The organism is Marinobacter gudaonensis, assembly GCF_900115175.1.
Taxonomy (GTDB): Bacteria; Pseudomonadota; Gammaproteobacteria; order Pseudomonadales; family Oleiphilaceae; genus Marinobacter; species Marinobacter gudaonensis.
This window is the reverse complement of the sequence record NZ_FOYV01000001.1, coordinates 1829254-1886571: the sequence shown is the minus strand read 5'-3', so window position 1 is coordinate 1886571 and position 57318 is coordinate 1829254. Positions and strand designations below refer to the sequence as shown.

Annotated in this window: 54 protein-coding genes (2 of these 54 cut by a window edge); 24 read left to right on the top strand and 30 right to left on the bottom strand. The window is 62.1% G+C overall.

The genetic code is table 11. The features are described 5' to 3' along the window. From BM344_RS17745 to argA, 5 genes are all read left to right on the top strand, one after another. Positions 1-1401 carry the 3' portion of a phosphomannomutase/phosphoglucomutase gene (locus tag BM344_RS17745; RefSeq protein WP_091988349.1) on the top strand. Its footprint begins 1239 nt before the window's first position, so only the last 1401 of its 2640 coding nucleotides appear in the window; the start codon falls outside the window, past its left edge; the stop codon is at positions 1399-1401. A gap of 55 nt (positions 1402-1456) precedes the next feature. Further along, positions 1457-2353, top strand: coding sequence for an acetylglutamate kinase (gene argB / locus BM344_RS08650; RefSeq protein ID WP_091988346.1), 897 nt, complete (start codon positions 1457-1459; stop codon positions 2351-2353). A 22-nt stretch (positions 2354-2375) separates the two neighbouring features. Then, the gene (locus tag BM344_RS08645; RefSeq protein WP_091988343.1) at positions 2376-3626 is read left to right on the top strand and encodes an acetylornithine deacetylase; all 1251 of its coding nucleotides are present in this window, start codon (positions 2376-2378) and stop codon (positions 3624-3626) included. 26 nt (positions 3627-3652) lie between these two features. Beyond that, entirely contained in the window at positions 3653-4822 is a 1170-nt protein-coding gene (gene argE, locus BM344_RS08640; protein WP_091988340.1) for an acetylornithine deacetylase, read from the top strand. A gap of 90 nt (positions 4823-4912) precedes the next feature. Then, positions 4913-6220 (top strand): amino-acid N-acetyltransferase, encoded by a 1308-nt coding sequence (gene argA / locus BM344_RS08635; protein WP_091988338.1) that lies wholly within the window; start codon positions 4913-4915, stop codon positions 6218-6220. On the opposite strand, the gene BM344_RS08630 is transcribed toward argA, so the two are convergent. After that, entirely contained in the window at positions 6194-7264 is a 1071-nt protein-coding gene (locus BM344_RS08630; protein WP_091988334.1) for an aminopeptidase, read from the bottom strand. The two genes, argA and BM344_RS08630, sit on opposite strands and share 27 nt — an antisense overlap. Positions 7265-7451: 187 nt before the next feature. On the opposite strand from BM344_RS08630, the gene BM344_RS08625 reads away from it, so the two are divergent. Beyond that, positions 7452-11210, top strand: coding sequence for a DUF1631 family protein (locus tag BM344_RS08625; RefSeq protein ID WP_091988330.1), 3759 nt, complete (start codon positions 7452-7454; stop codon positions 11208-11210). An 18-nt stretch (positions 11211-11228) separates the two neighbouring features. Further along, entirely contained in the window at positions 11229-12095 is an 867-nt protein-coding gene (locus BM344_RS08620; RefSeq protein WP_091988327.1) for a phosphoribulokinase, read from the top strand. A gap of 10 nt (positions 12096-12105) precedes the next feature. Here the strand turns inward: BM344_RS08620 and BM344_RS08615 are convergent, their stop codons facing one another. The 3 genes from BM344_RS08615 to BM344_RS08605 all read right to left on the bottom strand — a co-directional run bounded on the left by BM344_RS08615 (position 12106) and on the right by BM344_RS08605 (position 14566). Next, entirely contained in the window at positions 12106-12951 is an 846-nt protein-coding gene (locus BM344_RS08615; RefSeq protein WP_091988324.1) for a pirin family protein, read from the bottom strand. 136 nt (positions 12952-13087) lie between these two features. Next, entirely contained in the window at positions 13088-13882 is a 795-nt protein-coding gene (gene speD / locus BM344_RS08610) for an adenosylmethionine decarboxylase (RefSeq protein WP_091988321.1), read from the bottom strand. 240 nt (positions 13883-14122) lie between these two features. Further along, entirely contained in the window at positions 14123-14566 is a 444-nt protein-coding gene (locus BM344_RS08605; RefSeq protein WP_091988317.1) for an OsmC family protein, read from the bottom strand. Between the two features lie 272 nt (positions 14567-14838). Between BM344_RS08605 and crp the strand changes: the two genes are divergently transcribed. Then, entirely contained in the window at positions 14839-15480 is a 642-nt protein-coding gene (gene crp, locus BM344_RS08600) for a cAMP-activated global transcriptional regulator CRP (protein ID WP_007153756.1), read from the top strand. 67 nt (positions 15481-15547) lie between these two features. Here crp and BM344_RS08595 read toward each other — a convergent pair whose 3' ends face one another. From BM344_RS08595 to BM344_RS08565, 7 genes are all read right to left on the bottom strand, one after another. Further along, a complete protein-coding gene (locus BM344_RS08595) occupies positions 15548-16429 on the bottom strand; it encodes an alpha/beta fold hydrolase (RefSeq protein ID WP_091988313.1) in 882 nt (293 codons plus the stop codon). 96 nt (positions 16430-16525) lie between these two features. Then, positions 16526-17608, bottom strand: a complete 1083-nt coding sequence (modC, locus tag BM344_RS08590) for a molybdenum ABC transporter ATP-binding protein (RefSeq protein ID WP_091988310.1) — start codon at positions 17606-17608, stop codon at positions 16526-16528. Beyond that, a complete protein-coding gene (gene modB / locus BM344_RS08585) occupies positions 17605-18285 on the bottom strand; it encodes a molybdate ABC transporter permease subunit (protein ID WP_091988306.1) in 681 nt (226 codons plus the stop codon). The genes modC and modB overlap by 4 nt, the downstream gene beginning before the upstream one ends. Then, complete coding sequence (gene modA, locus BM344_RS08580; protein WP_091988303.1) at positions 18285-19103, bottom strand: molybdate ABC transporter substrate-binding protein; 819 nt, start codon at positions 19101-19103, stop codon at positions 18285-18287. The genes modB and modA overlap by 1 nt, the downstream gene beginning before the upstream one ends. 16 nt (positions 19104-19119) lie before the next feature. Further along, positions 19120-20052, bottom strand: a complete 933-nt coding sequence (locus BM344_RS08575; RefSeq protein ID WP_091988299.1) for an alpha/beta hydrolase — start codon at positions 20050-20052, stop codon at positions 19120-19122. Next, the gene (locus BM344_RS08570; protein ID WP_091988297.1) at positions 20015-21001 is read right to left on the bottom strand and encodes a sterol desaturase family protein; all 987 of its coding nucleotides are present in this window, start codon (positions 20999-21001) and stop codon (positions 20015-20017) included. The genes BM344_RS08575 and BM344_RS08570 overlap by 38 nt, the downstream gene beginning before the upstream one ends. A 106-nt stretch (positions 21002-21107) precedes the next feature. Beyond that, positions 21108-21863, bottom strand: a complete 756-nt coding sequence (locus BM344_RS08565; protein WP_091988295.1) for a glutathione S-transferase family protein — start codon at positions 21861-21863, stop codon at positions 21108-21110. A 136-nt stretch (positions 21864-21999) separates the two neighbouring features. Here BM344_RS08565 and BM344_RS08560 point away from each other — a divergent pair, with 136 nt between their 5' ends. Then, positions 22000-22989 carry an META domain-containing protein gene (locus BM344_RS08560; RefSeq protein WP_091988293.1) on the top strand — a complete coding sequence of 330 codons (990 nt, stop codon included), beginning with the start codon at positions 22000-22002 and terminating at the stop codon, positions 22987-22989. On the opposite strand, the gene BM344_RS08555 is transcribed toward BM344_RS08560, so the two are convergent. The 4 genes from BM344_RS08555 to BM344_RS08540 form a co-directional block, all read right to left on the bottom strand. Continuing rightward, positions 22965-23834 (bottom strand): substrate-binding periplasmic protein, encoded by an 870-nt coding sequence (locus BM344_RS08555; protein ID WP_091988291.1) that lies wholly within the window; start codon positions 23832-23834, stop codon positions 22965-22967. The genes BM344_RS08560 and BM344_RS08555 overlap by 25 nt on opposite strands. A gap of 79 nt (positions 23835-23913) precedes the next feature. After that, positions 23914-24975, bottom strand: a complete 1062-nt coding sequence (locus BM344_RS08550) for a betaine/proline/choline family ABC transporter ATP-binding protein (protein WP_091988288.1) — start codon at positions 24973-24975, stop codon at positions 23914-23916. 11 nt (positions 24976-24986) lie between these two features. After that, a complete protein-coding gene (locus BM344_RS08545; RefSeq protein WP_091988286.1) occupies positions 24987-26021 on the bottom strand; it encodes an ABC transporter permease in 1035 nt (344 codons plus the stop codon). A gap of 94 nt (positions 26022-26115) precedes the next feature. Further along, positions 26116-27084 (bottom strand): ABC transporter substrate-binding protein, encoded by a 969-nt coding sequence (locus BM344_RS08540; RefSeq protein ID WP_091988283.1) that lies wholly within the window; start codon positions 27082-27084, stop codon positions 26116-26118. 344 nt (positions 27085-27428) lie between these two features. On the opposite strand from BM344_RS08540, the gene BM344_RS08535 reads away from it, so the two are divergent. The 4 genes from BM344_RS08535 to BM344_RS08520 all read left to right on the top strand — a co-directional run bounded on the left by BM344_RS08535 (position 27429) and on the right by BM344_RS08520 (position 30661). Beyond that, positions 27429-28529 carry a M14 family zinc carboxypeptidase gene (locus tag BM344_RS08535; protein WP_091988281.1) on the top strand — a complete coding sequence of 367 codons (1101 nt, stop codon included), beginning with the start codon at positions 27429-27431 and terminating at the stop codon, positions 28527-28529. A 36-nt stretch (positions 28530-28565) separates the two neighbouring features. Beyond that, positions 28566-29300: an alpha/beta fold hydrolase gene (locus BM344_RS08530; RefSeq protein ID WP_091988278.1), complete on the top strand. Its 735-nt coding sequence runs from the start codon at positions 28566-28568 to the stop codon at positions 29298-29300. Positions 29301-29390: 90 nt separating this feature from the next. Continuing rightward, on the top strand, positions 29391-30008 hold the full coding sequence (locus tag BM344_RS08525; protein WP_091988275.1) for a glutathione S-transferase family protein: 618 nt from the start codon (positions 29391-29393) through the stop codon (positions 30006-30008). 35 nt (positions 30009-30043) lie between these two features. After that, the gene (locus BM344_RS08520; protein ID WP_091988272.1) at positions 30044-30661 is read left to right on the top strand and encodes a DUF4202 domain-containing protein; all 618 of its coding nucleotides are present in this window, start codon (positions 30044-30046) and stop codon (positions 30659-30661) included. A 134-nt stretch (positions 30662-30795) separates the two neighbouring features. Here BM344_RS08520 and trpC read toward each other — a convergent pair whose 3' ends face one another. The 6 genes from trpC to rpe form a co-directional block, all read right to left on the bottom strand. Next, positions 30796-31617, bottom strand: coding sequence for an indole-3-glycerol phosphate synthase TrpC (gene trpC / locus BM344_RS08515; protein WP_091988269.1), 822 nt, complete (start codon positions 31615-31617; stop codon positions 30796-30798). 166 nt (positions 31618-31783) lie between these two features. Then, entirely contained in the window at positions 31784-32812 is a 1029-nt protein-coding gene (gene trpD, locus BM344_RS08510) for an anthranilate phosphoribosyltransferase (protein ID WP_091988266.1), read from the bottom strand. An 11-nt stretch (positions 32813-32823) separates the two neighbouring features. After that, positions 32824-33405 carry an aminodeoxychorismate/anthranilate synthase component II gene (locus BM344_RS08505; protein ID WP_091988264.1) on the bottom strand — a complete coding sequence of 194 codons (582 nt, stop codon included), beginning with the start codon at positions 33403-33405 and terminating at the stop codon, positions 32824-32826. A gap of 16 nt (positions 33406-33421) precedes the next feature. Continuing rightward, positions 33422-34909, bottom strand: coding sequence for an anthranilate synthase component I (gene trpE, locus BM344_RS08500; RefSeq protein WP_091988261.1), 1488 nt, complete (start codon positions 34907-34909; stop codon positions 33422-33424). Between the two features lie 230 nt (positions 34910-35139). Next, the gene (locus BM344_RS08495; RefSeq protein ID WP_091988258.1) at positions 35140-35829 is read right to left on the bottom strand and encodes a phosphoglycolate phosphatase; all 690 of its coding nucleotides are present in this window, start codon (positions 35827-35829) and stop codon (positions 35140-35142) included. After that, positions 35826-36512 (bottom strand): ribulose-phosphate 3-epimerase, encoded by a 687-nt coding sequence (gene rpe / locus BM344_RS08490; RefSeq protein ID WP_091988256.1) that lies wholly within the window; start codon positions 36510-36512, stop codon positions 35826-35828. Before rpe ends, BM344_RS08495 begins: the two co-directional genes overlap by 4 nt. Positions 36513-36679: 167 nt before the next feature. Here rpe and BM344_RS08485 point away from each other — a divergent pair, with 167 nt between their 5' ends. Further along, entirely contained in the window at positions 36680-37591 is a 912-nt protein-coding gene (locus BM344_RS08485) for a DUF3530 family protein (RefSeq protein WP_091988253.1), read from the top strand. A 22-nt stretch (positions 37592-37613) separates the two neighbouring features. On the opposite strand, the gene BM344_RS08480 is transcribed toward BM344_RS08485, so the two are convergent. The 3 genes from BM344_RS08480 to BM344_RS08470 are packed head-to-tail and all read right to left on the bottom strand — an operon-like array spanning position 37614 to position 40109. Then, complete coding sequence (locus BM344_RS08480; RefSeq protein ID WP_228143579.1) at positions 37614-38372, bottom strand: DnaJ domain-containing protein; 759 nt, start codon at positions 38370-38372, stop codon at positions 37614-37616. After that, entirely contained in the window at positions 38359-39072 is a 714-nt protein-coding gene (gene murU, locus BM344_RS08475; protein WP_091988250.1) for an N-acetylmuramate alpha-1-phosphate uridylyltransferase MurU, read from the bottom strand. Before murU ends, BM344_RS08480 begins: the two co-directional genes overlap by 14 nt. Next, a complete protein-coding gene (locus tag BM344_RS08470) occupies positions 39069-40109 on the bottom strand; it encodes an aminoglycoside phosphotransferase family protein (RefSeq protein WP_091988248.1) in 1041 nt (346 codons plus the stop codon). The genes murU and BM344_RS08470 overlap by 4 nt, the downstream gene beginning before the upstream one ends. Positions 40110-40382: 273 nt before the next feature. On the opposite strand from BM344_RS08470, the gene BM344_RS08465 reads away from it, so the two are divergent. The 9 genes from BM344_RS08465 (at position 40383) to slmA (ending at position 48941) form a co-directional block, all read left to right on the top strand. After that, entirely contained in the window at positions 40383-42692 is a 2310-nt protein-coding gene (locus BM344_RS08465; protein ID WP_228143635.1) for an LPS-assembly protein LptD, read from the top strand. 64 nt (positions 42693-42756) lie between these two features. Continuing rightward, complete coding sequence (locus BM344_RS08460; protein ID WP_091988242.1) at positions 42757-44097, top strand: peptidylprolyl isomerase; 1341 nt, start codon at positions 42757-42759, stop codon at positions 44095-44097. A gap of 24 nt (positions 44098-44121) precedes the next feature. Continuing rightward, positions 44122-45132, top strand: coding sequence for a 4-hydroxythreonine-4-phosphate dehydrogenase PdxA (gene pdxA, locus BM344_RS08455; protein WP_091988238.1), 1011 nt, complete (start codon positions 44122-44124; stop codon positions 45130-45132). Beyond that, positions 45129-45959, top strand: coding sequence for a 16S rRNA (adenine(1518)-N(6)/adenine(1519)-N(6))-dimethyltransferase RsmA (gene rsmA / locus BM344_RS08450; RefSeq protein WP_091988235.1), 831 nt, complete (start codon positions 45129-45131; stop codon positions 45957-45959). Before pdxA ends, rsmA begins: the two co-directional genes overlap by 4 nt. Further along, positions 45952-46752, top strand: a complete 801-nt coding sequence (locus BM344_RS08445; RefSeq protein ID WP_091988232.1) for a symmetrical bis(5'-nucleosyl)-tetraphosphatase — start codon at positions 45952-45954, stop codon at positions 46750-46752. The genes rsmA and BM344_RS08445 overlap by 8 nt, the downstream gene beginning before the upstream one ends. 76 nt (positions 46753-46828) lie before the next feature. Next, positions 46829-47155, top strand: coding sequence for a DUF423 domain-containing protein (locus BM344_RS08440; protein ID WP_208603422.1), 327 nt, complete (start codon positions 46829-46831; stop codon positions 47153-47155). Positions 47156-47179: 24 nt separating this feature from the next. After that, positions 47180-47380 (top strand): sulfur carrier protein ThiS, encoded by a 201-nt coding sequence (gene thiS / locus BM344_RS08435; protein ID WP_091990932.1) that lies wholly within the window; start codon positions 47180-47182, stop codon positions 47378-47380. A gap of 74 nt (positions 47381-47454) precedes the next feature. After that, on the top strand, positions 47455-48264 hold the full coding sequence (locus BM344_RS08430; protein ID WP_091988229.1) for a thiazole synthase: 810 nt from the start codon (positions 47455-47457) through the stop codon (positions 48262-48264). Positions 48265-48353: 89 nt separating this feature from the next. After that, positions 48354-48941, top strand: coding sequence for a nucleoid occlusion factor SlmA (gene slmA, locus BM344_RS08425; protein WP_091988227.1), 588 nt, complete (start codon positions 48354-48356; stop codon positions 48939-48941). Between the two features lie 600 nt (positions 48942-49541). Here slmA and BM344_RS08420 read toward each other — a convergent pair. The 3 genes from BM344_RS08420 to BM344_RS08410 all read right to left on the bottom strand — a co-directional run bounded on the left by BM344_RS08420 (position 49542) and on the right by BM344_RS08410 (position 53130). Beyond that, positions 49542-50366: an inositol monophosphatase family protein gene (locus BM344_RS08420; RefSeq protein WP_091988225.1), complete on the bottom strand. Its 825-nt coding sequence runs from the start codon at positions 50364-50366 to the stop codon at positions 49542-49544. Positions 50367-50422: 56 nt separating this feature from the next. Continuing rightward, positions 50423-51718: a pyridoxal phosphate-dependent aminotransferase gene (locus BM344_RS08415; RefSeq protein ID WP_091988223.1), complete on the bottom strand. Its 1296-nt coding sequence runs from the start codon at positions 51716-51718 to the stop codon at positions 50423-50425. A gap of 95 nt (positions 51719-51813) precedes the next feature. Continuing rightward, entirely contained in the window at positions 51814-53130 is a 1317-nt protein-coding gene (locus tag BM344_RS08410; protein ID WP_228143578.1) for a substrate-binding domain-containing protein, read from the bottom strand. Between the two features lie 223 nt (positions 53131-53353). Here BM344_RS08410 and BM344_RS08405 point away from each other — a divergent pair, with 223 nt between their 5' ends. Then, a complete protein-coding gene (locus BM344_RS08405) occupies positions 53354-54010 on the top strand; it encodes a response regulator transcription factor (protein WP_091988220.1) in 657 nt (218 codons plus the stop codon). Here BM344_RS08405 and BM344_RS08400 read toward each other — a convergent pair. The 3 genes from BM344_RS08400 to BM344_RS08390 form a co-directional block, all read right to left on the bottom strand. Further along, positions 53943-55319 carry a sensor histidine kinase gene (locus tag BM344_RS08400; RefSeq protein ID WP_091988217.1) on the bottom strand — a complete coding sequence of 459 codons (1377 nt, stop codon included), beginning with the start codon at positions 55317-55319 and terminating at the stop codon, positions 53943-53945. The two genes, BM344_RS08405 and BM344_RS08400, sit on opposite strands and share 68 nt — an antisense overlap. Positions 55320-55393: 74 nt before the next feature. Then, positions 55394-56500, bottom strand: coding sequence for a lipase secretion chaperone (locus BM344_RS08395; protein WP_091988215.1), 1107 nt, complete (start codon positions 56498-56500; stop codon positions 55394-55396). A gap of 7 nt (positions 56501-56507) precedes the next feature. Further along, on the bottom strand, positions 56508-57318 hold the 3' portion of the coding sequence (locus BM344_RS08390) for an esterase/lipase family protein (RefSeq protein ID WP_091988213.1). It continues 116 nt past the right edge of the window; 811 of the gene's 927 nt are visible here — the last part of the coding sequence; its start codon lies beyond the right edge, outside the window — the gene reads right to left on this strand; the stop codon is at positions 56508-56510.

Here is a 57318-nt window from a genome sequence, read left to right as displayed (position 1 = left end):
GAGGTTGAGGAGGTCGCATTACCAGAGGTGGAACTGTCTCGCGATATCTTCCGGGCCTACGACATCCGCGGAATTGTTGGTGATAGCCTGACCGCCGAGGGCGTGCAGGTGATTGGCCGGGCCATTGGCTCCGAGGCCCGGGAGCGTGGGGTTGATCGACTCTGTATCGGCTACGACGGCCGGCACTCCAGCCCTGAGCTTGCCAATGCGCTGGCCAGGGGCGTGATGTCGACCGGCTGCGATGTGATCCACGTGGGGGCGGTGCCCACACCGGTCCTGTATTTTGCCACCCATGAGCTCGGTACCGGCTCCGGGGTAATGGTCACCGGCAGCCACAATCCGGCCAACTACAACGGCCTGAAAATCATGCTCGGCGGGGAAACTCTTTCCGGAGAGGCCATCGAGAAACTGTACCAGCGAACCCAGACCGGTGATTTCGCCAGTGGCCAGGGCAGCCAGAGCAATGAAGACGTGCGCAGAGCTTACCTGGATCGGATTGTTGGCGATATAGCGGTTGCCGCGCCCCTGAAAGTGGTGGTCGATGCCGGCAACGGTATCGCCGGCGAGCTGGGCCCCATGCTGATCGAGGAACTCGGTTGCGAGGTGATCCCCCTTTACTGTGACGTTGATGGCGATTTCCCCAACCATCATCCGGATCCGGGCAAGCCGGCGAACCTGGCGGACCTGATTGATCGGGTCCGCTCGGAAAAGGCAGATATCGGACTGGCGTTTGATGGCGACGGCGACCGCCTCGGCGTGGTCACCAATTCTGGCAAGATCATCTGGGCTGATCGTTTGATGATGCTGTTCGCTCGGGATGTGGTGTCCCGCAATCCGGGCGCCGATGTACTGTACGACGTGAAGTGCAGCCGCCGGCTGGCGGGTGTGATCTCCGAGGCGGGCGGCCGTCCCATCATGTGGAAAACCGGCCACTCCCTGATGAAGGCCAAGATGAAGGAAACCGGGGCTCTGCTGGCCGGCGAGATGAGTGGCCACATCTTCTTCGGTGAGCGCTGGTACGGCTTTGACGACGGCCTGTATTCAGCGGCTCGTCTGCTGGAAATTCTCGGTATTGAGGACCGTCACAGTGATGACGTTTTCGAGGATTTCCCGGAGGACATCAGCACGCCTGAACTCAATGTTGACGTGACGGAAAGCTCGAAGTTCGACATTGTTGCGCGCCTGGCAGAGACCGGCGAATTTGGCGATGGCAACATCAGCACCATCGACGGCATCCGGGTCGACTATGCCGATGGCTGGGGCCTGTGCCGGGCCTCGAACACCACCCCGGTACTGGTCCTTCGGTTCGAAGCGGAGACCGAGGCGGCCCTGGAACGCATCAAGACAGTATTCCGGGAACAGCTGCAGAAGGTGGCACCGGACGTGGTCGCGGATTTCTGACTCCGGGGAAGATATCCCGGGTAACCCATTCAATCAGGATTGCGAAGGCAGGAACATGGCACTGGATCGTGAAACCGCAATGCAGGTGGCCTCGGTATTAAGCCGGGGTCTGCCCTACATACAGAGATTCACTGGCAAGACCGTGGTCATCAAGTACGGCGGTAACGCCATGGAAAATGAGGATCTCAAGAGCAGCTTCGCTCGCGACGTTGTGCTGATGAAACTCGTGGGCATCAACCCGATCGTCGTGCACGGCGGCGGTCCGCAAATTGGTGAGCTGCTGGAACGGTTGAATATCCAGTCCCGTTTCGTCAATGGCATGCGGGTGACTGATGCCGAGACCATGGATGTGGTGGAGATGGTCCTTGGCGGCCAGGTAAACAAGGAGATCGTCTCTCTGATCAACGCCCACGGTGGCACCGCGGTGGGCCTGACGGGTAAGGACGCCAACCTGATCCGGGCGCGCAAGCTTGAGGTAGTGAACCGCTCGCCGGAACTGGAGCGTCCGGAGATAATCGATATCGGCCATGTGGGCGAAGTGGCGAGCGTGAATGTTGATGTAATCGACATGCTCACCCGCAGTAACGTGATCCCGGTGATTGCACCCATTGGCGTGGGCCCGGACGGGGCCTCTTACAACATCAACGCCGATCTGGTGGCCGGCAAGGTGGCCGAAGCCATGAAGGCGGAGAAGCTGATTCTGCTGACCAACGTCTCGGGCCTGAAGAGCAAGGAAGACAAGGTGCTGACGGGGCTGACCGCCAAGCAGGTCAACGACCTGATCGAGGATGGCACCATCCATGGCGGCATGTTGCCCAAGATCCGTTGTGCCCTGAGCGCGGTGGAGAACGGCGTGCGCACGTCGCACATCATTGACGGTCGGGTTGCCCATGCCTGCCTGCTGGAAATCTTTACCGATGAAGGCGTGGGCACGCTGATTTCCCGTAACTGACGGTCCGATAAGGAGCACCCGGATGAAGCGCCTGTTCGCGACGCTGGTGATTGTGGTGGTGGTCGGCCTGGTCGCTTTCAAGGCCGGCGTCTGGTGGCTGGCGGATCAGCGCCTGGCGGGGCTCAGAACGGGCCTGGAGGCATCCGGTGTGTTGCATCGGGGCAGTATCAGCTCCGGGGTGGATGGACGTCTGGTCCTGAACGACGCGAGCTGGCAGGATTTCGAGCTGACCCAGCCCCTCAACATCCAAAAGGTGGCGTTCGATGCGGGCTCCCCGGTCAGCCTGCTTTCTGCCCTGATCGACCCCGCCCGCCTGCCCGGGAGCTGGGCGCTGAGCCTGGAGGGGCTGGAACTGGACCTGGAGCCGACCATGCTCCGCAACTGGGTCACCGCTGAAGGCCCCAACAGCGACGGTGAGCCGCCCCTGTTCATGCTGTCCTGCGCGCCTGATCCTCGCCAGCAACTGGGCAGTGGCGACCTTATCCGGATGGGCGTCACCCGTCTTACCGGTGAAGCCTTTATTCGCCAGAGCCCGGAAGGGCTTCAGGCCGAACTCAATACTCTCAGCACCGGCAGTCTTGAGCTGAACTGGCCCGGTTCCCGGGTGCAGGTTACCGATACCCTGCCTGCCATCGACGATGCCGGAGAGCCGATGCGCCTGACCGTGCGGGATGCCGGATTGATGCGCCGCATCGCCGCCTACTGTGCCCGGGAGGTGGGTGTGTCTGCCACCGAGTGGGCCGGTGGAGCCGTGCAGGCCCTTGAGGACGGTCTGGCGGCCCGTGGCCTGGCGCCCAGCGACCAGTTGAAGGCGCTCTACCGGCAATGGTTGCTGGAAGGGGGTGAACTTATCCTCTCGATCCGGCCGGAAGAGCCGCTGTTGGGCATCCCGGTGCGTACTGACGAGGTAGGCGAGGCCGGTAACAGCTGGCCCGTCCGCTACAATGGTTCTGAGGTTCCCGATGTCTATCTCAATGAGGTTGCGCCGGTCGCTGAGACACTCCCTGAGACAGCCGTGGAGCCGGTGGTTCAGTCGGAAAATCCGGACGTGGAGGCCTGGTACCCGGAACCCCTCGACACCGCCGGCCAGTGGGTGGGGCGCAAGGTCCGGGTCACGCTCTCCAATGACAACAGTGTGGAAGGTCGACTGGTCAGTGTCGGAGAACGGGAGCTGGAAGTTGCCCGGGTGATTGCCGGCGGCGAGGTGGCCTATCCCATGCTGATCCGGGCCATCACCAATTTTGAAGTGTGGCGGCGTGGCCGTGCACAATGATTCCAACGGGAATCTGAGAGGAAACTATGTCGCAGTCCGATAACTCATCTGCCACGGTGCCGGGCATCCGTGACATGCTCGCTCGCCTGATTTCACTGCCGTCCATCAGCAGCGCCTCCGCCGAATGGGATCACAGTAACGAGCCGGTGGTCCGAACCCTCGCAGAGTGGCTTGAGGCCCTGGGTTTTGCCGTGGAGATACTGGAAGTGCCCGGCATGCCGGGCAAGTTCAACCTGATCGCGACCCTGGGCAGCGGCCCGGGTGGGCTGGTCCTGTCTGGCCACACCGATACGGTTCCGTTTGACGACAAACGCTGGCAGAGCGACCCCTTCACCCTGACCGAGCGGGACAACCGCTGGTATGGCCTGGGTACCTGCGACATGAAAGGCTTCTTCCCCCTGGCCATCGAAGCGGCGAGGGCGTTCGTGGATCAGCCCCTCAAGCAGCCTTTGATCATCCTGGCCACTGCCGACGAAGAGAGCTCCATGAACGGCGCCCGGGCGCTGGCCGAGGCCGGCAAACCCAGGGCCCGCTATGCGGTGATCGGCGAACCCACGAGTCTCAAGCCGGTGCGCATGCACAAGGGCATCATGATGGAGCGGCTGAAGTTCGAGGGCCAGTCCGGGCACTCCTCGAACCCGGCGCTGGGCCGTAACGCCATGGAGGGCATGCACGAAGCCATGAGTGAGCTGCTGGCCCTTCGCGCAAGCTGGCAGGAAAAGTACCAGAACGCCAACTTCGAGGTGCAGGTACCAACCCTGAACCTCGGCTGCATTCACGGCGGCGACAACCCCAACCGCATCTGCGCCCAGTGCGAGCTGCACTTTGATTTGCGGCCACTGCCGGGCATGAACATGGAAACCCTGCGTCAGGCGATCCTGAGCAAGGTGCAGCCGGTGGCCGAGCGACGGGAGCTGTCGCTGGAATTTGAGCCGCTGTTCGACGGCGTACCGCCGTTCGAAACCCCGGCCGACGCCGCCCTGGTCAAGGCCTGTGAACAGCTGACCGGCCATACGGCCCACGCGGTGGCCTTTGCCACGGAAGCCCCCTGGCTGCAGCAACTGGGTCTGGAAACGCTGGTGATGGGCCCCGGCTCCATCGACCAGGCTCACCAGCCAGATGAATTTATAGAGTTGTCGCAGCTGGATCCGACGGTGAAGGTACTGAGAGGGCTGATCCAGAAGTTCTGTCTTTAAGTTGAACGCCGGGTTCACCCGGGGGCGCCCGACAGTGTTCGTCAGACTTTTGTGCAGACCGCTGAACAAAGAAGGACTGGAGTAATCGCATTGAAATCAAACGACTGGCTGCATGGATTTCGCCACTCATCCCCCTACATCAACGCCCACCGCGGCCGTACGGTGGTGCTGACCATTCCGGGGGATGCCATTGAGCATGGCAACTTCATCAACATCATTCATGACATTGCCCTGCTGAGCAGCCTCGGTGTGCGATTGGTGGTGGCCTTCGGGGCACGGCCGCAAATACAGGCGCGTTTGGACAGTGCCGGCGCCGAATCGTCGTTTGCCCGGGGCCTGCGAATCACTCCGGAAGATCAGCTGGGCATGGTAATGGAAGCCATCGGCGGCCTGCGCGCCTACCTGGAGAGTCAGCTGTCCATGGGGCTGGTGAACTCGCCCATGCATAACGCGCGCATCCGCGTGAGCAGCGGCAACTACGTGGCGGCCAAGCCCGTAGGTGTACTCGACGGCAAGGACTTCGGTTACACCGGCAAGGTGCGCCGGGTGGATGTGGCCGGCATCGAGAAGCTGCTGGAGCAGGGCCATATTGTGCTGTTGCCACCCATGGGCTATTCCCCCACGGGCGATGCCTTCAACCTCTCCTACGAGGACGTGGGCAGCCAGGTTGCGGCGTCGCTGCAGGCGGAAAAGCTCATCGTGTTCATTGACGACCCGGGGCTGCTGGAGGAAGACGGCTCGCTGATCCGTGAGCTGTCGGCACGTCAGGCGTCAGAGCGTCTGGCTTCCGGGGCGGTGACCGGGCATGACGCCGCGCTGCTGCGCGCTGCCTGCGACGCCTGCGTGAAAGGGGTACGTCGGGCCCACATCATCAGTTACGTGGACGACGGCGCCCTGCTGGAGGAACTGTTTACCCGCGACGGCTCCGGTACCCTGGTCAGCGGCGACAATTACGAGCAGATCCGTCAGGCGCGGGTGGAGGATATTGGCGGTATCCTGGAGCTGATCCAGCCTCTGGAGGAGCAGGGCATATTGGTGCGGCGGTCCCGGGAAATGCTGGAAACCGAAATCGACCGGTTTGTGGTGGCCGAGCGGGACGGCACCATCGTAGGTTGTGCCGCCCTATACAGTTACCCGGAGGAAGGTGCTGGCGAACTTTCGTGCTTCGCGGTGGATCCGTCATATCGCCGGGCCGGGCGCGGCGACGAGATCCTGGCCATGGTCGAGAAGCTGGCCCGGGGGCATGGCCTGCAGAAGCTGTTCGTACTTACCACCCAGACCGAACACTGGTTCCGGGAGCGGGGTTTCCAGGGCTCCACCGTACAGTCCCTGCCGGGCCCGAAACTGGCCTCCTACAATACCCAGCGCAATTCAAAGGTGTTCGTTAAACCGCTCTGACAGGGCGGAGAGTTGCTGTGCCCGCAGTTCGGCGGGTTGCTCGGAGAGGCGTTTTACCTCTTTGTAGAACTCCGGAAAGCGGTAGTCGTTCTCCCTGAGCAGCTGGCGGAACGCCGGCAGGTGCTGGTTGTACTGGCGGAACAGTGCCAGGTGGGCGTTGTTCAGGGCCAGCGGCGGTGAGCCGAAGGGGCCGGGCTCCGGCCATTCCGCCACCATCGCCTGGTAGCGTTGTTCAAGGTCTTCGAAGACCTCCGCCTTGCGAGTTCTTAGGGCTTCTTCGGGCAGGGAGCCCTGGCGCGCGTACAGGCTTTCCAGTTGCTCGGTGGTGTGGTCCACCAGGGCCAGCGTCTGGTTACGCCGGCGGATACGCTCCAGGGCCTGCTCGAACTGCTCGGGCGTTCCCCGTTCCTGTAGCCAGAGCCTGAGGCCTTCCAGCTCGACAGCGGTCGCGAAACTCTCGTTGAACGCCGTATCGTCACCGATGTACACCACCCGGTGGGCCAGTTCGTGGAACATCAGCGCCACCATGCGCGCCTCTGGCAGCCGGGTGAAACCGGAGTGCAGGGGATCGTCGAACCAGCCCAGTGTGGAATAGGCGGTTACGCCGCCGATAAACGTATCAAAGCCCCGGGCTTGGAACCGTGCCTGCTCGGCCCGGGCGTCTTCCAGGTCGAAGTAGCCACGGTACGCCTGGCAACCCAGCACCGGATAACACCACTGATGTGGCTCCAGTGAGAACTCCGGCGTGGCCACCACATTAACCACGACCCAGGGGCGGTCCAGGTCGACATAGTCGGTGAAGGCGTCGTCCACGGGCAACGCCAGGTGTTCGGAGGCAAAGGCGCGGGCAGCCTGAGCGGTCGCCAGTTGCTGGCGCAGTTCGGGAGGCGTGTCGCGGTTCTGTATGACATCCCGAAGTGGTTCGCCCTCCATAATCAAGGACATATGGCCGGTTATGGCCTGGGTGTAGTAGCCGAAGGTCGTACACCCGCTAAGCATTGTTACCAGTAGCAAAAGTAGATAGATCTGACTAAGCTGTTTCATGGGTCAGGATGTTATCGAGGGTTGTTTTGCCCGAGGGGGCCGGACCGCTATAGTAATGCCATGGATCAGAGCGTAACGCCATGGCTCGGATAGTAGCAGGTGGCATCCACCACAGTGTCAGGGACGTAAGTCGGTAGCGGGCAGCAGACCCACAGACCCGTCCGGCTTTGCGAGATATCAGGTATACATGGACCCTAGAGAACGTCGTAGCAGCCCCCGCCAACCCATCAAGCTCGCCGCGCAGATTGATCTGGGAACCGGCGAGTCATGGCCGTGCCAGATTGCTGATTTCTGTGCCGAGGGCCTGTTTGTCCGTTATTCCACCGAGACATCACGCAAACTCGACCGGGCTTTCGCTGCCGAAACGCCGTCGGAGTTGGTAATCCGCTTCCGCGGCCTGGACGGCGCCCGTCGCCATGAGCTGCACGTGGGGGTTGTAAGGCGCATTGACGGTGCTATGGGGGTTCATTTCAGCCGGCCCAACCCACAGGCCGTTGATGCCATGCTGCAGCTGTGCGGTGGTTCCCGAACACAGGATCGTTCCTCCCTGCGAGCGCCGAGCGATCGAATCCAGTTTATCCTTCACCAGTCGGCCAAGGCGGTCACCCAGTATATCGAGCCGTTGATGGACGCCTGCTTCGTGAAAATGGTCGAGGCGCTCAAACTGGCGGCCCAGAAGGCGGCCAACGATCAGCAGGCCAACGAATACATGGATGCGTCTGGCCAGATCCAGGCCCGCCAGCGGGTCATCTGGCATCAGATGTCGAAGAGCCTTGAGTCACCCCTGAAACCGGCACCCAAGGGCTTTCCCGGCTCGGAACTGTCGGTGGTGGACAAAGGCGAGTTCGAGGACTGGCTGACCATTCGGGTGATGGTCACCAAGGCGGACACCCTGTATCGGGGCGATCTTCTTCAGCTCAAGCTCCGGCTCGATAAACTCGGCATTGCCAATGCCACCGGCCATCACAATCCGCTGGGGCCATCGCTGGTCTGTGAAGCCTTCCATCACGGTCTTAACCAACTCAAGGCGCCCCGGGAGGTCGAGAAAGTCTGCCTGAAGGTGTTCGAGCAGACCGTACTGCAGCAGTTGGGCCCGCTCTACAAGGAACTGAATGACATTCTGATCCGTCACGGCGTGCTGCCGGACCTGGATCTGAGCAAATACCTCAGCGAACAGTCTGGCACCAGATCCGAGCCGATCGAGCCGCCGAAGAAGAAACCGGACGCCTCACTGAAAACTCCGGTCGCCGAGACCTCGGCAGGCAGCGAAGTGACTGCCAAGGCAGCCGCTCCTCGCCGCAAGCCCAGCCGCTTGGGCAGCGAGTTCCAGGGTTACGCGCAGGCGGCCCAGACCGCGTTTGCCACTGTCCGTAACCTGCTTACAACGCTGAGCGCCAGTCGCGTGGCCCGGGGCGACCCTGAGCCACTGCCGTTTGCACCCAATGCCCGGCCCCTGTCATCGGGCGAACTGCAACGGGAGCTCCAGCAACTGCAGGTAGAAGTGCCGGAGGCCGGTGAAGCGGTGGTACCCCTCAGGGAGCGGGTCGTGGAGAAAGTTCTCGAGAGTGGTGACACCCGCCTGGACGAGGAGCAACAGGGTACCCTGGATGTGGTGGACCGTTTCTTCCGCTCCGTGGTGGAGAGCCCCAAGCTCAGTGAGTATGCCCAGCAGCGGATGCGGCAACTGGAAGTGCCCGTGCTCAAGGTGGTCATGCGCGATCCAGGCTTTTTCGACGATCAGGACAGCCCAGTACGAGGCGTGATGAACCGGCTGGCGCAGCTGGGGGTCAAGGGTGGTCGCATCAACCCGGTGGTGCAACGCCGGGTTGATGAACTGATCCAGCGGATCACCACGGATTTCGAACAGGACACCGGAGTCTTCGAGCAGACGGTTCAGGAGCTGGACACCCTGATCGACCGGCAGAACCTGGTGTACCGTCGCAATGTGGAGCGGGTAACCGCCGCCGCCGAGGGTGCCCAGAAAGTGGCGGAATCCAAGAAAGCGGTCGCCGAGGTGCTGGACCAGCGCCTGGGTGGTCGCAAGGTGCCCCGGGCCATCGTGAGTCTGCTCGATGGTGGCTGGCGCGACTTGCTGTCACTGACCTGGATTCGCCAGGGTCCGGACAGCCAGCTCTGGCAGGACTACCTGTCGGTGATTGATTCCCTGCTGGCGTTTGCGGACGACCCCAACAGCTCGATCAACCTGCCGGAACTGCTGCGGGTGATCCAGGACGGCCTGGCGTCCATTTCCAGTAACCATATGCCCTCGTCCCAGATCCGGGATGAACTCAAACAGTTCCTGGTGCGTGGACCGGACCAGTCGCCGGAACTGGTGGAAGTTCCTTCGGCACACCCGGAAAAGCCCAGCACTGTTCAGCTTTCGGAGCGGGAACAGCGCAGTTTGCAGCGCTGGATCAACCGGGCCCAGCAACTGCGCACCGGCGACTGGCTGCGGGACCAGGAAAAACCGGACGACCCGCAGTACATTCGTCTGGTATGGATTGCCCGGGGCTTCAGCCGCTTTGTATTCGTTAACCATCAGGGTATGCGGGTGGTGGAACTGGAGCTCGACGCCCTCGCACGGCAGATGCGTAAAGGCATTATCGTGCCCGACAACCAGTACGAGCGACCGTTGGTGGACGAGAGCATCGACCGCATGGTCCGTAAGGTATACGACCAGTTGTCCTGGGCGTCCACCCACGACGAGCTGACCGGCCTGCTCGGGCGTCGTGAGTTCGAGCGTATGCTGGACCAGCAGTTGGCCCGTCAGGAGGATGAGCGTTCCCTGGTGCGCCTCGACCTTCGGCGGTTCCGGTTGCTCAACGACACTGCCGGCTACCAGGCCGGCGATGAGACTCTCAAGCGGGTGGCGGACATTCTTCGGGAACACGTGGGCGATGGCATGCCCGTGGCCAGGCTGGCGGGCAACGAATTTGCCATGTTGGTGCCCTCGGAACATGCGCTTACCGCATCAGAGGGGCTGGTGAAGGCGATTGAACAGGCCGAATTCAGTTTCGAGGGCCGCACCTACCGGCTGTCGGCCAGTGTCGGTGTGGTGCCAACCCTGCCGGCCCTGGTGAGTGCGGAGCGGTGGCTGAGGGCCTCTGAGCAGGCGCTCGGTGCAGCTCGGGAAAAGGGCCATGGCAAGGTATCGGAATACACCCTGGATGCCGGCGATCAGGCACGCCAGGAGCAGATTGCCGCCAAGGTGGCGAGCCTGAGCAATCTCAACGAAGAGCGCATGTTGCTGAGATGCCAGAAAATCATCCCCCTGCACCCGGATGCCGGTATGGCCGCCCAGTACGAGGTGCTGATCAGCATGTACGATGACGAGGGCACGCTGATCACCGGTCGGGACTTCGTCCGGATGGCTGAACGTTACGACCGCATGCAGGCAGTGGACCGCTGGGTGGTCGGCCATATGCTGGACTGGCTTCGGGAACAGGCGCCGGATCCACGCCACTTTGGCGGTGTCTGCATCAACCTCTCCGGCTATTCCATGAACGACCAGTCGTTGCTGGAATTCATCTACGAAAAGCTCAGCGAGAAAGACGCTCCTATCGAGCGGCTATGGTTCGAGCTGACCGAGGCCTCCGCCATCACCGATGTTCAGTCGGTTGCAGACTTCATCCTGGAAATGAAAGAGCTCGGCTGCCGGTTCTGCCTGGGCAACTTCGGCAGTGGCCCCAGCTCCTTCGAGTTCATGCGCTCGCTGCCGGTGGACCTGATCAAGATTGACAGCGCCTTCACCGGCCAGGTGGCCAGCAGCGAGACCGACCGCGCCATGGTAAGGTCTATGGTGGACATGGCCCACTACATGAACCGGGAAGTGATTGCCTCTCAGGTGGAATCCCGGGAGGTGCTGGATATGCTGCGCCAGCTGGGCGTGGACTACGCCCAGGGCTTTGTGGTCGAGAAACCCCGACTGCTCGACAGTCTCACCTGAATCCGGCACTCTGCCCCTATGTCAAAACGTCATCCGATCATCGCGGTTACCGGCTCCTCGGGTGCCGGTACCACCACCACTGGCCAGATCTTCAGCCGGCTGTTTGCCAGTGAAGGTATCCGGGCGGCCACGGTCAGCGGCGACAGCTTTCACCGCTACAACCGTGAGCAGATGGCCCGGCTGGCGGCCAAAGGCCAGTTCGGGGAGCGCAACCACTTCGCCCTGGCGGCCAACCACATCGACAAGCTCGAAGCCCTGTTTTACGACTATGGCCATACTGGCAACGGCCGCTATCGGCAGTACGTGCACGACGAGGATCGGGACCTGGTCGCCGCTGGCCACAAACCCGGAACCTTCACCCCCTGGGGCCCGCTGCCACCGGAAACCGATCTGCTGTTCTACGAGGGCCTGCACGGGGGTGTGGTGAGCGACACCTACAACATCGCCCAGTACGTGGACCTGCTGATCGGGGTGGTGCCGATCGTCAACCTGGAGTGGATCCAGAAGATCCACCGGGACACCCACAAGCGCGGCTACAGCCAGGAAGCCGTGGTGGAGACTATCATCAACCGTATGGACGACTACGTGCACGACATCGTGCCCCAGTTCTCCCACACCCACATCAACTTCCAGCGCATTCCGCTGGTGGACACGTCCAACCCGTTTGTCGTCCGTGACGTGCCCACCGAAGACGAAAGCATGATCGTGATCCGGTTCCGGGATACCTCGGAGGTGTCGTTCTCGTACCTGTTGCAGGTGATCCCTGGCAGCTCCCTCTCTCGCCATGACACCCTGGTAATTCCAGGCACAAAAATGCCGCTGGCCATGGACCTTATCGTCAGGCCCATGGTGCAGCGGCTGATGGCGAGAAAGCCCTTCGCCTGAATGGTCGGGCTCAGGCGGTAAGGCGACCGTCCCGGTAGTCCCTGAGCGTCTGCTCGATTTCCTCGCGGGTGTTCATCACGAACGGCCCGTATTGGACCACTGGTTCGCCAATGGGCTTGCCAGCGATCAGCAGCAGCCGTGCGCCCTCCGCTCCCGCCGACAACGTGATCTCGTCGCCCTTGCCGAGGACAGACGCCGCGCTCCGTTTCAGGGCCGATTCACCCAGGTGGGCGGTCCCCTCGTACAGATACAGCATGCCGTTGTGGGTTCCGGGGATCGGCAGTGTCACGGTGCCTTCAGGCTTCAGGTGAATATCCGCATACAGCGGCTGGGTGCTGCGCCCCGGCATGGCGCCCAGGTGAGTTTCCCCGCCAACCTGCAGCGTACCGGCGATCAGCTTCACGGTACCGCCGGAGAACGCGATGACCGGGATTTCCTCGGGCTGGATGTCCCGGTAACCCGCTTCCACCATCTTTTCGGCCGCTGGCAGATTCAGCCAAAGCTGGAACCCTCGCATCACACCTTCTTCCTGCTGGGGCATCTCGGAGTGGATGATGCCGCGCCCGGCGGTCATCCACTGCACGCCGCCGTTGCGCAGATCGCCCCGGTTACCAAGGTGGTCCTCATGCAGCATGTGGCCCTCGATCATGTAGGTGACGGTCTCAAAACCACGGTGGGGGTGCGAAGGAAAGCCGGCGATGTAATCGGCCGCTTCCGCCGAGCCGAATTCGTCGAGCATCAGAAATGGATCCAGGCGGATGCTCTGATGCTGGCCGATGGAGCGCTTAATGCGCACGCCAGCGCCATCGGAGGTTTCCAGGGCCGGGATTGTCTGTTTCAGGGAACGCTGGGTCATGATGTCCTCCTCTCGTTAACCAATAACACTATTAGAACGGGACAGGAGGCGAGAATAAAACGCAGAAATCTGGCGGGTGGGATCAAAAAAACTGAAGGATCGGTGGTGGCCGGACTGGGCCACCACCGATCACCAGTTATTCCACGTTGCGGGAATAGAAGATTTCAAGCATTTCCCGACGCAGACGGTCCTCAATGGACTGGGCTTCCTTCGGGTCGAGGTCGCTGGCATTGACGCCAAACACGTAGTTATCCAGGTTGAAGTTCTTCAGCATCATCTTGGTGTGGAACAGGTTCTCCTGGTACACGTTCACGTCGATCATCTGATACGCGTTCTGGGTATCCTCGGTCAGATAGTTCTGGATCGAGTTGATGTCGTGATCGATGTAGTGCTTGGTGCCGTCGACATCGCGAGTGAAACCGCGCACCCGGTAATCCACGGTGACCACGTCGGAGTCGAAGCTGTGGATCAGATAGTTCAAGACCTTCAGTGGCGAGATCAGGCCACAGGTGGAGACATCGATGTCGGCCCGGAAGGTGCTAACGCCGTCGTGGGGGTGGCTTTCCGGATAGGTATGCACGGTCACGTGGCTTTTGTCGAGATGCGCGACAATGGTATCGGGCAGCGGGCCGGGGGATTCCTCGTTGTCGGGCTCCTCGCCGCTGGTCAGTTCGTGCTCGGCAATCAGCATGGTCACTGAAGCGCCGTGAGGCTCGTAGTCCTGGCGTGCAATGTTAAGCACGTTGGCGCCAATGATCTTGACCACATCAGTGAGGATCTGGGTCAGACGCTCGGCGTTGTACATCTCGTCGATGTAATCAATGTAGGCCAGGCGCTGCTCTTCGGTCTGCGCATAACAGATGTCGTAGATATTAAAGCTCAGGGATTTGGTCAGATTGTTGAAACCATGCAGCTGGAGTTTTGATTCCATGCTCAGCCCCTCCCGATCGTGGAGATGAATGTCTTCAGGGCCCTGTCTGTTGGGTCCTGCCGAGGCCGCCACCGACTACTGACCGGGTTGTTCACCTTTTGCGCAGACCGGCGGAGAGGGTGCGTATTATGCACACCGCAGGTGATGTTGAATAGTATTCGCAAGGACATTTTAGCATCCGTGATTTCCGTTGCATTCCGGGCGTGGCGGCCGCTCCGGAGCACCGGTATGAGCCGAGCCTCAGGCACCGGCTTCCGCTGCGGTGCCGGCCTCATGAACCTCGTAGCTGTGGCTGATCTCCACGCCCGCTTTTTCCAGCATGATCGAAGCGGAGCAGTATTTTTCCGCTGACAGGCTCACCGCGCGCTTAACCAGGCTCTCCTTGAGGTTGTGGCCGGTAACCACGAAATGGAGGTGAATGCGGGTGAATACCGCCGGCACCGCATCGGCCCGCTCTGCCTCCAGCTCCGCGTGGCAGGCGGTCACTTCCTGGCGGCTTTTCTTGAGAATGCTCATAACATCGAACGATGAGCAGCCTCCCAGGCCCATCAGCAGCATTTCCATCGGACGTGGGCCCAGGTTTTCACCGCCGTGATCCGGCGGCCCGTCCAGCTGCACGCTGTGGCCACTGCCGCTGGTAGTTCTGAAACTGGCGTTGCCGGTCCAGTCGACGGTTGCTTTCATGGGGCTTTCTCCCTGGTGGTTGCGGGGGCCGGTTGTGGCGACGGCCCGGATAACGACGATATGAGCCCGGATGCTAGCATAACCGGCTGTCAGGGGCAGCCGGGCAGGTGGTTTCCGGATACATGTTGTATACTCTTTCCGGTTGCCCGAAACAGGCCTTCTTGTTATAAGTTGCGCAGTTTTGCAAGAAAAAACACCAAACCCGCAGGGAAAGCCGGGTGAATAAAAAAACACTGGGATCCGCCAGCATCTGAGGAGGCACGACTCGCATTATGGCCACTATCGTCAAGCCGGTTGAGCAGAAAACCAAGCATCTCGACTATTTCCTTTCGCAGTGCCATCGCCGCCGTTATCCAGCCAAGAGCACCATTATCTACGCCGGTGACAAGAGCGATTCCCTGTTCTACATCGTCAAGGGATCAGTGACCGTCATCATCGAGGACGACGATGGCCGCGAAATGATCATGGCCTACCTCAACGCCGGTGATTTCTTTGGTGAAATGGGGCTGTTCGACAACATGGACTCCCGAAGCGCCTGGGTGAAGGCCAAAACCGAGTGCGAAGTGGCGGAAATCAGCTACACCAAGTTCCGGGAAATCGCCCAGCAGGACCCCCGGGTGCTGTACTTCATCGGCGAGCAGATGGCGTCCCGTTTGCGCCAGACCACCCGTAAGGTTGGCGACCTGGCGTTTCTCGACGTGACTGGCCGCGTTGCCCGTACCCTGCTGGACCTGTGCAAGGAGCCGGATGCCATGACGCATCCGGACGGCATGCAGATCAAAATCACCCGTCAGGAAATCGGCCGCATTGTGGGTTGTTCCCGGGAGATGGTGGGTCGGGTCCTGAAGACCCTGGAAGACCAGGGGCTGGTACGCGTAAAGGGGAAGACCATGGTGGTGTACGGCACCCGCTAGCAGAATCGGTACTCGAACAGCCGGAAAAGGCCGCTGCAGACAGCGGCCTTTTTTGTGGGCCGGGCGTTCAGGCCTGGCTGATGATGAATGACCGGACGGCGCCGGATACCGCTTCAGGCTGCGTCAACAGGGCCCAGTGGGGCGCATCGAGTTCCCGAACGGTCAGTTTGCCGGCCCACCGCTCCAGGTGCTCGTTCAAGTGCGGTCGAACATAGGCATCCCGGGTTGGCACCAGTACCTGCACGGGGCATGTTGCTACCCTGCGGCGTGGCCTCAGCAGCCTTGGCAGGAAATTGGCCCGGTAGAGTTTCACTCCGTAGGCCCCGTCCGCCTTCTGTGCGTCGCTGAAACGGGCATCGGTGACCTGCTCCCGGGTCCGGAGGTAGTCCGGCCAGTAGCGGTCCAGTCCGGCATTCCAGATGGCCTCGGGTAACAGCGGAATCTGGAACAGGAACACATACCAGGAACTGGCGAACTGCCGCAGGACCTTGCCGAGCCCCTCCGCCCCGGGTGTCGCCAGCTGGCTCCGGATCCAGAAACCGACGTGGTCCAGGCAGGGACCGGAGATGGAGGTGAAGGACCGGATACGCCCCTGCAGCGGACCTCCGGTGACCGACTCCCAGCTCTGGATCGAGCCCCAGTCGTGGGCCACCAGGTGAAACTCCCGGCCGGGAATCAGCGTGTCCACCACCGCTTGCAGATCGCTGGCCAGCGCAGTTAGTCGATAGTCCCGGGTGCGTCGGGGCTTGTCAGACCGGCCGGCACCGCGAACATCGTAGCGGATCACCAGGTAGTCCCGGCTCAGGGCGGAGGCTACCTGATCCCATACCTGATGATTGTCTGGGTAACCGTGCACCAGCACCAGTGGCGTGGCCTCCGGATGGCCCTCCGCGACGGCGTGGATAACAAGATCTCCGCTGGTAATCCAGTGTGCTCTCTGTTCCTTCACGATGTGGGCCTGCGTGGCTGAAGATGACAGACCCAGAGTAACCACGAGGCTGGGCCGACCCTATGGCAGAGCGGGCCAACTGCCATGCCGCCGGTGTCAGTCGGCCAGGGCCACTGATTTGATCTGCATCCACACCGACCGACCTGGCGCCAATGCCAACTGGTCCACGGCTCTCGTGGTGAGGCGGGCCAGCACCGGGGTTGGTCCTGCGAGCAGCCTTGCAATGCTGATGCCGGGGGTGACATCCGGTTCGATCCGGTCAATGGTCGCCGGAATCAGGTTCTGGATGCTCTGGTTCGGGTGCCGGTCGAGCGCCAGGCTGATGTCCCGGGCCAGCAGCCGGACACGCACCCGGTCTCCGGGTTGCATACCGTTGTCGCGGCCCAGCCAGAGCGTTCCGCCATTGAACTCGAAACGGGCCAGATGCCAGTGCTCGTCCAGCTCGGCGATGGTGCCTTCCACCAGGACGCCGGCGTCGTCGTCGAGACGAAACGGGTTATCCAGCCGGGACAGGGTTTCCCGCATGGGGCCTTTGGCCACTACCTTGCCATCCTCAAGCACCACCAGGTGGTCCGCGAGGCGGGCCACCTCAGCCGTGGAGTGGGATACGTAAACAATCGGAATGGCCAGGGCGTCCCTCAGGCGTTCCAGATAGGGCAGGATGTCCTGTTTGCTGACCTTGTCGAGCGCGGACAGGGGTTCGTCCATCAGCAGTAGCCTGGGGCTGGTGAGCAGGGCGCGGGCAATGGCCACCCGCTGGCGCTCGCCGCCCGAGAGTCCCGCTGGCATTCGGGTCAGGTGGGTCTCAAGGCCCAGCCAGCTCACGGCGTCGTCAAAGCTGATCTGGCGCTGCGCTGCCGGGATGCGCCGATACCCGAATTCCAGGTTCTTGCGTACGTTCAGGTGGGGAAACAGGTGGGTTTCCTGGAAGACATAGGCCAGTGGACGTTTGTGCACCGGAAGGAACGTTCGCGGCGTTTGCCAGGGCTCGCCCAGCACGGTCATGGTGCCGTCGGCACTGTGCAGGCCGGCCATGCAGCGCAACAGCGTGGTCTTGCCACACCCCGAGTGGCCGAACAGGGCAGTGATACCGGTCCCGGGCAGGGTCAGGTCAACGTTCAGGGTAAAGCCCGGAAAAGCGCAGCGGAAGCGGGCGCAGATGGAGTCGCTGGCGCTCATCGCAGGGCTCCCGAACGGGCCTTGCCGTTCAGCGCGTAGAGGGTGACCAATACCACAAAGGAGAAAACCACCATGCCTGCGGACAGCCAGTGGGCTTCAAGGTATTCCAGGGACTCCACGTGATCGTAGATGGCGACTGACAGTACCTTGGTTTCGCCGGGAATGTTGCCGCCAATCATCAGGATCACGCCAAACTCACCAATGGTGTGCGCGAACGTCAGCACGGCGGCGGTCAGGAAACCGTTTCGCGCCAGGGGCACGGCAACGAACAGAAACCGGTCCCAGGGGGCTGCACGCAGGGTGGCGGCCACTTCCAGAAACCGGTCGCCCACCGATTCGAAGGCGTTCTGCAGTGGCTGGACGGTAAATGGCAGGGAGTAGATCACCGAGGCCACCACCAGACCCTCGAACGTAAACGGTAACAGTCCGATGCCGAGCGCCTCGGTCAACTGGCCGACCCAGCCTTCGGGGCCCATAACCAGCAGCAGGTAGAAACCAAGCACGGTGGGTGGCAGCACCAGGGGCAGCGCGACGATGGCCGCGATTGGCTGGCGCAGCCAGTGCTCGGTGCGGGCCAGCCACCAGGCAATGGGCGTGCCCACAAGCAGCAGCAAAAGGGTGGTGGTGGTGGCCAGCTTGAGGGTCAGCCAGACCGGGTCCCAATAGGTTTCAAGCATCACTCAGCCGTTGTCTGTCCGATGTCGTAGCCATAGTCGCGAATAATGGCCATGGCCGCTTCTGACTGCAGGAACGCCATCCATGACCGGGCGGCGTCATTATCGGCGCCATGGGCAAGCAGGATCACCTGCTGGTCAATGGGCTGGTATAAACGTTGCGGGATCTGCCAAAGGGTGCCCCGCTCTTCCGGCGTCAGCGCCGCCTCCCAGGCGATGACCTGGGACATTGCAACGAAGCCTGCCTGGGCGTTGCGGCTGACCACAAACTGGAACGCCTGGGCGATGGAGTCTCCGCGCACGAGTTTGGTCTGCAGCGGCTGCCATAGGCCAAGATGTTCCAGAACCTGGCGGGCAGCCAGGCCGTAGGGCGCGGTCTTGGGATTGGCCATGGCCAGCCGCGCGAAGGACTGCTCTTCTAGATAGACCTCGCCACTGCTGAACGCGTCCTTTGTCGGGCTCCAGAGCGCGAGTCTGCCTCGGGCGTAGGTAAATCGGCTGCCCCGGACTCCGGCTCCGTCCCGTTCGATCAGCTCTGGTCGCCGGGCGTCGGCCGCCATGAAAACGTCGAACGGTGCCCCGTTGCGAATCTGTGCGTAAAGCTTGCCGGTGGAACCGAAACTGGCCGAGACCCTGTGGCCGGTGTCGGCCTCGAAGCGCTTGATCAGATCCCGGGTGGTGTCGGTAAAGTTGGCGGCCACGCCAAGACTGACTTCACCCGCAATGGCCAGCGTACCCGCCGCCCAGAGCAGCACCGTCATCGTGAACGTCGTCCATGGCCCGGGGCGGAACAGGCGTTGGGCGTCTCGGGGCTCTGGCATGGCGCAGGACTTACTGTTAGGCGGCTGACTGACCGGCTTGATTTTCCCTGTACAGACACAGGGAATGCAAGTACTGCCAGACTTCGTCGCGGTTGATTTCGTTGAGCATCTCATGGCGCCCGCCCTCAAACAACCGCAGGGTCACGTTCTCGATGCCTGCCTCGCGAATGGCCTGGAAATGACGGCGGACGCCCCGCCCCATTTCCCCGACCGGGTCCGCCGTGCCGGAGAAGAGGTGCACGGGCAGGTTCTTCCGCCAGAGCGAGGGGCGAATGCCGAGCATGCCTCCGATGAAATCCTGCCAGAGCCCCACCGTACAGGTGAAGCCGCAGAGCGGATCGGCAATGTAGCGGTCAACCTGTTCCGGATCGCGGCTCAGCCAGTCCGCCGAAGTCCGGTTAGGGCGGAACCGGTGGTTGAACTGGTCGAAGGTCAGCCGTGCCACCAGTCGGCTGCGGTGGCCTTTGCCCCGCACCAGCCGGATCAGGCGAACCAGCGCCCCGGACGCCAGCAGCTGGCGGCGATCAATCCGGTTGGTGGCGCTCAGGATCAGGCTGTCCAGGGTATCACCGTGCTGCTGCGCGTAGCTCTGTGCGATGAACGAGCCCATGCTGTGCCCCAACAGGTGCAGCGGCAACCCGGGGAAACGGGCCCGAGCGTACTGGATGACCTGATGCAGGTCAGAGATGACCCTGAGCCAGCCCCGGGTGTCGGCGTAATGGCCAAGGGCTGTCGCCGGACAACCGGTGCCGTGGCCGCGATGATGGTAGGTGATGACTGCCAGGCCCCGGTCCGCGAGCCAGCGGGCCAGGGGCGCGTAGCGGTCACCGTGTTCGGCCATGCCATGGCTGATCACCAGAACGCCGGCAGGGTTGGCGGGTGTCGTCAGGCTGCCAGTGATGGTGTGCTGGTCAGGGGTGTCCAGACTCAGTGGGTGTGTGTCGGTCATATCCGCCCGGTTCCTTGTTGTTGTCGTCCTTTGCCGGGCGCTGCCACTCCGGCGGTTTCCAAAGATGGGTAAGGCGAGACCATAATCCGCCCGGTCGGGCCATGTCGCGGAACAGGTCCACGTATTCGTGGGTCCAGAGCACAATCAGGTTGGTGGAGTCGACGGGGCGGGTGATGCCGTACACCGGCGGTTCCTGCGCTTTTTCGTCCACGAAGGTGCCGAACAGCCGGTCCCAGATGATGAGCGTACCGCCGTAGTTGCGGTCGATGTAGCCAGGATTGCGGCCATGGTGTACGCGGTGGTGGCTGGGAGTGTTGAAGATCGCCTCGACCCAGGCCGGCAGTTTGCCCACCAGCGTGGTGTGGATGAAAAACTGGTACACCAGCGACAATGCATAGGCGACACCAATCCAAACAGGATTGAAACCAATCAGCGCCATGGGCAGGTAGAACACCCACATGCCGTTGAAAATGTTGGTGGCGTTCTGGCGCATGGCGGTGGAGAAGTTCATACGCTCCGATGAGTGATGGACCACGTGTGCCGCCCAGAACCAGCGCACCCGGTGGCTCGCCCGATGCATCCAGTAGAAGCAGAAATCCACACCCAGAAAAGTGAGGAAGGCGGTGAGCCCATTCAGTTCCAGGTCCAGCAGGCGGTAGTGGTAACACAGGGCGTATACGGGAAACGCGATGATCCCCGCGAACAGCAGTTCGGTAATCTGGTAGCCGGCACCCAGGGCAAAATTCCTTACCGCTTCGCGGGCATCCATCAGGCAGGGGTTATGGCGTATCCGCAGGTATTCCCACAGGGTCACGGCAATGAACAGGGGGGTGGCAATCACGAAGATCAGTTGCCGCTCATCCAGCGCCAGCCAGGGCGCCGCCCACTGCCACAGGGACAACAGGCCACTGTCTTCAAGCACTGCCAGCATCATGTCGGTCAGGGCCATGGAACACCGCCGGGGTCAGGGAATGGTGTTGCTATTCTGGCACGGAACCGGCGCCGGGGAATGTCGGTTCCCGCCAGTTCCGTTGACCATTTCCGACAGCCCCGGATCAGCGGCTGGCACCGCCGCCACGGTGGTCCCGGTAGACAGCCGCCAGCGTGGTCAGCTGCGGTTGCCACTGGTCCAGCCAGGCCTGGATGTCCTTGGGGATACGCTTGGCTTTGGGCCAGGGAACCGGGTATTGGGCTGGCTGGAACATGGGCGCAAACAGCGCGGCGGCGGTCAGGTCTGCGCGGGAGAAGCGATCACCCACCAGAAACGACCGGGAGCCATAGATCTGCTCAAGCTCGGTCAGCAGACCCTCCATGGTCAGTCGGGATTGCTCCGCCGTTTTTTCGTTGATTTTCATCCACTGGCGCATCACCTCGTCCACCCGGCTGAAGGCCAGGCTGAGCAGAATGCGATTGTAAAAAGGCGTGCCCGCCGCCAGCATCGGCACTACGACCTTGGGGCGTTTCAGGAAATGGTGGTAGGAGTAGCAGCGAATCGCCGGCCCGGCTTCTTCATCCAGCCGGCGTTCCCAGGCTAGGGTCTGCTCGCGCTCGACCGGATCGGCCGGGGTCAGTGGATGCTCCGGAAAGGTTTCATCCAGGTAGTCCAGTATGCGGGAGGACCCCTGGACAACCTGGCCGTCGTGATCAATCACCGGCACTGACGACTCGCGTCCGGTCAGCCGGCGAATCGTCTTGATGTGCTGGCCGGGCAACAGATTGACTGTCTCATGGTTGATGCCCTTGTAATCCAGGGCCCAGCGAACCTTTTCGCAGTAGTGGGAAATGGCAAATTGGTAGAGTTTCAGCGCCATGGCGGCCTCCTGATGGTTTGGGCTAGCATACTGCCGACGCCGCCGGATAAGAAGCTTGGGATGTCATGGCATTGGCCTGTGGTGGCCGGGCCATTTAAACTGTGGTCCGAACATCATGCGAACAAGGGAACTGACCATGTATTTACGACGAGTTCTGACGCTGTCCGTCGTTACCTGTGCCGGGTGGCTGGCCTCCGCCTGCTCGACGCTGCCCGGAGGCAATACCAAAAGCGCACCCGAAACCTCCTTCGGAACCTACCATTGCGGCCAGCTGGAGATCCAGGTGGCTGGCACCGAGGGCAGCGATCTGCTCGGAATCAATTACCTCGACCGCCGCCTGCTACTTAAACCCGCGGTAAGCGCCTCCGGAGCACTGTATGTGGCGCCCGGCGATGACAACACCCGGTTCTGGAGCAAAGGCCAGCGGGCGACCCTGACCATCGGCGGGCGGTCCTACCCGGAATGCCTGAAGCCCGGCGATATCGAGATGCCCTTTGAAGCCCGGGGCAACGAGCCATTCTGGCACGCCACCATTGAAGACGGGGAACTGCTGCTGACCCGCCCCTTCGAAGAGCGGGGTACCCGCCGGCTGCCAGTGACCCTGGATACCGCTAACCGGCACGGTCGAACCTACACAACGACCGTTGATGAACTGGACGTGAGCCTGACCATCGCACGGCAGCTCTGCCAGGACAGCATGTCCGGCGCCCAGTATCCGGCCCAGGTTCGCCTGACTGTGGATGGCGAGTCCTACAGCGGCTGCGGTGGCGACCGTCAGCGCCTGTTCCGGGGAGCCGTCTGGATTGTCGAGGATATCGGCGACACCGGTATCATTGACCGCTCGCGAGTCACCATCGAGTTTCTCGACAACAACCGCATCGCCGGCCGGGCGTCCTGCAACCACTACACCGGCAGTTATGCGCTCAGGGGCGAGGGCATTGAAGTGGGACCGGTAGCGGCCACGCGCATGGCCTGTGCACCAGCTCTGATGACCCAGGAACAGAGGTTCCTGGATATTCTTCAGGCGGCTACGGACATCCGCATCGGGCAACAGGGGGAGTTGCTGCTGACTTCCGCCGGGGGAAAGGTTATCCGCGCATTTCAATCCGACCAGGACAGCCCGTAGCGGCCGAGGATCTGTTCGGCCCGGCCAGAGGCCTGCAGGGCCCGAGTGCCCTCGGACAGCAGGGTGGCCAGCCGCAGGGACTCATCGCGGGCTGGTGAGAAGGCGACATACAGAGGCGATTGGTGGAGCACGGCGGCCAATCTGAGCGTCCGGGTATCGCCGCCCTGTGCCAGTTCCCAGGCCATGACAAAGCGGTCCTCGGGGAATACATCGGAGCGTCGCTTGTACAGCAATTCGATGGCCCGCCCCAGGGGGGCCGGCCCGGACAGGATCCAGACCCGCTCGGGATCGTCCTGGTAGCGGGTAATGTAGGCATCCAGTTCCGGCGAGTAGGCATAGCCGTTGATGGCAAGCAGGATGACGCCGGCCAGGGATTCGACGCCGGCGTATTGCCAGTCGCTGTCCGGATGGGTGTAGAGGGCGATGGTGGTATGGCCGATGGCTTCCTCCGGAAACACGAAATCCGGGGCATCCGCCGGCAGTGCGCCCACCACGGCGTCCATATGGCCTTCCCGGGCCAGTTGCAGGGCCCGCGCCCAGCTCATGTTGACGTATTCCACTTCGATGCCCGCCCGGGCAAACGCTTCCCGGGTAATGTCGATCATGTAGCCCTCATGATCGGTACCGGCCTCGCAGTTGTGCGGGCACCAGGGGTCGGCGGCAATGGTGATGGTCCGGGGTGACCGTGGCGCCGGTTCTGGCTCAGGTTCTAACTCCGGTTCTGACTCCGGTTCTAACCCCGTGGCGGTCTCGGCCGCCACTTCCATGACCGGAACGGGGGGATCCTCAGGCTCCGAGCAGGCAGCCAGGAACAGGGCCAAGCAGCAGAACAGGATTCTTGCCACGATCTTCGTTCCAGCAGGGAAGGGATACTTCTCCTGTAAGCATAGTTCGTGGCGCGTCTTTTGTAACGGTCGCCTGGCTTCAGGCGGCGTTTTTGTCCCGATCGGCAGACGCTGCCGTGGGCACCAGGGCCCGCGCCAGATCCTTCATGTGCAGTGTGCCTACCTGTTCGCCCTCCCGCATTACCCGGAAACACAGGGTCATGTCACCCTCAGACACCTTGAGCACGGTTTCGAGGTTGTCCTGCTCGGTGACATCGCCGGCGTAGTTGTTGTCGCCGGCCTGACCGGATTTGCTCATGATCGAGCGCACCCGGAGTACCCGGGCCCGGTTGATATCGCTGATGAAGTCGACAATGTAGGGATCGTTCGGCTCCAGCAGTATGTGCTGCGGGTCGCCCTGCTGCACCACCTCGCCGTCCTTCAGGATCACCAGATGATCGGCAAGCTTAAGCGCTTCGTCGAGATCGTGGGTGATGAACACTATGGTCTTATGCAGCTCACCCTGCAGTTCCAGGAGCAGATCCTGCATGTCGGAGCGGATCAGCGGGTCCAGTGCCGAGAAGGCCTCGTCCATCAGCATGATCGGGGCGTCGGAGACCAGCGCCCGGGCAATGCCCACCCGCTGCTGCATGCCGCCGGAGAGCTGGTGTGGGTACTGGTGTTCGTTGCCCTCCAGGCCCACCCGGGCCAGCCACTTGCGGGCATCCGCCTCGAAATCCGAGGTGGTGTAGCCGCGAATGTCCTTGGCCATGCCGGCGTTTTCCAGCACGGTTTTGTGAGGCAACAGGGCGAACTTCTGGAACACCATCGACATGCGTTCACGGCGAAGGCGGCGCAGCTGTTCCTCCGAATAGCTCATGACATCCTCGCCATCCACCCGGATCTCGCCCGCCGTGGGGTCAATCAGGCGGTTTAGGTGGCGGATCAGCGTGGACTTACCTGAGCCGGAGAGGCCCATGATCACGGTGATCTCGCCATCGTGCATATCCACGTTGATGTCCCGCAGACCAAGCACGTGTTTCTGCTGCTCCAGCAGTCCCGCCTTCCCCATGCCCTTGCGCACGTATTCCAGAGCCACGTCCGGGCTCGGACCGAAGATCTTGTAGAGGTTCCGGATCGAAATCTTGATGTCTTTTGCCATGATCTGGCTCCTCACTGCTTCTGGGAAACGTTGATTCGGGCAAGCGATGCCTTGGTCACCCGGTCAAGGATCACGGCCAGGATGACAATGCCGAGACCGGACACCAGGCCCACGCCCAGTTCCAGGTTGCGGATGCCCCGGAGTACCAGCACCCCGAGACCGGGTGCAGACACGAGCGAGGCAATCACCACCATGGCCAGGCTCATCATGATGGTCTGGTTGACCCCGGCCATGATGTTGGGCAGCGCCAGGGGTATCTGTACCTTGTACAGCTTCTGGCGCGGGGTCATGCCAAAGGCGTCGGCGGCCTCGATCACATCCTTGTCCACCAGGCGGATGCCCAGGTTGGTCAGCCGGATCACCGGCACGATGGCGTACAGGATGATGGCGATGCCGTAGAGTTTCGATTCGGTGACGCTGAACAGAAAGATCAGCGGTATCAGATACACGAAGGGGGGCAGGGTCTGCAGCATGTCGAGTATGGGTACGATCATGCGCTGCAGGGTGTTGCTTCGTGCCATGGCAATGCCGATGGGCACCCCCATCAACACGCACAGGAAGGCGCATACAAAAATGATCGCCAGCGTCTGCATGGCGTAGTCGTAGTGGTCGATGAACGCCAGCAGCATGACACTGCCGCCCACGAACGCCACCAGCTTCCAGGATTTGGTGACCAGAAAAACGATGCCCAGCAGAACCGGAATAACGATCCACCAGGGCGTGTTCAGCATGGCGTACAGGGCACCGTCCAGGAACCAGCTGAGAGGCTGGGTCAGCGGATCAAGCACCAGGCTGAGGCTGTCCTTGATCGCCAGGAAACCCTGTTCCAGCCCCTTGGTCAGCTCCCTGGACTGCGGAAACGCGGCGCAGGATTCGTTCAATGCATCCATCGACGGGAACGGCAGTTCCCAGATGGAAGGGTCTTCGGCTTCCTTGCCCTTGGTTTTAGCCAGCAGATCGGCCATCGACATGGGGCCGTCACTCTTGCCTTCGGAGCACCAGTCCTCAAGGCCGAGGGCGGAAAACAGTGGGTCGTAGGTTGCCATGGGCGTTCAGTCTCTCCTGCGCGCGTCTGAATTCAGTGTGATTGTGCGGAGGGTTGCCCGGGCCATGAGGCATTGGCCCGGGCGGGGCAGGTGATCAGTTATTCAGAACGCTTGCCAGACGCTCCCGAGCGGAGTCGTTCAGCCAGCTTGACCACTCATCGCGGTTGTTGGTCAGGAAGTAGACCGCGGCCTCTTCGCCAGAGGCGTTGTTCTGGTCCATCCAGGCCAGGATCGAGCTCATGGTGGAGGTCTGGAAGGTCAGCTTGCTGAGCATCTCGGCCACTTCCGGCTCACGCTCCTTGAAATCAGAGGTGACAGAAGTCAGCACGGTGGCGGCGGGGAAGTCAGACACACCGGGATTGTCCACGTCGGGGGTCTGGTTCTTCTGGTGCACCTTGGGCTTGATCTCACCGAGATCGACCCTGGTCATGTCGTATTTGCCCAGCGGTACGGTCGGGCCCCAGTAGTAGCCGAACCAGGGCTCCTCGTTCTGTACCGCAGACGCCATGGAGGATGCCAGGGTCTCGCCGGAGCCATGGTTGAACACTTCAATGCCGGACTCTTCCAGGTCCAGAGCACGAACCAGGTTATCGCTGACCACGCGACAGCCCCAGCCGTCCGGGCAGTTGTTGAAGCGACCGCCAACGAGCTCGGGGTTGGCCATCACGCCCTCAATGGTTTTGAGTTCTGGGTGTTTCTCGGCCAGGTAGGTCGGAATCCACCAGCCTTCAACACCGCCCGGATCAAGCACCTTGCCGAGACGCTCGACCTTGCCCTGTTCTTCCAGGCGCAGGTAGGCCTCGCCGGCGGAGTTCAGCCAAAGCTCGGTGACGATATCCGGCTCTCCGTTTTCGGCGACCGACGTTACCGCAGGCACGGTATCGGAGGGCACGATGGTGACGTCGCAGCCATAGCCCTGCTCCATGATGAAGGTGGCAACGTTGGTGACCACCGTATTGGACGCCCAGCCCATTTCGGTGATGGACACCTCGCCGCAGTCAGCCTGGGCGACGGCGGGAATGGATAAGGCGCAAAGCATTGCAGCGGACGTGAGCTTTCGCATGGTCACTTCTCCTTTTTCAGGGTTTGTGATTCTTTGAGAATGGGTCTGGTGGTTGCGTCGGGCCGGGGGCCGGCGCCAGTTTACACACCGTTGCCGGTGTAACTTCCAGTACAGAGGAGCCGCAGTCCGTAAGGACCGGGATAACAGCCGTTTTCAGCGTGCTGTTGAGGTCAGGCAAAACAGAAGTCTCGGTTAATGCTTATTCTTTAGGATAACGAACCTCAGCTCAGTTACAAGGGTGTAACGAAAATCCGTCTGGTTTGCGGACAGGTTGGCTGCTGGTACCGTCAACAATTTGTAGCAATTGCCCGCTACCCTGAGGCGTCCCTGTACCGGAGATGCCGATGACCGAATTGCGCGACCTGACACCCCACACCGCTATTGCCCGTGAACAGGCTTGCCGGGATGGTCGCCAGCGGCGGCTGTTGCGCACCTTCCTGCCGGAGCTGGTGAGCCTGGAGAGGCTGCTGGCGGAAGCGCCGGCGCTGGTGACCACCGATCTGGTTGCGCGAGTGGCGCTCAAGGAGCTGTCGCTGCCGATCTACCGGGCCGATATCGGGTCAACCCGGCCGGATGCACCGGTGGTGCTGGTGGTTGGCGGAGTGCACGGGCTTGAGCGTATCGGTAGCCAGGTGGTGATGGCCTGGCTGCGGTCGCTGCTGGCGCGGGTGACCTGGGATCAGCACCTGGCACAGCTGCTGCAAACCGTTCGGATTACCCTGCTGCCGATTCTCAATCCCGGCGGCATGTACCTGAACCAGCGCAGCAACCCCAACGGGGTGGACCTGATGCGTAACGCGCCCATTACCGCTCAGGACCGCAGCGCTTTCCTGCTTGGTGGACAGCGCCTGTCGCCCCGGCTGCCCTGGTACACGGGCGACCCGGAGCAGGGTATGGAAACCGAAAACCGGGCCCTGGAAACGGTGATCCGCGAACTGCTGCCCGGTCGTCCGTTCAGTGTCGCCCTTGATTGCCACTCGGGCTTCGGCTGGCAGGACCAGATCTGGTTTCCTTACGCCTATCGCCGTCGACCCATGCGCCGGATCGCCTCGGTGATGGCGCTGAAACTGATCTGGGAACAGGCCTACCCGAACCACAATTACCGGTTCGAACCCCAGTCGCGCCACTACCTCACCCACGGGGACCTCTGGGATTATTTCTACAAGCAGGTAAACCGGGAGAACGCCGGTGTGTTCCTGCCGCTGACCCTTGAGATGGGATCCTGGCGCTGGATCCGGAAACGACCCCGGCAACTGCTGCGTCTGGATGGTCTGTTCAATCCCCTGGTGCCGCACCGGCACCAGCGGGTGCTGCGCAGCCACCTCACCTGGATGGATTTCCTGGTGAATGCAGCGGCCAGCCACGAGAACTGGTTGCCGGCTCACGAGGAGGAGTCCATGCTGAGGGAAGCGGCCATCATGCACTGGTACCGGGACACCCAATAAGCCCGCGGTGGCGTGGCAACCCGACAGGACGAACCTATGCACTGGATTCTGTTGCGCGGATTGACGCGGGAACAGGCCCACTGGGGGGACTTCCCCGCACGCCTTAAGGACGCGTTTCCGGGGCACCAGTTTCATGCAGTGGACCTGCCCGGTACCGGTGTCCACTTCCGTGAGGACAGTCCGGACACCATCGCCGGGATCCGGCAGCGGGTTATCCGGCAGGTCGACCACATTCCCCGGCCATTCAGCCTGCTGGCACTCTCCATGGGTGGGATGGTCGCCATGGACTGGGCCCAGCAGGCCATCGAGGGTGAGATCCAGAATCTGGTACTGATCAATACCAGTTCTGGCTTCAGCCCCCCCTGGCAGCGCATGCGCCCCGGTGCCTGGCCCCGGATTCTCCGGCTACTGGCTCGACGGGAACTGTTTGACCGTGAGCGGGATATCCTACGGCTCACCTCCAACCGAGAGGTGACCCTGGAACTGGCCAAACGGTGGTACAGCACCCAGCGCCAGCGACCGGTCAGTGCGCGGAATGCACTGAACCAGCTCTCCGCGGCCGCCCGTTTCCGTCCTGCTGAAAAACGCCCGCTTCCGGATGCCCTGCTGCTGGCCAGCCGGGGTGACCGGATTGCGCACTGGCGTTGCAGTGCGGCCCTGGAGCAGCGCTGGCAGTGGACCCTCAAGTTGCATCCGGATGCTGGCCATGACCTGCCGCTGGACGACCCTGAATGGGTCATCAGCCGAATGCATCAGTGGCTGACCCGGTAATCCCGGTTGCTTGACGCAACCGTTCTTTCCGGTCAGTCTTCTGTCCTTGAACCGCCAACGCCGCTGAATAAAGGAACGGAGCCAACAACAATGAAAATCTTCGAAACCAGAACCGCCCCGAATCCCCGTCGAGTACGCATGTTCATGGCCGAGAAAGGCCTGCTGGACAAGGCCGAGTTCATCGAGATCGACCTGCAGAAGGGCGAGAACCTGACCCCTGAATATGCTGCCCGCAACCCGATGAAGAAAGTCCCGGTGATGGAACTGGACGACGGTACCTGCATCGCCGAAACCATGGCGATCTGCCGCTACTTCGAAGAAAGCTACCCGGACACACCCAGCTTGCTGGGGGACACCCCGCTGGAAAAGGCACAGCTGGAACAGTGGCTGCGCTGGATCGAATACTATTTCTTCATGCCCACCGGCATGTGCTTCCAGCACACGACCGGCTACTTCAAGGACCGCATGAACCCGATCAAGGAATGGGGCGAGGAGTGCGGCAAGAACGTCGAGAAGTTCATGCATTTCCTCAACAAGCAACTGGAAGGTAAGGAATACATCTGCTGCGACCGCTTCACCGCCGCCGACATCAACGCCTTCACCACGGTGGCCTTTGCCCGGGTGGTGGGTATCCGCATCCAGCCTGAGCAGACCAACCTGCAGGCCTGGTACGACCGCATCAAGGAACGTCCCTCGGCCCAGGCCTGAGCCCCGGCCGGTTCCGGAACCAGAAGAGAGACCCAATGACCACCACGGATTCAAGACTCGAGTGTGCGCTGGCCGCGATCGACATGGCAAATAAGGCCGATCCCAACCAGGAGTCATTCGGCGGAGAGCACCTGCCCAAGGAATACGCCTACAGCCTGCATATGACACGCTGGCTGTTCGAGCTTGAATCCGCGCCCTCCGAGCGCATGCAGATCGCTTGCCGGGCCCAGCACATTGAGCGCTGGACCTTGCCTCGTAGCGACTACCCGGAAGGCCGGAAAGCCTATTATCAATGGCGCCAGGCCTGCGGCCGGATGCACGGCAAGCGGGCCGCGGAGATCATGGCCGGCTGCGGCTACCCGCAGGAGGAGTGCGACAGGGTAGAGACCATCCTGACCAAGCGGGAGCTGCGCAAGGACGCCGACACCCAGTTGCTGGAAGACGTGGCCTGCATGGTGTTCCTGGAGAAGTACTTCGCGGATTTTTACGAGGAAAAGGCGGACTACGACCGCGACAAATGGCTGCGCATCGTGCGCCGCACCTGGGGCAAGATGTCGCCCCGTGGGCACGAGGCCGCCCTGAAACTGGCGGAGGGGATGCCGGCGCACCTTCTGGAACTTTTGCAGGAGGCTTTAGCTGAACCTGGGGCCTGATTGGAGTATGCAAGTCGGCGGGTAGAGCTTTCCAAAATACGCTGTGAATACCTCCCTGTACGCTCGGCTCCGCCATCCATGGCTCCGCACGATTTTGGAAAGCTCCACCCGCCGACTCGCCCCATCTGATGGAGTCAGGCTGCGGGGAAAAACAGTTCCCGTAATTTTGAACCAGGCTCTTCTGCTCGCATAAACGATTCCCCCACAAGGAAACCGTAAATCCCGCGAGCAGTCATCGCTTCTACATCGCTGCGCGTCATGATGCCGCTCTCGGTGATGGTCAGCCGGTCCTGTGAAATCCGCTCGTGCAGGTCAAACGTGGTGTCCAGGGACACTTCGAAGGTGTGCAGATTGCGGTTGTTGATGCCCACCAGAGGCGTCGTCAGCGTCAACGCATCGTCCAGCTCCTCACCGTCGTGCACCTCCACCAACACATCCAGCCCAATCTCGTGGGCAATGCCTTCCAGCTCCTGCATCTGGTCTTTGGTCAGACAGGCAGCAATCAGCAGGATGCAGTCGGCGCCAATGGCCCGGCTTTCGTAGACCTGGTAGGGGGCGACCATGAAGTCCTTGCGGATCACCGGGAGACTGCAGGCATTGCGGGCGGCCACCAGATAGTCCTCGTGGCCCTGGAAGAAGTCGTGATCGGTGAGCACGGACAGACAGGCCGCGCCGCCGTTTTCATAGCTCTCGGCGATCACTGCCGGTTCGAAAGGATCCCGCAAAATACCTTTGCTGGGTGAGGCTTTCTTGATCTCCGCGATAACCGCAGGTGTTTGTTGCTCAATGCGCTGCCGCATGGCGTTGGCAAACCCCCGGGCCTGCGGCTGGTCCCCCGCCATGGCTTTCAGGTCTGCAATGGAAACCTTCTGTTTCCGCTCGTCAATCTCTTCCCACTTTCGATCGACAATCTTGCGTAGGATTGTCGGTGTTTTATCCAAATGTCGTTCAGTCATTAGCGGCCTGCAAGTAGTTAGCGAGAGCCGGTGGGGCAGGGCTTTCCAAAACTGTCGTCAGCCATGGATGGCTGACGCCAAGCCCTACAGGGACGTATTCACGGGCGTGTTTTGGAAAGCCCTGCCCCACCGGGTCGTCCTGCCGAAATCCGGCAGGCTTATCCGATCAAAAGCACTGAGAAAAGTCAGCCAGCTCCGACATCTTGCCGGCGGCGAGACCAGAGCCCATGGCATCCAGGGCCAGCTCCACACCCTCTTTCGGCGTCTTGGCCAGACCCGCCACGTAAATCGCGGCGCCGGCATTCAGGGCAATCAGGTCCCGGGCCTTTTCGGCCATTTCATCGTGGCCACGACCGAACGCAGCCTTGATCAGTTTCAGGGAATCCTCGGCGGTATCGACAGTTAGACCAACCAGCGACTGGCTCTTGATGCCCAGATCTTCGGGGGTGATGTCGTATTCGGTCACCTTGCCGTCCTTGAGTTCCGCCACATGGGTGGCGCTGGCCAGGCTGATTTCGTCCAGGCCATCCTTTGAGTGCACCACCATAATGTGTTCGGCGCCGAGCCGGTAAAGCACTTCGGCCATGGGCCGGCAAAGCTCCTTGGTGAACACACCGATCAGCTGGCGTTTTACCCCCGCCGGATTGGTCATCGGGCCCAGAATGTTGAAAATGGTCCTGCAGCCCAGCTCCTTGCGGGGGCCAATGGCGTGCTTCATGGCGCCATGATGGGCGGGGGCGAACATGAAGCCGACACCGATTTCCTCAACGCAACGGGCCACTTCCTCCGGCTTCATGCTCAGGTTGATACCCAGCTTCTCGAGCAGGTCGGCGCTGCCGCTCTTGGACGACACCGCCCGGTTGCCGTGTTTGGCGACAAAACCGCCGGCGGCCGCCACTACGAACGACGCGGCCGACGACACGTTGAACAGGTTGGCGCCGTCACCGCCGGTGCCCACGATGTCGATGAGCGGCTCAGCCTTCACCGTTACCCCGGTGGCCAGCTCGCGCATGACTTCGGTGGCGCCAGTAATTTCATCAATGGTTTCGCTCTTCAGGCGCAACCCCATGAGAAACGCGCCTATCTGGGCGTCGGTGGCCTCGCCGTTCATGACGATGCGCATCACATCCTTCATTTCCTCCCGGGACAGGTCCAGGTTGGAGGCAATGCGGTTGAGAGCTTCTTTCATGTCCATGTGTCGGCCTCTTAGTGTGTTCTCAGAAAGTTGCGCAGCAGCTCGTGGCCCTGTTCCGTCATAATAGACTCTGGATGGAACTGCACGCCCTCGATGGGCAGGGTCTTGTGGCGAACGCCCATGATTTCCTCAATGGACCCGTCGTCATTGCGGGTCCAGGCGGTCACTTCCAGGCAGTCGGGCAGGGTGGTCTTGTCGATCACCAGGCTGTGGTAGCGGGTGGCCTGCAGCGGGTTGCTCAGGCCCCGGAACACGCCGGTGTCCTTGTGGAATACCGGGGAGACCTTGCCGTGCATCACCCGACCGGCGCGGATGATGTCACCACCGTAGACCTGCCCGATGGCCTGATGACCCAGACAGATTCCGAGGATGGGCAGCTTGCCGGCGAAGTGCCGGATGGCTGCCATGGAAATGCCGGCTTCGTTGGGGGTGCAGGGGCCCGGAGAAATCACCAGCCGCTCTGGATTCAGGGCTTCAATCTGCTCAATGGTGATTTCGTCGTTCCGGTAAACCTGCACATTGGCGCCCAGCTCGGCCAGGTACTGCACCACGTTGTAGGTGAAGGAATCGTAGTTATCGATCATCAGCAACATAATCCGTTCCTCCGCCTCAGTGGTCGAAATCGTTGTAGGTCATGGCCACCGCCCGGAAAATGGCGCGGCCCTTGTTCATGGTTTCCTTCCACTCGAGGCGGGGCACCGAATCGGCCACCACGCCGGCGCCAGCCTGGATATGCAGGGTGTTGTCCTTGATTACGGCGGTGCGGATGGCGATAGCCGTGTCCATGTTGCCGTTGAACGACAGGTAACCCACGGCGCCGCCGTAGACGCCGCGCTTTACCGGCTCCAGCTCGTCGATGATCTCCATGGCCCGGATCTTGGGGGCACCACTGAGGGTGCCGGCCGGCAGAGTGGCGCGCAGCACGTCCAGGCAGCTGGTGTTGTCTTTCAGGCGGCCGGTGACGTTGGAGACGATATGCATCACGTGGGAGTAGCGCTCCACGATCATCTTGTCGGTCAGGCGCACGGTGCCTGTCTCAGAGACCCGTCCGGCATCGTTACGGCCCAGGTCGATCAGCATCAGGTGCTCGGCAATTTCCTTCGGGTCGGCCAGCAGTTCCGCTTCCAGGGCCTTGTCCTCGGCATCGGTGGCGCCGCGCTTGCGGGTGCCGGCGATGGGCCGCACGGTAACCTCTTCGTCTTCCACCCGGGCCAGGATTTCCGGGGAGGAACCCACGATGTGGAAGTCCCCCAGATCCAGGAAATACATGTAGGGCGACGGGTTCAGTACCCGCAGTGATCGGTACAGGTTCAGTGGTGGCGCCTCGAAGGGAATCGACATGCGCTGGGAAATCACGGTCTGCATCACGTCACCGTCCAGCACGTAGCCCTTGATCTTGTCTACGGCGGCCTCGAATTTGTCCTGGCTGAAACCGGAGACAAAATCGCTCTCGTCGACGACGTTTCCACGCAGGTGTTCCGGCGTGCGCGGGGCATCGGCGGTCTGGCGGTGCAGTCGGCCCTCCAGTTCATCGATGCGGATCTGGGCCTTGTCGAACGCGCCGTCCACGGCGGGGTCGGCGTGGACGATCAGGTGCAGCTTGCCACGCAGGTTATCGAACACCACGATCTCGTTGGACACCATCAGCAGGATGTCCGGCGTGCCGATTTTGTCTGGCGGGCAGCTCTGGCGCAGGCGCTTCTCGATGTAGCGCACGGTGTCGTAGCCGAAGTAACCCACCAGGCCGCCATTGAACCGGGGCAGTTCGTCCAGGTCCGGCGCGTGAAAGCGCTTCTGATAGGCCTCGACAAAGGCCAGCGGGTCGTCCACGTCTTCGGCTTCCACGATCTCGCCGCCGCGGCTGATTTCAACCCGGTGGTCAAAGACCTTCAGAACTTCCTGGCTGGGCAGACCGATGATGGAATAGCGGCCCCATTTCTCGCCGCCCTGCACGGATTCGAACAGGTAGGAGTAGGGCCCGCTGGCGAGTTTCAGATAGGTGCTCAGAGGCGTGTCGAGGTCGGCCAGCACCTCGCGGTGCACGGGGATGCGATTAAAGCCGGCCTCGGCGAGCTCGGCGAATTGCTCGGGTGTCATGGTACGGATTCCTGAACTCTGATCTGCATTGTGGACGCAAGCCTGCGCCTGCATCGGGTGCGAGGCTCAGCGGACAAACGCCACCGGGCCTCCGGGCTTATTCAGCCGGTGCGCCATCGCCACCATCGAGTTGCGCGGGTGGTCAGGATGCCTCGCGCTGCAGTCAGATTCAGTCCCTGCACGGCAGGAATCTCCCGTAATGAAGTGCTCAATGTAAGTTCCTTGTGAGATTACAAAAGCTCGGCCAGCGAATCAACAACTGCATCGGCCCCCAGGGTATCCACGGAGGGCCCGTAGTTATAGCCATAACGAACGGCCACGCAAGGGATGCCGGCGGCCCGGGCGGCGTTAATATCCGCCGCCGAGTCGCCCACCATCACCGTGGTACCCCGGGTCCCCCCGAGTTTCTCCATGGCGTGAACCAGCGGCGCCGGGTCCGGCTTCTTCACTGGCAGGGTATCGCCGCCCACGCTCAGATCAAACCAGTGCGCCAGGTTCATCTGCTTGAGCAGCGGGGCCACAAACTGCTCCGGCTTGTTGGTCACGATACCCAGTCGGCAACCCTGATTCTTCAGATGAGTCAGGCAGGCCTCAACGCCGGCGTAGACCACCGAGTGCCGGCCATTGATGGTGCCGTAGGCGTGATAGAAGATCGCCAGGGCATCCTTGAACAGGGCGTCGTCTTTCGGTCGGGCCGGCTCCCAGTCCACCTGGCCAGCCAGGGCACGGCGCACCAGGACACTGGCGCCGTTGCCAACCCACTGCCGCACCCGTTCGAGCCCTGCTGGCGAGCGTCCCAGGTGCTCCAGCATCTGATCAACTGCCGCGGCCAGGTCCGGCGCGCTGTCCACCAGGGTGCCGTCCAGGTCGAACAGGGCAACACCGGGCCAGCGCGGGCTGAACAGCCCCGCCAGGCTCATTGGCTGATCACCGTGCGTGCTTGCTCGAGCTCCTCGCGCATGGCGTCGATGGTGGCCCTGTAATCGTCCGCATTGAAGATGGCGGAGCCGGCCACAAAGGTGTCGGCGCCGGCTTCGGCGATCTCGCGGATATTGTCGGTTTTCACGCCGCCGTCGATCTCCAGTCGGATGTTGTAGTTGCTGGCGTCGATGCGCTTGCGGGCCTCCCGGAGCTTGTCCAGGGTGCCCGGAATGAACTTCTGGCCACCGAAACCCGGGTTCACCGACATCAGCAGCACCATGTCCAGCTTGTCCATCACATGGTCCATGTAGTGCAGCGGTGTGGCCGGATTGAACACCAGACCGGCCTTGCAGCCACCGTCCCGGATAAGCTGCAGGGAGCGATCAATGTGGTTGGTTGCCTCCGGATGGAAGGTGATGTAGCTGGCACCGGCGTCGATAAACATACGGATCAGGTCGTCCACCGGAGACACCATCAGGTGTACATCAATGGGGGCGGTCACGCCATGCTTGCGCAGAGCCTCGCAGACCATGGGGCCAATGGTGAGATTGGGCACATAATGATTGTCCATTACATCGAAGTGCACGATGTCCGCGCCAGCGGCCAGCACGTTGTCGACTTCCTCGCCAAGGCGGGCGAAATCGGCGGACAGGATGGATGGGGCAATCAGGTAAGGGTTCATGACAGCTCTCTCGCAACAATGGACGATTGGGGATAAAGGCGCGTGGCCCGGTCAGCGGTCCCTGCCGCAATTTCACAATGGCTGCTAGTCTAACAGCTCAATCGGCTTTTTTCGCAGGGGAAGGGTAAGCATCTGTGCAGACGATAAGGAATCGGGTAGGGGGCAGGATGGCAGCCAGGTCGATGATCCTGTTGTGGATTCTGGCCTTGCCGCTGTCGGCCCAGGAAGCGAAGGTCGAGAGCGATACCGCGCCGGCAGTGAGTAGCCCCGCGAATCGGTCTCTGCTCTGGACCGGTTCGGGCGAACAGGCCCTGAGCCAGACCTTTCCGGAGTCGTCGATCTGGCTTGAGCTGGAGAACGAGGGGCGTGCGCTTGCCCTGTTTTATCCGGAGGACCGTACCCCGGCCCTCGGCGCTGTGGTTGTGCTCGCCGACACCGGCGAGACCGCCGCCTCCGGTATTACCAGGGCTCTGGCGCGAGGCCTGACCGCCAGAGGCTGGGCGGTGATGAGCCTTGGGCTTGAGGCGCCTTCCCCGGTGCTGCAGCAAATACTGACGCGGTCACCGACGCCGTCCGAGGAAGAGGCCGGTTCTTCAGAATCGTCGTCGACCCAGTCCGTGATGATCGACGTCATGGCCTCAGAGAAGGCAGAAGGTCTGGAAGAGCAATATCGAGGCCGCATCAGCCAGGCACTGTCTGCTGCGGTGGCTGAACTGGGGACCAGAGGGTACGACGCTCCGGCAATGCTGGGTATTGGTCAGGCAGCGGGACACGTGGCCAATCATGCCCTTGAGACCAATGAGGTGTCGGCGCTGATCTGGGTGGCACCCCGATTCTATCCCGCTGACCGGCAGGCCCTGCCCGAACGGCTGGAAGGGTTGGAGTCGAGGATGCTGGAGCTCTACCCGTCCGGGGGCGTGAGCGAGGCCTCGGACCCGGAGCAGACCATCGGGCTGGCCTTGCGCAGGGCCGGCGTGGCCACCGTGGACCGGCAACCGGTGCCCTGGCTGAGCCCGCCGCTTGAGGCCCTCGGCGACTCGGTGGCCAGCCGGGTGTCGGCCTGGCTGCAATCGAGGTAAATCCGGCCCCAAGCAGTCGCGCTCAGCGCGGGCTATGGTGACGCTTTATCAACTCCCAGGCCTGTTGATAGTGCAGCAGGCGCTCCTTGGCCAAAGTCTGCTCACTGGCACTGATTTGCTGCTGCGCCAGTTTGTCCGGGTGGCATTCGGACACTTTTTTCCGGTAAGCCCGTTTGATGATCTCCAGGGAATCCCGCCGGGTCACTCCGAGAATTTCGCAGGCCTGCTGGTAACTGGTAGGGCGGGCCAGGTTCTTGCTTTGGCGCGCCCAGACCTTGCTTGCGTAACTGTCGAAGATCTCCTCGGTAACCCCGACAGGCAGGCCGATCTGATCGATGGCGTCTTCGCAGCGGTACCGCCGGGGTTTGGCCGGGCGGCCATGAAGCTGGCTGGCGTGGCAGAGACAGATGGCGGTTTTCAGGGCGGGGGCCGGCCAGAGTCGGCGGGAGAGTCGAAGGGCCAGGCCCCGGATGAAGGGCAGCCGGTCGGCGGACTTGCCCTGCTGGAACCAGCCAATGGCTCGCCGACGCTGGCGCCGGGACAGCTTCATGGCCTTGATCAGCGACTCGGCGTGGCCAATATCGGCTTCGGTCACGCGCCCGTCGGCTTTGGCGATATAGCCCAGGAAAAAGAACAGCGGCCGCCGGCACCAGCCGGGTAGGCGCGCCCGTTCGATCAGAGCCGGCGCCTGGTGGCCGCAGGCGGAGAGCTCCTGCATCAGGCTCGAGAACTCGGCTTCCATGCGAGCCGGCAGAACGGAGCGAGTGTCAGTGCTGGCCATGGTGGTCGTGTGTCCTGCCGTCCAGTTGTCGATCCAGGGCATGCAGCCGCTCTGGCGTGCCGACATCCACCCATTGCCCCGGGTGGTACAGGCCTCGCACCCGCTTCCGTGCCATGGCCCTGCGCAGCACCGGGCCGAGTTTGCCGGCCTGATCGCTCAGGCCATCAAACAGCCGGCGATTCAGCAGGCTGATACCGGTGAAGGTGTGCCGGTCATGGTCGTCGCCGGTCAGCAGACCTTCCGCATTGAGATGGAAATCGCCAGACGGATGGTGCGGGGGATTGTCAGTGAGCACCAGCACGGCGTCGGTATTGACGGGCGGGTTCCCCGCCAACCGCACCAGCGTCGAGAGGTCGAAGTCGCACCAGATGTCCCCGTTGATCACCAGAAACCAGTCGCAGCCGGGGTAAGCAAGCATGGGCAGGGCCCGTACAATGCCTCCGGCGGTCTCCAGAGGCTCGCCTTCCCGGGAATACTGTATTGAAACGCCGAATGGTTGGCCGCTGCCCAGGGTTTCCTCAATCTGGTCACCGAGCCAGGCATGGTTGATGACCACGTCCTGAATCCCCGCATCGTGCAGTCGCTCCAGATGATAGGCAATCAATGGTCTGCCGCCGGCTTTCAGCAGCGGTTTCGGGGTGCTCAGGGTCAGTGGCCGCATGCGTTCACCCTTGCCGGCGGCGAGGATCATCGCTTTCACGAGTCGGACCGCTCCCGGTCGGGCGCCTTGCCAATACTGGCCTCGATGCGGGGCATCACGGTCTCGCTCAGCCATTCATGGAAATGCCGGAGGGCTGGTTGCCGACTGCTGGCAACCATCAGGTATTGCACCGTACGGGGAATGTCATTCAGGTAGCCGTGTTTGCCGTCACGGATGGAAAGCCGGGCGAAAATGCCCGCCGCCTTGAGGTGGCGTTGCATGCCCATCAGCTCGAACCACTGCCGGAAGGTGTCGGGATCGGCCCGGTGCAGGCCGGCTTCGAGGCTCTTCTTGCGGTAGTACTCGAGCCATTCGCAAATCCGCTGCTCCGGCCACTGGATGTAGCAGTCTTTCAGCAGCGAGACCAGATCGTAGGTGACCGGCCCGGTGACCGCGTCCTGGAAATCAATGACGCCGGGCCGCTGCTGATCCGGGCGAACCAGCAGGTTGCGAGAGTGGTAATCCCGGTGCACCGTCACTTCAGGCTGGGCCAGCGCACTTTCCCGGAGTATCGCGAACGTGGTGTCCAGCAGCGCGCGATCGCTGTTGTCCAGGCTCATGCCCAGCTGTCGCTCCAGAAGCCAGTCCGGAAACAGCGCCATTTCGCGCTCCAGCAGCGTGGCATCATAAGGTGGCAGCGGGTGATCCGGTGGGGATGGTTGGCCGGCAATCAGCAGCAACTCGTCCATGGCCGCCCGGTACAGGGCATCCGCCGAGTGGTCCTTGAGCTGTCCCAGCATCAGCCGGTCACCGAAATCCTCAAGCAGCAGGAATCCCTGGGCGAGATCAGTCTGGAGGATCCCGGGCACGGACACACCCTTGCGATGCCAGTGCCGGGCAATAGCTACGAACGGCTCGCAGTCCTCATGCTCCGGAGGCGCGTCCATAACGATATGGGGGATACGTTGCCCGGCCTCCTGCCAGACCCGAAAGTAACGCCGGAAGCTGGCGTCGCCGGAAACAGGCTCGGCCTGGCAGTGTTCGAATCCGGGAAACTGTCTGACCCAACGGGTCAGCATCTGCAGGCGGGTGTCCATAGCTTGGGGTTCGATCCTGTGAAGAGAGCGATCCTGTGGGTGAATGTACTGGCACGCACAGCGAAAGTTAGCAGAGGAGTATAAAGAGGGTAAAACAGTTTTGCAGCGGAGTTTCCGTTAACAACCCTGCAGGGCACGTGTAAACTAGGCCGCTGTTAATAAGCCCGTCGTCACAGTCACCCGGAACAGGATCCTGCCACCGTGCCACGCCCCCTATACCCACTGCAATCGCCGAATCGTCGGTGGCAGAGCCGGTACGGCCGTTGGTTGCTGGTGGGTACCCTGGGTGTTTCTGGCAGCGGTCACGCCCAGACGCCACCGTCCGCGGCCGAGATTGACTGGCGGCCAAGGGCCGAGTTGCCGGAAGCGGTACGCGCCGGTCTGCCAGTGTTCTGTGAAGGCGGCTACCTGCCCTCTGGTGCGGGCGAGACGCAGGTCGATTTGTTGCCGGGCGTTGCGGACAGCGAGCAGCCACTGCATGCCAGCGGCCTGAATGCCCGCTACGAAATTGATCAGGAGCTGTTCCTCGAGGGCGACGTGCGGCTGCGACAGGGCGGCTTCCGGGTTTCCGGTAGCCAGGCCCGCTACAACCAGGCCGAGGGCGCGGTGTCGGTGCAGGGCCCACTGGTCAGTCGGGGCGAGGGGTTTCTGCTCACCGGCGATACCGCCGATTACGACGTCGACAGTGGCCAACTGGACATCAACACGGCGACCTTCCTCCTGCACGGTCCGGAAATGCGTGGTAGAGCTGACCGGTTATCCCGAATCAGCGAGCAGCAGGTGGTGATCGAGGAGGGACTGATTACCACCTGTGCCCCCGGGCAGAACGATTGGGCGGTTGTGGCCTCGGAGATCCGGCTGGATCGGGCCGAGGGGTTCGGTACGGCCAAACACCTGCGGCTGGAAGTGCTCGACGTGCCGGTGTTCTACTGGCCCTGGGCCAGCTTTCCCATCGACGACCGGCGCAAGACCGGTTTTCTCTATCCCCAGTTTGGCTCCTCCAGTGCCGGCAGCGGTGCCTTCATTGCGGTGCCCTATTACCTGAATCTGGCACCTCACTATGACGCGACCCTCACGCCCCAGTACATCCACGGCCGGGGCCTGTTCAATGAGGCGGAGGGCCGTTACCTGAGCAGTCTGGGAGAGACCACGCTGCAGCTGGGCTACATCGGCAACGACAGCGAGTTCGAGCAGGAGAACCCCGGCGAATCGGGCGAGCGCTGGGCGCTGGACGCCACTACCCGCGCCGAGTTTGGCAGCGGCTGGCGCGGGTACGGAGACTTCTCCGTGGTGAGCGACGAAGATTACCTGAGCGACCTGAACCGTAGCCTCGAGATCAACCAGGCCACTCACCTGCAGCGCCGCGGCGGGGTGACCTACCGTAGCGACCAGCAGTACGTGGACGCCTACCTCAATGACTACCAGACCATCAGCGACCGGATTTCCAACGCCAACCGGCCCTATGCACAGCTGCCGGAGGTGATCTACGCTGGCGAGGCCCAGGCCGGTGTGGTGGAGGCCAACCTGGAAACCCAGTACACCCATTTCTACCGGGACAACGAAGGACTCACCGGCCTGGACCGCGCCAACGGTCAGCGCCTGAGGGCGCGGCCGGAACTGGCGTTGCCGATGCGGGCACTGTGGGGCTTCAGTCGCCCCTCCATGACCCTGGATTACACCCGCTACGAGCTGGAGGATTACACGCTGGGGGATGGCAGCCTTGATCGGACCGTGCCGGTGGCGGAGTGGGACAACGGCCTTTATTTCGATCGCCAGGGCAGCCTGTTCGATGTGCCCTACAACCAGACCCTCGAGCCACGGCTTTACTATGCCTGGGCCGATGCCGAGGCTGACCAGAACGATATCCCGGATTTTGACACCGGCCTGCAGACCTTCCGGTTTGACCAACTGTTCCGGCCGGACCGGTTTACCGGGGGCGACCGGGTGGGCGACGCCAACCAGTTGACCGTCGCCGTGACCAGCCGTTTCAATGATCTGCTGACAGGAGCAGAGCGGGCCCGGTTCAGCATTGGTCAGGTCCAGTATTTCGACGACCGGGAGGTTACCCTGTTTGGCCAGGGTGCCAGTACCCGTAGCCGGTCACCGCTGGCCGGTGAGGTGGTGCTCAATCCGCTGGAGAACCTGGAAATCCGCTCCTCGGGGCTGTGGGATCCGGACACCGGAAACACCGAAGAGGGCCGTAGCCAGCTGGTGTTCCACACCGACGATTACCGCTACCTGGCGTCACTCGGACACACCTACAGCCGCAATGAGCTTGAGCAGTCCGACATTGCCACGGTGTTTCCGGTCACGGAAAGTGTCAGCCTGATCGGCCGCTGGGTCTACGACTCGAACCTGGATCGTACGGTGGGGTCTCTGGCAGGACTTGAATACAATAACTGTTGCTGGAGTGTTCAGGTGGTGCATCAGAACTACCTGACTGATGATCGGCAACTGGAAGGGCGGATCCTGTTCCAGGTTCAGTTGAAGGGCCTGGGCGGAAGCGATGGGGCTTCCTCCAGTATCTCCCAGGCTATTTACGGTTTTGATGAGCGTGAACGGCGCCGTTTTGGAACTCCCTGATCGAATCCGGGACTAAGGCCCCCACGACGCCGGGAAAGCTCACATTCAATCTGCAGAGGTGATTATGAAGGCGACTCTTCGCCAGGGTGTACATGTGTTACTGGTTCTCCTTGCCGCTCTGGCACCGCTGTCGGTTCAGGCCGAGCGAAAACTGCTCGATCAGGTGGTGGCCATCGTGGACGAGAGCGTCATTCTGCAAAGTGAGCTGGAAGCCCGCATTGGCACCATCACCAGCCGCCTGCAGGCTCAGGGCACCGGTTTGCCGCCCAGGCAGATCCTGGAGCAGCGGGTGCTGGACCAGCTGATCACCGAATCGATCCAGATGCAGATGGCCGAGCGGGCCGGCATGCGCATCAGCGACAACGAACTGAACGAAACCATGGCCAACATTGCCGAGAGTAATGGCATGAGCCTGGCGGAATTCGAGAACCAGCTGGCCGCCGAGGGCGTGACCTACAACCAGGCCCGGGAGCAGATTCGCAAGGAAATGCTCACTAACCGCGTGCAGCAGCGACAGGTGGGTAACCGGGTAAGAGTGACCGATCGGGAAGTGCAGAATTACCTCGACAGCCTGGAGGCCCGTGGCGGTAACAGTGCCCAGTATCGACTGGCGTACATCCTGGTGAGCGTTGACGACCCCAGTGATGAGGCGCAGGTGGATGCGGCCCGGGAGAAGGCGGAACGTCTTCGCAGCCAGATTGTGCAAGGCCGGGACTTCCGGGAAGTCGCGGTGGCCGAATCGGATGCCAGCAATGCCCTGGAGGGCGGTGACATGGGCTGGCGGGACGAAGGCCAGTTGCCTTCCCTGGTAGCACCGATCGTACCGGAGCTGGCGGTCGGCGAGCCTTCCCCTGTGCTGGAGAACAACAGCGGTTTTCACCTGGTGATGGTGATGGACAAGCGCGGTGGTGAGCGCCAGCAAATGATCCAGCAGCATCGCGTGCGCCACATTCTGATTCGGCCCTCCGAGGCGGTGACCGACGCCCAGGCGGAAACCCGGATCCGCGAGCTGTATCAGCAACTGCAGGACGGTGCCAGCTTCAGTGCCCTGGCCCGCGAGTATTCCGACGATCCTGTTTCCGGCTCCGATGGCGGTAACCTGGGCTGGGTCAGCCCGGGGCAGATGGTGCCGGCCTTTGAGGAGGCGATGCTGGCCGCTGACGTGGGCGAATTCCGCGGACCGTTCCGCTCCCAGTTTGGCTGGCACATTCTCCAGGTGGAGGAGCGCCGGACCCGTGATATCAGTGCCGAGGTGCGCGAATCAGAGGCGCGTCAGGCGATTTACCGTCGTAAGTTTGAAACCGAATTGCAGAACTGGCTCCGTGAGATCCGGGACGAGGCGTTTATCGAATTCAAGGGCGAATACGCCAACGACAGCGACTCCTCAGAGGAGCCGGTTTCCTGATGCGTTGGCGCCGGGAGTCTGTCAATGAATAACTCCATAGTGTTGGCCCTGACCGCCGGCGAGCCCGGCGGTATCGGCCCCGAGCTCTGTCTTCAACTGGCCGGAGAAGAACGCTCGACGGGTGTCGTGGTGGTGGCCAGCCAGGCGATGCTGGCGGAGCGGGCCCGTCAGGTCGGGCTGACGGTATCGCTGCATCCCTGGCAACCGGGACAGCCGCCGCGGCTTGCGGCCGGAGAGTTGTCGGTGCTGCCGGTGGATGGCTGTTTCAGTCATGTGCCCGGACAGCTCGAGCCCCGTAACAGCGCCTATGTTCTGCAGACCCTGGAAGTTGCCGCCAGAGGCTGCCTGAATGGGGATTTCGACGGGATGGTCACGGCGCCAGTGCACAAGGGCGTGATCAACGACGCAGGCATTGCCTTCAGCGGCCACACCGAGTTCCTGCAGGAGCTCTGTGGCGTGGAACGGGTGGTCATGATGTTGGCCACCGACGAACTGCGGGTGGCGCTGGTGACCACCCACTTGCCCCTGAAAGACGTATCCGCGGCAGTGACCTCGGAGCGGCTCACTCAGGTTGCCCGAATCCTCGATGCCGACCTGAAACGCTTCTTTGGCATTGCTCAGCCACGCATTCTGGTGGCAGGCCTGAATCCCCATGCCGGGGAGGGCGGCCACCTGGGCCGGGAGGAGATCGAGGTTATTGAGCCCACCCTCGAGCGGCTGAGGGCCGAAGGCCTGAGGCTGACCGGTCCCTTGCCGGCCGATACCCTGTTTACGCCGCACTGGCTCGATCAGGCCGACGCGGCCCTGGCGATGTATCATGACCAGGGTCTGCCGGTACTCAAGTTTCAGGGTTTTGGTCGGGCGGTGAACATCACGCTGGGTCTGCCGATCGTTCGGACCTCGGTGGATCACGGTACCGCTCTTGATCTGGCCGGCACCGGACGCGCCGACGCTGGCAGCCTGCACACGGCCATCCGGGTCGGGGCGCACATGGCCCGCTGCCGTCAATTCGCCAACCAAGAGACGTCTTCGTGAGTAATAAAGCCGGCCACCAGGCCCGAAAGCGGTTCGGTCAGAACTTCCTGCACGATCCGGGCGTGATCGAGCGCATCGTTCGCTCCATCAATCCCCGTCCGGACGATGCCATCGTGGAGATCGGTCCGGGCCTGGGTGCACTGACAGAGGAAATCCTGGCGGTGAATCCACGCTTGCAGGTGGTTGAACTGGACCGGGACCTGATCCCGGTACTGCGAACCAAGTTCTTCAACTATCCGGAGTTCAGAATTCACGAGGCCGACGCCCTGAAGTTTGACTTCAGCCAGCTGGTGACCGACCGGCCCCTGCGCATCATCGGCAACCTGCCCTACAATATCTCTACGCCGTTGATCTTCCACCTTCTGGGGCAGGCCGGGGTGGTGCAGGACATGCACTTCATGCTGCAGAAGGAAGTGGTGCAGCGCCTGGCCGCGGTGCCAGGTGATAACAACTATGGTCGCCTGGGTATCATGGCCCAGTACTTCTGCAGGGTTCAGCCGCTGTTCGAGGTGGGGCCGGGCGCCTTCCGGCCGGCCCCGAAAGTGGATTCGGCCATCGTGAGACTGGTGCCCCACGCCACGCTGCCGCATCCGGCCAAGGATCTGTCGATCCTGCAGTCGGTGGTAAGGACGGCGTTCAACGCCCGCCGGAAAACCCTGCGCAAGGCGCTCGGTGGTCTGGTGTCTGTGGCCCAGCTCCAGAGCCTAGGCATCGACGATGGCCTGCGCCCGGAGAACCTGGCTCTGGCCGACTACGTGGCTATTGCCGACCTGCTGGCGGACGATAAAAGCACAGCCAAACCGGCAAACGAGGTAAGTGATGACTGACTACGCCATTGGCGATATTCAGGGCTGTTACGAACGCCTGCGGGAAGTGCTGGCCAAGGTGGATTTCTCGCCTTCCCGGGACAGGCTGTGGGTCGCCGGTGACCTGATCAACCGGGGGCCGTCGTCCCTGGAAACCCTGCGCTACGTCGAGAGCCTTGGTAATTCGGCGGTGGTGGTGCTGGGCAATCACGATCTGCACCTGTTGGCAGTAACGCTTGGGGGCCACGAGCCCCGTAGCAAGGACACCCTGAGAGAGATCCTGGACGCGCCTGATCATGACCGCCTGGTGCACTGGCTGCGACACCAGCATCTGTGTGTCCACGACCCGGACCGGAACCTGGTGATGGCCCACGCCGGCCTACCCCATATCTGGTCGGTCGGCCAGGCCCTCGAATGCTCGCGGGAGGTGGAAGCCGTCATCCGGGGTGGTGACGCCCGGGAGTATTTCACCCATATGTACGGCAACGAGCCGGAGCGCTGGGACGACGGCCTCTCGGGCATCGGGCGCTGGCGGGTGATCACCAACTACTTTACCCGGATGCGTTTTATCGCTGCCGATGGCACGCTGGAGCTGGCCACCAAAGAGTCGGCTGGCAACGCGCCTGAGGGTTTCCAACCCTGGTTCAGCTTTCCCCGCAAAGACGATGTGCGGGTGGTGTTCGGTCATTGGGCCTCCCTGGAAGGGCGCACTGGCAGCGACCGGTTCGTCGGCCTGGACACCGGTTGCGTGTGGGGTGGCGCCCTCACCATGATGAACCTGGACTCGGGAGAGAAGATCCACTGTGACTGCTGAGCCCGTACAACACAGCGATGCTCGTGTGCCCGGAATACCCGTGGTGCTGGGCGGGAGCCTGGCGCTGCTTGCTGTGATGGCCGGCGCCTTCGGAGCCCATGCCCTGCGCAGCCTGGTCAGTGAGCGCGGGCTTGAAGTTTTCCAGACCGCCGTCACATATCAGTTATATCACTCCCTGGCGTTGGTGCTGGTGGCCGTCCTGGCCGGACAGGGCCTGTCGGCAAAACTGCTCGGTTGGGCATCGGGCTTTTTCCTGGCCGGCATCCTGCTGTTCAGCGGCAGCCTGTACCTGCTGGTATTGACCGATATTCGCTGGATTGGCCCGATCACGCCCCTGGGCGGCACCTGCTTCATGGTGGGCTGGGCATTAGTAATTGCCGCCGGTTTACGCCGGGGGCGATGAGCAAGATTGAGGTGAGAACACATGATGCAGGTTCAGGTAAATGGCGATGCGATGGAGCTCCCTGCAGGGGCAACCGTTGCCACGCTGATTGAAAAAATGGCCCTTGCGGGCAAGAGGCTGGCAGTCGAGGTTAACGAAGACATCGTGCCCCGCAGCCAGCACCTGGAATTTACACTGAGCGATGGCGACCGGGTAGAAGTCGTTCACGCCATCGGTGGCGGCTGAACACACAGGTTGGCCACCTACTCACCCGTTGCAGCGGTTTTCATTCTCCCGAATCCCGACGATCCAGGAACACTATGACAGACGCACCTGAAACAAAGCTCCCCGAAGACAAACCCCTCGAAATAGCAGGGCGTATCTACAAATCCCGCCTGCTGGTGGGCACCGGCAAGTACCGTGACATGATGGAAACCGGCCACGCGATCGAAGCCAGTGGCGCCGAAATCGTGACCGTGGCGGTGCGCCGTACCAACCTCGGTCAGAACCCGGATGAGCCCAACCTGCTGGACGTCATTTCTCCGGATAGCTACACCATCCTGCCCAACACCGCAGGCTGTTATACCGCCAAGGATGCTGTGCGCACCTGCAAACTGGCTCGTGAGCTCCTCGATGGCCACGATCTGGTAAAGCTTGAGGTGCTGGGGGAGGAGAAAACCCTCTACCCGAACATGACCGAAACCCTGGTGGCCGCAGAGGAGCTGATCAAGGACGGTTTCAAAGTGATGGTTTACTGCTCGGATGACCCCTTGCTGGCCAAGCGCCTGGAGGAGATGGGCTGCGTGGCCATCATGCCCCTGGGTGCGCCCATCGGTTCGGGCCTGGGCATCCAGAACCGCTATAACATCCGGCTGATTGTCGAGAACGCCAGCGTTCCGGTACTCGTGGACGCAGGTGTTGGCACCGCGTCTGACGCCACCATTGCCATGGAGCTGGGTTGTGACGGCGTTCTGATGAACACCGCCATCGCCCAGGCCAAGGATCCGATCCGTATGGCCAACGCCATGCGCCTGGCCATCGAGGCCGGTCGCGAGTCCTACCTGGCGGGCCGTATGCCCAAGAAACTCTACGCCAGCGCCTCATCACCCATTGATGGCACCTTCTTCTGATCTCGGGCACAATCCGGACTATTAATAACCGAGGGCCGGCATAAACGACCGGCCCCGACAACGATAAAACAGAGCGCTGCTGTCCTGCCATGACTGACCAGAAACCCAGTCGCCGCGAGGCGATTCTCCATGCCCTTGTGGAACTCCTGGAGACGGATCCGGGAGCTCGCATTACCACCGCCGGCCTTGCGAAATCCGTCGGGGTGACGGAGGCGGCCCTGTACCGCCATTTTCCCAGCAAGCGGAAAATGTTCGAGGCCCTGATCGAGTTTGCGGAAGAGGCCGTGTTCTCCCGTTGTCAGGTGATCCTGCAGGAGCAGGACGATGTGCGCGTGCGTCTGCAGCAGCTGGTGCATCTGGTGCTGGTTTTCGCCGAACGCAACCCGGGGCTGTGCTGCGTACTGACTGGCGATGCCCTGATGGGCGAGGACGAAACCCTGCGCCGGCGGGCGTCACAGTTTTTTGAGCGCCTGGAAACCCAGGTGCGGCAGATCCTCAAGGAAGGCGAAATCCGCCAGGGGCTACGGCCCCGGACCACTTCGGCGCGGGGGGCGGATTTTGTGCTGGTGTTCGTGGAGGGGCGGGTTCAGAGGTTTGTCCGGTCCTCTTTCTCGCGGGTGCCTTCGACCGACTTTGACGAGAGTTGGGGGTTGGTTTCCGAAGGAGTCTGGGGCTGAGCTTGGAGTTGGTCCTCTTTGTCGTAGCCTGATGGTTCCGGTGTTGGGCGAGGGCAGGAAGGGCCTTCCCGAAACCGCTACGAGCACCCCTGCGGGGTCCAGTCAGCAATCACAGATTGCTGCCGTTCGTCTGTCGCATGAAGCTTCGCTTCATAAACGCTCCGCCTCACCCATGTGCGCTTGACGTCGGCCATCCTTGGCCGACGACATTTCGGGAAGGCCCTTCCTGCCCCCGCCTTTCTGGCCTATCAATATCTCTCCTTAAAAACTAACCATTTCTGCTGGGCCGGCGCTGCAAACTGTAGTTTGGATTAGGTGAAGCCGTAATCCGACAAGACGCTCTGAGCATACTTCAGTAAGTCGGATTACGATGTCGTGTAATCCGACCTACAGAATTTTCTTTAATAGATTTGCGATATCACCGCAGCTCAGTCGGCAGTGGATGGGAACCTTCTTCACGGAATGTCGCCGGCCAAGGATGGCCGGCGTCAAGCGCACATGGATGTGCTCGTAGCGGTTCCGGGAAGAAGGTTCCCATCCTCTGCCCGCCTCAGAGCTATCAGGCTACGAGAACAAACTCCGAGGCCCGCGGCCAGTAGGTCAGTCATACCTCGAGGCCGACCGGAGGATAGCCCGAACAGGCTCCCACAAAGCCGGCGCCGAAATGAGAATGTCGCGCCCCCAGAGGTCAGCCGGATAGCCGTCCGGTACTTCGCTGAAGTGGCCGGCGGTGGCGCCCGCTTCCAGGGCGATCAGGCGGGCGGCGGCGAAGTCCCAGGGGCTGACGTTCTCGTAGTAGATGTCCAGCCGGCCGCAGGCCACCCAGCAGATGTCCAGGGCCGCCGAGCCGATGCGGCGGAGGTCGCGGCATTGGTGGATCATGGCGTCCAGACGGCTGATCAGCGGTTCCAGGGCGTCCTTGGTATAGGGGAAACCGGTGGCAAACAGGGCCTCCCTGGGTACAGTGGCCCCGCTGTGGCGGATGGGCCTGTCGTTGAGTGTCGCTCCCTCGGAGCGCGTCGCACGGAAGGTTTCGCGGGAGAAGGGGGCGTGCACTACTCCGACCTGGACCCTTCCCCGTTCGGCGTAGGCAATGGAGACCGCCACCTGAGGATGGCCGTAGGCGTAGTTCACGGTGCCGTCGATGGGATCGACAATCCACAACGGTGTGTCCAGTTCTTCGGCCTGGCTCAAGTCCGGCATGGTCTCCTCGGAGAGGATGCGGTGGCCGGGAAAGCGCTTGCGGATGGCGTTGGTGATGAACTCATCAGCCATCACATCGGCATGGGTCACCAGTTCGGTCTGGTGCTTGTAATCGGTGCGCAGGGTCTGGCTGTCCCGTTCGCGGCGAATCAGCTCGCCGGCTTCGCGGGCCAGGTTCTCGGCAAAATCGGTGATCTCGAACAGAGAGACTTTGTCAGACATAGCGCCCCCATTGGTGTCTCGGCAGAGAATGAGAGCGCCAGTCTAACACGCGGGGATCAGAGGCTGTTGAGCCACTGCTCCATCTTGTCCATGGCGGCTACCAGTCGCGGACAGGCCTGTTTGACAAAATCGTCGCCCAGCTCCCGGTCTGCGTAGTCGCCGCCGGCCAGGCGCAGGGACTCCGCGCCGTCAAAGTCGACGAACGCCAAACGGGCGCCCAGGTGATCCGGTACGAAGCCGAAATCGCTGGCCGGCAGAATGGCCACGCCAGTGTTCTCCAGCAGAGCCTGGCAGAAGGCCTGGCTGGTCTTGATGTCCTTTTTCGCCAGCTTTTCCCGGAATCCGGAGAAGTCCGGGAACAGGTAGAAGGCGCCTTCGGGTTTCTGGACCACGGCGCCCATGTCGCTCAGGCGGCGGTGCATGTACTCGCCCACCACCTTGAGCACCCGGCGGGACTGGTTCAGGTATTCCTCGATGTCGTCGCCGCCATTGAACGCGGCGATGGCCGCATGCTGGATGGGCGCACTGGTGGCGGTGTAGGTTTCGCTGGCAATGATGGCCATGGCATCCTGCAGCGGCCGCAGCTCGGGCGGGAAGATGAACGTGCCGAGGCGCCAGCCGCCGGCGCCGGCCCATTTGCTGAGGCCGGTACTGATGATGGTGCCTTCCGGATAGTACCGGGCAATGGATTTGTGCTTGCCTTCGAAATGCACCTCGCCGTAGATCTCGTCCGACAGCAAGATCAGTTTGTACTTGCGGGCCACGTTGGCGATGGCCAGCAACTGGTCGTCAGTGTAGGTACACCCGGTCGGGTTGGACGGGTAGTTGAGGATCAGGATCCGGGGCCGGGACGGGTCGTCGCGGCAGATGATGTCGAGCTCTTCGGCGGTCAACTGCCAGTTGTTCTCCGCGTGGGTCGGCAGCCAGTGCACCGAACGACCGATGATCCGAGCCTGGGGCGCGTAGGACACCCAGCTCGGGCGGGGAATCAGCAGGTCGCCGTAATAGGCCAGCTGCAGCATGAACAGCAGCTCCTTCGAACCCGGGCCAATCAGCACATCCTCCCAGGTGCAGCGCATGCGTTCGCTGCGATTGATGTAGCCGGCGATGGCTTCCCGCAGGCCTTTCAGGCCCTTCACCGGGAGGTAGTCTTTCTCGTGGGCATGCTCCTGGAGCGCCGCCACCACGCGATCGGGAACCGGGAACGGCGACTGGCCGAGCCCCAGTTTGATGATGTCTTTGCCTTCGGATCGAAGCTGGTTGCTCAGCTCGTTGATGCGAAGGGTAGCCGAGGGCTGGATGCCCCGTACATTCAGGTTGATCGCGTAACGGTGGTCGGTGTGGATATTCATGGTCCCTGTCTGTTGGTTGGAAGTGACCTTCCCAGTATAGAAAACCCCACGGACTCTGTGAGCGCGGCATTGGTAGGTGATTGCCGCAGTGTTGGTCAGCGTTCCTTGATCCAGACTTCCACCCGGCCATTACGGGGGCTGCCCTGACCGCCCACTGGCATGTACTGACCGTAGCCGGTGTAGGCAACGTCTGGCACTCCGGTCTCCTGCAGCGCCTTGCGCACGGACAGTGCCCGCAGCTCGGAAATCATCTGCGCCCGGAGCTCATGGCTCTGGGTGTCGGCAAAACCGATCAGAAGCAGGTCGTCGGCCGAACGGCCCTGGTCTGAAAGATACTGCTGAAGCCGGGTCAGATCCCGCCGGGCCTTGTTGTCGAGTTTGGTGCGCCCCTCGGAGAACCGGAAGTTCACCGTCAGGCGTCGATAGTTGGCGGTCAGGCGCTGGAAGCTTTCGGGCGTGCCGGCATCAAACCGAGGTTTCACCGCCACCGGATTCTGGGATACGAAGCCGGAATCCGCCACCAGAGCCTGGCCATCCGGTCCCAGGGCAAATTCGACCAGTTCCCTCGCCATGGCGGGCGTACCGGAGCCGCCGGTGTACATGAACAGGCGCCTGGAGAGTGGGTAGTCCTCGCTGGCCACCGTCAGCTGGTTCGGTTTCAGTGCCGGTGCATTACCGTCGGAGACCGCCAGCAGTTTGCTGTCACGAACGGAGGCCAGCCCCGAGAAGCCGATGCCGGAGGGATCGCGGCTGACATCGTCCGACAGCTGGTCGTTCGACTCGTACCGTAACGCGTCCGGTTGGAGCGAGTAGGTTTCGCCCAGAACCAGGCTTTTGAAGGTGTCCCAGGTACCGGACCGATCGTCCCGGGCGTACAGGCGGATGGGCCGGTCCGGGCCGCCCAGCTCCGACCAGTTGCGGATCTGGCCGGAGAAGATCTGCCCCAGGGTGTCGATGCTTACCGCGTTGAGCGGGTTGGAAGGGTGCACCAGAATGGCCAGGCCATCGATCGCGATGACGTGCTCGCTGTCCGGGCTTGTCAGGTCGGCGCGAGACCGGAACGCCTCGGCTTCCGAGGGTTTCACCGGGCGCGATGAGGCCCAGACATCCGCCTGCCCGGACGCCAGCGCCTTGAAGCCGGTGCTGGAGCCGTGGGCTGCGACCAGAACGCTCACCTTGCCGTTACCGGTTTGTACCAGGAGTTCCTTTTCGTTTTCCAGACCGTTGCCTCTGGCCACGACCGGCCCGTCACCGATGCGCTCAAGGTAGCCACTCACCAGCATCGGCGCGAGGGTTGCGCCAACGGTGTTGGAGCCGTGGATTTCCAGTTCGTAGGCCTGGGCGACCGGGGCCAGCAGGAAACCAGCCAGAAGGGCGGACAGGCCGACAGTTGTCGGTTTGGCTACTCGCATCGTATCGAAACCTTATGCAGGACAGTTGGTTAGGGAAGAGCTTGCTGGCTGACAAGAATGCTGCAGTTATATGACAGGCATGTTTCAGGAGTCCGGGTAAGCGCGCCAGAGGAGACAGCTTTGTGTAAAAAACTGTTAAGCAGGCCGCGGCGCGGGCCGGCGGGCTGCCTTATAGTGGAGGCTCCGCGGTAACAAAAACAAACACAGCGGGAAGAGGCAGAGTATGCAAGCCACACCATCACGGCCAATGCCATCCGCGCGCCCGGAGCCGCCGTTGCCGCTGGGCAAGGTGCTGCTGGTTGATGACCACGCCCTGTTTGCCCAGGGACTGGCCGGGCTACTGAAGCAGGAGAGTCTGGCTGCGGAAATTTTCACCGCGCCCACCGTTGAGGCGGCCACCCTGCTGTTGGCGCGCCATCCGGACTTTCAGTTGATCCTCCTGGATGTTGCCCTGGAAGGGGAAACGGGATTGGCGTTGTTGCCCAGACTGGCGGCCAGCCCCCAGGCGCCTCCGGTGGTCGTCATTTCAAGCAGTGACGACGCCGGCGCGGTTCAGGCTGCCCGGGCAGCCGGTGCCCATGGCTTTCTGGCCAAATCCGCCGGTCGCGCAGCGCTGGTGCGCATGGTACGGGCCGTTATACGGGGCGACGGCTATTTCCCCGGGGGCGTTGCCCCGCTAGGGTCGGATATGCCGCTCACGCCCCGACAGCTCGACGTGCTTTTGCTACTGGCTCAGGGCTTTCCCAACAAACGCATCTGCCAGAGCCTGAACCTCACCGAGCACACCGTGAAAACCCATCTGAAAGCGATCTTCACCCAACTGGGCGTGCATAACCGGACGGAATGCGTGAATCTGGCCCGGGAGCGGGGCTGGCTGTAACCGCGGGCAGACGGACCCAGAAGGTGGCGCCACCCTCCGGCCGTGACCTCGCGCCACAACTGCCGTGCATCAGGGCGATAAACTCCCGCACAATGGTCAGCCCAAGGCCCAGTCCCGGACAGTCACTGGACCCGTGCCCACGCACGTAGGGCAGGAACAGGTTGTCCTTGAGTTCGGCCGGCAGCCCCCGGCCATCATCTGAAACCTCCACAGTTACCTGGCCGGCGTCGATGGTGGCGTGCAGGCGGACCCGGCGACCGCCGCTGTGCTCCAGCGCATTGAAGACCAGATTCTGCAGCACCCGGAACAGCAGGCTGGGGTCGGCCACCACCTGGTGATGGCCTGACTCATGGTCGACCTCCAGAACCATGCCCTCTTGGCTCTGAGAGTCGGCGACCAGATCTTCCAGGTCCTGGTAGAGACCCGCCAGGCGAACCGGCTGCAGTTCCGCCGTGATCATGCCCTCGTTCAGCCGGGCGCTGTCGAAGACGGTGCCCAGCAGTCGCCGGAGGTGCCGGACCCGGTCCCGCAACTGTTCGGCAACGGAGTCCGGACCCGGGGCCAGCGTCTGCAGTGTGATATCAATGACATTGAGAGGTTGCCGGAGATCGTGGCTGGCGGCGGTGATCAGCTCGGTCTTGCGCTGGCTTTCCTGGCGGGCCGCGTGGTGCAGGTGTTTGAGCAGCTGACGATCCAGAAAGTGTGCCCGGTGCCGGTACTCGCTGGTCCAGGCCCCGATCATGCCGATCACGTTGGCAGTCGCCAGGAAAAACAGGTTGATGAGCAGGTCGCCGGCTGGCTCGGCGGTCCAGAGTTCCACCAGCAGGTAACTGGCCACCAGCACCCAGGACACCAGGGAGCCGCTGAGAAACGGCAGGCCCATGGCGAAATACCCGAACATCAGCATCAGGATCATGCCTTCGTACGGCAGCGGGAAAGCCATGGATCGGGCGACGCCGATGATGGCAACCACACACAGCCCGCCGACCAGATAGGCTGCCAGGTAGATTTGCTCAAACACCCGGTCGGACGGCGTGGGTCGATAGGCCAGCCACACTACTATTGCGATCACAGGGCAGGTAATGGCCAGGCGAATGGATACGGTTACTCTGGCCAGGTCCGGGGGCAGGGTGACCAGATCCATGCCGGCGTAAACCAGGAACAGCAAAAATCCGGCGATGGACACCGGCCGGGCCCGCTGCCGAATCAGGGCGGCCCGGGCCAGCCGGTAGGGGGCTTCGAGTGCCGGCCCAAAACGCAGGTAGCCGAACCCGGCCGCCTGCTGCTGTCTGATCTGCTCGGTATCCATGACCATTTCCGTGCCGTCGTTACCGGGATTGTATCCGGCCGGCCCGGAGAGTTTCGGGAGTCCCCGCACATTCCTCAGCTGTTGCCGAGCATCTTCAGACGCGCCCAGGTCCGGTCCTGTTCATCCGGAAAATACTGCTCCAGAAGGTTTTCCCGATAGCGATCACGGTCGGCCGCCGAGAGACCGGAAGCGTCTTCTTCGTTCATGGCCTGCCGGAAGTCCTCGAACCGGCCTTCGAAGCGTTCCCGGTTCTCCAGATAGTTCACCACGCTGGTGACTTCCTCGGCCGGCAGCCCCAGCTCGGCAAGGCGCTCGCCGGCATCGGAGGGTGAGCCAGCGGCGTCGATGGCCGCGACCCGGGCCTGCTGCTGACGGGTGCTGGCATGCAGGCGCTGTTCGGTGTTGCGGATTTGTTCCGGTAACTGGTTGCGATGCCACTCGATCAGCGCCTGTTTGCCCTGGCTGCTGAGGTCGTTCCGCTGCTGGATGGCCAGGCCGGCCAGGGTGTATTCACTGTAGGCTTCCTCCAGACCAAAGAAGGCCTGATGGGCTTCGGCATCGAAGGTGGTTTGTCGTAGCTGCTTGAGTCTGGCGAGCGCATCGCCCAGCGCCCGCAGCTGATAGGACGGATCTCCCCGCAGGGCGGGATCCAGTTCGGTCTGCATCACAGAGAGCGCTGACTGCTTGTAGGCCAGGTACTGGTCGAGCAGTTCCAGAGCCCGGCTGGCGGCGGCCTCAGGCAGATGGGTGCGAGCCATTGACTCAATCTGGCCAATAGCGGTCTCCGGAGACACTTCCCCGACCGTGCTGAGAAAGTAATCAAAGAAATCGCGAACCCTGAGGTCGATCACCAGTTGGCCGTTGGCATCGGCCCTGAGCACACCGTCGATCTGGGTGCCCGCCAGGGACGGAGCAAAAGGCTCGGGCCCGAGGGACTGCGGTGTCTGGTATTGCTCTTCCTGTGTGGGTTCCGGGGCTGGCGCGGGCTGCAGTTTGTCGTTGGTGCCGGCACTGGCATTCACCGGGGCAGATGATTGATCCGATGCCTGAATGCCAGTGGTTGGCTGGTGATTGTCCGGGGGAAGGGTCGGCTGCATATACCAGAGGGCACCGCCGACCAGTACGGTCGACAGTGCTCCGGCAATCAGCCATCGAGGGAAATCGATGGTTCTTGCTTTCATCGGAACCTCACAAGCCTCGGTTTTTCAGCCGGTTAGCCTGGGTGCGGTAGAGTGTGACGGGGTTGGTCCAGAGCGATCGGGCGCCCAGGAGGTGATTGATGGCATCCACGTGATTCATGTCGTAGTGGGTGCCGATCACATTGCCCATCATGGTGGAGCAGACGCCGACCAGGCCATCGTTGGGCTCGCTGCCGAAGGCCAGCGAAGTGATGCCCAGGAACGGATCGGTGATGTCGAAGACGTTGGTCCAGACGCCCCGGCCTGTCCACGAGAAGAACTTGACGCGGTTACCGTTGATCCACACGTCTTCACTGGTGCCGCCACAGTTGTAGCGGTTAACGCCTTTCCAGCCCAGGGCATTGTTCAGGCTGGTGGTGCCGGGTGTGGTGAGCGTTTCCAGAGCGGCCAGGCCATCCTGAGGGTTGCTGGCGCCGGACAGAGCGTTGATCAGCTCACCCAGGGCGTTGGCAATGGCATCGGCCCCGCCTTCAACGTAACTGCCCGGCGGAATGATGCCACGGATAACATCCGCTACTTTCGAGCCCTTGTTGACGCCGTCGATCGACGTAATCGAGGCGATCCGGTGTGGGATCAGGGCGGCGGCAACCCGCGAGGTAGGTGCCCCCTGGCTGTGGGCCATCAGGTTCACCTTGGAATGCCCCAGGGTGTTGATGTAGTTGGCCAGTTGCTGGCCGCGCTGTTCACTGCTGTTGACGAAGGAAACGCTGGCGGAATACACCCGCGCGCCGCTTCGTTCGAGGTTCCAGGGAATGGTGTGGAAATAGTTGATCAGGCCACCGATGGTGTTGAACCCGGTG

Excerpts from the sequence above, each read along its gene's own strand:
- argB (WP_091988346.1), top strand. The coding sequence starts at position 1,457 with ATGGCACTGGATCGTGAAACCGCAATGCAGGTGGCCTCGGTATTAAGC.
- BM344_RS08645 (WP_091988343.1), top strand. The coding sequence starts at position 2,376 with ATGAAGCGCCTGTTCGCGACGCTGGTGATTGTGGTGGTGGTCGGCCTG.
- argE (WP_091988340.1), top strand. The coding sequence starts at position 3,653 with ATGTCGCAGTCCGATAACTCATCTGCCACGGTGCCGGGCATCCGTGAC.
- BM344_RS08630 (WP_091988334.1), bottom strand. The coding sequence starts at position 7,264 with ATGAAACAGCTTAGTCAGATCTATCTACTTTTGCTACTGGTAACAATG.
- BM344_RS08625 (WP_091988330.1), top strand. The coding sequence starts at position 7,452 with ATGGACCCTAGAGAACGTCGTAGCAGCCCCCGCCAACCCATCAAGCTC.
- BM344_RS08620 (WP_091988327.1), top strand. The coding sequence starts at position 11,229 with ATGTCAAAACGTCATCCGATCATCGCGGTTACCGGCTCCTCGGGTGCC.
- BM344_RS08615 (WP_091988324.1), bottom strand. The coding sequence starts at position 12,951 with ATGACCCAGCGTTCCCTGAAACAGACAATCCCGGCCCTGGAAACCTCC.
- speD (WP_091988321.1), bottom strand. The coding sequence starts at position 13,882 with ATGGAATCAAAACTCCAGCTGCATGGTTTCAACAATCTGACCAAATCC.
- BM344_RS08605 (WP_091988317.1), bottom strand. The coding sequence starts at position 14,566 with ATGAAAGCAACCGTCGACTGGACCGGCAACGCCAGTTTCAGAACTACC.
- crp (WP_007153756.1), top strand. The coding sequence starts at position 14,839 with ATGGCCACTATCGTCAAGCCGGTTGAGCAGAAAACCAAGCATCTCGAC.
- modC (WP_091988310.1), bottom strand. The coding sequence starts at position 17,608 with ATGAGCGCCAGCGACTCCATCTGCGCCCGCTTCCGCTGCGCTTTTCCG.
- modB (WP_091988306.1), bottom strand. The coding sequence starts at position 18,285 with ATGCTTGAAACCTATTGGGACCCGGTCTGGCTGACCCTCAAGCTGGCC.
- modA (WP_091988303.1), bottom strand. The coding sequence starts at position 19,103 with ATGCCAGAGCCCCGAGACGCCCAACGCCTGTTCCGCCCCGGGCCATGG.
- BM344_RS08575 (WP_091988299.1), bottom strand. The coding sequence starts at position 20,052 with ATGACCGACACACACCCACTGAGTCTGGACACCCCTGACCAGCACACC.
- BM344_RS08570 (WP_091988297.1), bottom strand. The coding sequence starts at position 21,001 with ATGGCCCTGACCGACATGATGCTGGCAGTGCTTGAAGACAGTGGCCTG.
- BM344_RS08565 (WP_091988295.1), bottom strand. The coding sequence starts at position 21,863 with ATGGCGCTGAAACTCTACCAATTTGCCATTTCCCACTACTGCGAAAAG.
- BM344_RS08560 (WP_091988293.1), top strand. The coding sequence starts at position 22,000 with ATGTATTTACGACGAGTTCTGACGCTGTCCGTCGTTACCTGTGCCGGG.
- BM344_RS08550 (WP_091988288.1), bottom strand. The coding sequence starts at position 24,975 with ATGGCAAAAGACATCAAGATTTCGATCCGGAACCTCTACAAGATCTTC.
- BM344_RS08545 (WP_091988286.1), bottom strand. The coding sequence starts at position 26,021 with ATGGCAACCTACGACCCACTGTTTTCCGCCCTCGGCCTTGAGGACTGG.
- BM344_RS08540 (WP_091988283.1), bottom strand. The coding sequence starts at position 27,084 with ATGCGAAAGCTCACGTCCGCTGCAATGCTTTGCGCCTTATCCATTCCC.
- BM344_RS08535 (WP_091988281.1), top strand. The coding sequence starts at position 27,429 with ATGACCGAATTGCGCGACCTGACACCCCACACCGCTATTGCCCGTGAA.
- BM344_RS08530 (WP_091988278.1), top strand. The coding sequence starts at position 28,566 with ATGCACTGGATTCTGTTGCGCGGATTGACGCGGGAACAGGCCCACTGG.
- BM344_RS08525 (WP_091988275.1), top strand. The coding sequence starts at position 29,391 with ATGAAAATCTTCGAAACCAGAACCGCCCCGAATCCCCGTCGAGTACGC.
- BM344_RS08520 (WP_091988272.1), top strand. The coding sequence starts at position 30,044 with ATGACCACCACGGATTCAAGACTCGAGTGTGCGCTGGCCGCGATCGAC.
- trpC (WP_091988269.1), bottom strand. The coding sequence starts at position 31,617 with ATGACTGAACGACATTTGGATAAAACACCGACAATCCTACGCAAGATT.
- trpD (WP_091988266.1), bottom strand. The coding sequence starts at position 32,812 with ATGGACATGAAAGAAGCTCTCAACCGCATTGCCTCCAACCTGGACCTG.
- BM344_RS08505 (WP_091988264.1), bottom strand. The coding sequence starts at position 33,405 with ATGTTGCTGATGATCGATAACTACGATTCCTTCACCTACAACGTGGTG.
- trpE (WP_091988261.1), bottom strand. The coding sequence starts at position 34,909 with ATGACACCCGAGCAATTCGCCGAGCTCGCCGAGGCCGGCTTTAATCGC.
- BM344_RS08495 (WP_091988258.1), bottom strand. The coding sequence starts at position 35,829 with ATGAGCCTGGCGGGGCTGTTCAGCCCGCGCTGGCCCGGTGTTGCCCTG.
- rpe (WP_091988256.1), bottom strand. The coding sequence starts at position 36,512 with ATGAACCCTTACCTGATTGCCCCATCCATCCTGTCCGCCGATTTCGCC.
- BM344_RS08485 (WP_091988253.1), top strand. The coding sequence starts at position 36,680 with ATGGCAGCCAGGTCGATGATCCTGTTGTGGATTCTGGCCTTGCCGCTG.
- BM344_RS08480 (WP_228143579.1), bottom strand. The coding sequence starts at position 38,372 with ATGGCCAGCACTGACACTCGCTCCGTTCTGCCGGCTCGCATGGAAGCC.
- BM344_RS08470 (WP_091988248.1), bottom strand. The coding sequence starts at position 40,109 with ATGGACACCCGCCTGCAGATGCTGACCCGTTGGGTCAGACAGTTTCCC.
- BM344_RS08460 (WP_091988242.1), top strand. The coding sequence starts at position 42,757 with ATGAAGGCGACTCTTCGCCAGGGTGTACATGTGTTACTGGTTCTCCTT.
- pdxA (WP_091988238.1), top strand. The coding sequence starts at position 44,122 with ATGAATAACTCCATAGTGTTGGCCCTGACCGCCGGCGAGCCCGGCGGT.
- BM344_RS08445 (WP_091988232.1), top strand. The coding sequence starts at position 45,952 with ATGACTGACTACGCCATTGGCGATATTCAGGGCTGTTACGAACGCCTG.
- BM344_RS08440 (WP_208603422.1), top strand. The coding sequence starts at position 46,829 with ATGGCCGGCGCCTTCGGAGCCCATGCCCTGCGCAGCCTGGTCAGTGAG.
- thiS (WP_091990932.1), top strand. The coding sequence starts at position 47,180 with ATGCAGGTTCAGGTAAATGGCGATGCGATGGAGCTCCCTGCAGGGGCA.
- BM344_RS08430 (WP_091988229.1), top strand. The coding sequence starts at position 47,455 with ATGACAGACGCACCTGAAACAAAGCTCCCCGAAGACAAACCCCTCGAA.
- slmA (WP_091988227.1), top strand. The coding sequence starts at position 48,354 with ATGACTGACCAGAAACCCAGTCGCCGCGAGGCGATTCTCCATGCCCTT.
- BM344_RS08420 (WP_091988225.1), bottom strand. The coding sequence starts at position 50,366 with ATGTCTGACAAAGTCTCTCTGTTCGAGATCACCGATTTTGCCGAGAAC.
- BM344_RS08415 (WP_091988223.1), bottom strand. The coding sequence starts at position 51,718 with ATGAATATCCACACCGACCACCGTTACGCGATCAACCTGAATGTACGG.
- BM344_RS08410 (WP_228143578.1), bottom strand. The coding sequence starts at position 53,130 with ATGCGAGTAGCCAAACCGACAACTGTCGGCCTGTCCGCCCTTCTGGCT.
- BM344_RS08405 (WP_091988220.1), top strand. The coding sequence starts at position 53,354 with ATGCAAGCCACACCATCACGGCCAATGCCATCCGCGCGCCCGGAGCCG.
- BM344_RS08400 (WP_091988217.1), bottom strand. The coding sequence starts at position 55,319 with ATGGATACCGAGCAGATCAGACAGCAGCAGGCGGCCGGGTTCGGCTAC.
- BM344_RS08395 (WP_091988215.1), bottom strand. The coding sequence starts at position 56,500 with ATGAAAGCAAGAACCATCGATTTCCCTCGATGGCTGATTGCCGGAGCA.